Annotated in this window: 53 protein-coding genes and 1 pseudogene (1 of these 54 only partly in view); 28 read left to right on the plus strand and 26 right to left on the minus strand. The window is 60.7% G+C overall.

Going from position 1 to position 56,142, the window contains the following annotated elements; translation table 11 throughout:
• Positions 1-127: 127 nt before the first annotated feature.
• Positions 128-430 (minus strand): hypothetical protein, encoded by a 303-nt coding sequence (locus tag NJC38_RS26170; protein ID WP_045485508.1) that lies wholly within the window; start codon positions 428-430, stop codon positions 128-130.
• Positions 431-749: 319 nt separating this feature from the next.
• Between NJC38_RS26170 and NJC38_RS26175 the strand changes: the two genes are divergently transcribed.
• Positions 750-968 (plus strand): PA3496 family putative envelope integrity protein, encoded by a 219-nt coding sequence (locus NJC38_RS26175; protein ID WP_084709911.1) that lies wholly within the window; start codon positions 750-752, stop codon positions 966-968.
• Here the strand turns inward: NJC38_RS26175 and NJC38_RS26180 are convergent.
• Positions 922-1,872 carry a LysR family transcriptional regulator gene (locus NJC38_RS26180; RefSeq protein WP_290447408.1) on the minus strand — a complete coding sequence of 317 codons (951 nt, stop codon included), beginning with the start codon at positions 1,870-1,872 and terminating at the stop codon, positions 922-924. The two genes, NJC38_RS26175 and NJC38_RS26180, sit on opposite strands and share 47 nt — an antisense overlap.
• Before the next feature lie 227 nt (positions 1,873-2,099).
• On the opposite strand from NJC38_RS26180, the gene NJC38_RS26185 reads away from it, so the two are divergent.
• Together NJC38_RS26185 and oadA are read left to right on the plus strand one after the other, a co-directional pair.
• Entirely contained in the window at positions 2,100-3,515 is a 1,416-nt protein-coding gene (locus NJC38_RS26185) for an acetyl-CoA carboxylase biotin carboxylase subunit (RefSeq protein ID WP_045494075.1), read from the plus strand.
• Between the two features lie 11 nt (positions 3,516-3,526).
• On the plus strand, positions 3,527-5,335 hold the full coding sequence (gene oadA, locus NJC38_RS26190; RefSeq protein WP_045485514.1) for a sodium-extruding oxaloacetate decarboxylase subunit alpha: 1,809 nt from the start codon (positions 3,527-3,529) through the stop codon (positions 5,333-5,335).
• A gap of 224 nt (positions 5,336-5,559) precedes the next feature.
• Here oadA and NJC38_RS26195 read toward each other — a convergent pair.
• Positions 5,560-5,649 (minus strand): annotated as a pseudogene (locus NJC38_RS26195) (IS200/IS605 family transposase); the annotation flags it as partial.
• A gap of 14 nt (positions 5,650-5,663) precedes the next feature.
• On the opposite strand from NJC38_RS26195, the gene NJC38_RS26200 reads away from it, so the two are divergent.
• Positions 5,664-6,887 (plus strand): transposase, encoded by a 1,224-nt coding sequence (locus NJC38_RS26200; RefSeq protein ID WP_253117815.1) that lies wholly within the window; start codon positions 5,664-5,666, stop codon positions 6,885-6,887.
• Between the two features lie 50 nt (positions 6,888-6,937).
• Entirely contained in the window at positions 6,938-7,201 is a 264-nt protein-coding gene (locus NJC38_RS26205) for a helix-turn-helix transcriptional regulator (protein WP_253117816.1), read from the plus strand.
• A 9-nt stretch (positions 7,202-7,210) separates the two neighbouring features.
• On the opposite strand, the gene NJC38_RS26210 is transcribed toward NJC38_RS26205, so the two are convergent.
• From NJC38_RS26210 to NJC38_RS26220, 3 genes are read right to left on the minus strand one after another with little or no spacing between them, the layout of a single operon-like run.
• The gene (locus NJC38_RS26210; RefSeq protein ID WP_253117817.1) at positions 7,211-7,888 is read right to left on the minus strand and encodes a GNAT family protein; all 678 of its coding nucleotides are present in this window, start codon (positions 7,886-7,888) and stop codon (positions 7,211-7,213) included.
• 17 nt (positions 7,889-7,905) lie between these two features.
• Positions 7,906-8,352, minus strand: coding sequence for a GNAT family N-acetyltransferase (locus tag NJC38_RS26215; RefSeq protein WP_253117818.1), 447 nt, complete (start codon positions 8,350-8,352; stop codon positions 7,906-7,908).
• A 10-nt stretch (positions 8,353-8,362) separates the two neighbouring features.
• A complete protein-coding gene (locus tag NJC38_RS26220; protein ID WP_253117819.1) occupies positions 8,363-8,986 on the minus strand; it encodes an FMN-binding negative transcriptional regulator in 624 nt (207 codons plus the stop codon).
• 89 nt (positions 8,987-9,075) lie between these two features.
• Between NJC38_RS26220 and NJC38_RS26225 the strand changes: the two genes are divergently transcribed.
• The 4 genes from NJC38_RS26225 to NJC38_RS26240 all read left to right on the plus strand — a co-directional run bounded on the left by NJC38_RS26225 (position 9,076) and on the right by NJC38_RS26240 (position 13,811).
• Complete coding sequence (locus NJC38_RS26225; protein ID WP_253117820.1) at positions 9,076-10,632, plus strand: PLP-dependent aminotransferase family protein; 1,557 nt, start codon at positions 9,076-9,078, stop codon at positions 10,630-10,632.
• Between the two features lie 42 nt (positions 10,633-10,674).
• Positions 10,675-11,886: a YeeE/YedE family protein gene (locus NJC38_RS26230; RefSeq protein WP_045485526.1), complete on the plus strand. Its 1,212-nt coding sequence runs from the start codon at positions 10,675-10,677 to the stop codon at positions 11,884-11,886.
• A gap of 92 nt (positions 11,887-11,978) precedes the next feature.
• The gene (locus NJC38_RS26235; protein ID WP_045485528.1) at positions 11,979-12,866 is read left to right on the plus strand and encodes a bestrophin family ion channel; all 888 of its coding nucleotides are present in this window, start codon (positions 11,979-11,981) and stop codon (positions 12,864-12,866) included.
• A 111-nt stretch (positions 12,867-12,977) separates the two neighbouring features.
• Complete coding sequence (locus tag NJC38_RS26240) at positions 12,978-13,811, plus strand: DUF2314 domain-containing protein (RefSeq protein WP_253117821.1); 834 nt, start codon at positions 12,978-12,980, stop codon at positions 13,809-13,811.
• Between the two features lie 76 nt (positions 13,812-13,887).
• Here the strand turns inward: NJC38_RS26240 and NJC38_RS26245 are convergent, their stop codons facing one another.
• Together NJC38_RS26245 and aspA are read right to left on the minus strand one after the other, a co-directional pair.
• Positions 13,888-15,336, minus strand: coding sequence for an alanine/glycine:cation symporter family protein (locus NJC38_RS26245; RefSeq protein WP_045485532.1), 1,449 nt, complete (start codon positions 15,334-15,336; stop codon positions 13,888-13,890).
• A 270-nt stretch (positions 15,337-15,606) separates the two neighbouring features.
• A complete protein-coding gene (gene aspA, locus NJC38_RS26250) occupies positions 15,607-17,031 on the minus strand; it encodes an aspartate ammonia-lyase (protein WP_253117822.1) in 1,425 nt (474 codons plus the stop codon).
• Positions 17,032-17,236: 205 nt separating this feature from the next.
• Here aspA and NJC38_RS26255 point away from each other — a divergent pair, with 205 nt between their 5' ends.
• A complete protein-coding gene (locus NJC38_RS26255; RefSeq protein WP_045485534.1) occupies positions 17,237-18,184 on the plus strand; it encodes a LysR substrate-binding domain-containing protein in 948 nt (315 codons plus the stop codon).
• Here NJC38_RS26255 and NJC38_RS26260 read toward each other — a convergent pair.
• Positions 18,159-18,803, minus strand: coding sequence for a hypothetical protein (locus NJC38_RS26260; protein ID WP_253117823.1), 645 nt, complete (start codon positions 18,801-18,803; stop codon positions 18,159-18,161). The genes NJC38_RS26255 and NJC38_RS26260 overlap by 26 nt on opposite strands.
• 379 nt (positions 18,804-19,182) lie before the next feature.
• On the opposite strand from NJC38_RS26260, the gene purE reads away from it, so the two are divergent.
• The 4 genes from purE (at position 19,183) to NJC38_RS26280 (ending at position 21,743) form a co-directional block, all read left to right on the plus strand.
• The gene (gene purE, locus NJC38_RS26265; RefSeq protein WP_045485536.1) at positions 19,183-19,674 is read left to right on the plus strand and encodes a 5-(carboxyamino)imidazole ribonucleotide mutase; all 492 of its coding nucleotides are present in this window, start codon (positions 19,183-19,185) and stop codon (positions 19,672-19,674) included.
• Between the two features lie 9 nt (positions 19,675-19,683).
• Positions 19,684-20,766 (plus strand): 5-(carboxyamino)imidazole ribonucleotide synthase, encoded by a 1,083-nt coding sequence (locus NJC38_RS26270; RefSeq protein ID WP_253117824.1) that lies wholly within the window; start codon positions 19,684-19,686, stop codon positions 20,764-20,766.
• 115 nt (positions 20,767-20,881) lie between these two features.
• Complete coding sequence (locus NJC38_RS26275) at positions 20,882-21,130, plus strand: GlsB/YeaQ/YmgE family stress response membrane protein (protein ID WP_045485542.1); 249 nt, start codon at positions 20,882-20,884, stop codon at positions 21,128-21,130.
• 79 nt (positions 21,131-21,209) lie between these two features.
• The gene (locus NJC38_RS26280; RefSeq protein ID WP_253117825.1) at positions 21,210-21,743 is read left to right on the plus strand and encodes a DUF3299 domain-containing protein; all 534 of its coding nucleotides are present in this window, start codon (positions 21,210-21,212) and stop codon (positions 21,741-21,743) included.
• Here NJC38_RS26280 and NJC38_RS26285 read toward each other — a convergent pair whose 3' ends face one another.
• Entirely contained in the window at positions 21,744-22,652 is a 909-nt protein-coding gene (locus NJC38_RS26285; protein ID WP_253117826.1) for a D-hexose-6-phosphate mutarotase, read from the minus strand.
• A 96-nt stretch (positions 22,653-22,748) separates the two neighbouring features.
• Positions 22,749-23,150 (minus strand): acyl-CoA thioesterase, encoded by a 402-nt coding sequence (locus NJC38_RS26290; RefSeq protein ID WP_045485549.1) that lies wholly within the window; start codon positions 23,148-23,150, stop codon positions 22,749-22,751.
• A gap of 358 nt (positions 23,151-23,508) precedes the next feature.
• Here NJC38_RS26290 and NJC38_RS26295 point away from each other — a divergent pair, with 358 nt between their 5' ends.
• The 9 genes from NJC38_RS26295 (at position 23,509) to NJC38_RS26335 (ending at position 37,528) form a co-directional block, all read left to right on the plus strand.
• Positions 23,509-24,798: an MFS transporter gene (locus NJC38_RS26295; protein WP_045485551.1), complete on the plus strand. Its 1,290-nt coding sequence runs from the start codon at positions 23,509-23,511 to the stop codon at positions 24,796-24,798.
• A 141-nt stretch (positions 24,799-24,939) separates the two neighbouring features.
• Complete coding sequence (locus NJC38_RS26300; protein WP_253117827.1) at positions 24,940-25,932, plus strand: phosphate ABC transporter substrate-binding protein PstS family protein; 993 nt, start codon at positions 24,940-24,942, stop codon at positions 25,930-25,932.
• A 98-nt stretch (positions 25,933-26,030) separates the two neighbouring features.
• The gene (locus tag NJC38_RS26305; RefSeq protein ID WP_253117828.1) at positions 26,031-28,292 is read left to right on the plus strand and encodes an ABC transporter permease subunit; all 2,262 of its coding nucleotides are present in this window, start codon (positions 26,031-26,033) and stop codon (positions 28,290-28,292) included.
• Between the two features lie 16 nt (positions 28,293-28,308).
• Positions 28,309-29,979: a phosphate ABC transporter permease PstA gene (pstA, locus tag NJC38_RS26310; protein ID WP_253117829.1), complete on the plus strand. Its 1,671-nt coding sequence runs from the start codon at positions 28,309-28,311 to the stop codon at positions 29,977-29,979.
• Between the two features lie 77 nt (positions 29,980-30,056).
• Positions 30,057-30,890 carry a phosphate ABC transporter ATP-binding protein PstB gene (gene pstB, locus NJC38_RS26315; protein WP_253117830.1) on the plus strand — a complete coding sequence of 278 codons (834 nt, stop codon included), beginning with the start codon at positions 30,057-30,059 and terminating at the stop codon, positions 30,888-30,890.
• Between the two features lie 210 nt (positions 30,891-31,100).
• Positions 31,101-31,862: a phosphate signaling complex protein PhoU gene (gene phoU / locus NJC38_RS26320; protein WP_045485563.1), complete on the plus strand. Its 762-nt coding sequence runs from the start codon at positions 31,101-31,103 to the stop codon at positions 31,860-31,862.
• Positions 31,863-32,114: 252 nt separating this feature from the next.
• Positions 32,115-33,020 carry a response regulator gene (locus tag NJC38_RS26325; protein WP_045485566.1) on the plus strand — a complete coding sequence of 302 codons (906 nt, stop codon included), beginning with the start codon at positions 32,115-32,117 and terminating at the stop codon, positions 33,018-33,020.
• A gap of 166 nt (positions 33,021-33,186) precedes the next feature.
• Entirely contained in the window at positions 33,187-36,507 is a 3,321-nt protein-coding gene (locus NJC38_RS26330; RefSeq protein WP_253117831.1) for a deaminase domain-containing protein, read from the plus strand.
• A gap of 118 nt (positions 36,508-36,625) precedes the next feature.
• Positions 36,626-37,528, plus strand: coding sequence for a peptidoglycan DD-metalloendopeptidase family protein (locus NJC38_RS26335; RefSeq protein WP_253117832.1), 903 nt, complete (start codon positions 36,626-36,628; stop codon positions 37,526-37,528).
• 147 nt (positions 37,529-37,675) lie between these two features.
• Here NJC38_RS26335 and NJC38_RS26340 read toward each other — a convergent pair whose 3' ends face one another.
• The 5 genes from NJC38_RS26340 to NJC38_RS26360 all read right to left on the minus strand — a co-directional run bounded on the left by NJC38_RS26340 (position 37,676) and on the right by NJC38_RS26360 (position 42,753).
• A complete protein-coding gene (locus NJC38_RS26340; RefSeq protein ID WP_253117833.1) occupies positions 37,676-39,016 on the minus strand; it encodes a hemolysin family protein in 1,341 nt (446 codons plus the stop codon).
• A gap of 136 nt (positions 39,017-39,152) precedes the next feature.
• A complete protein-coding gene (gene phoR / locus NJC38_RS26345) occupies positions 39,153-40,475 on the minus strand; it encodes a phosphate regulon sensor histidine kinase PhoR (protein ID WP_253117834.1) in 1,323 nt (440 codons plus the stop codon).
• A 45-nt stretch (positions 40,476-40,520) separates the two neighbouring features.
• Positions 40,521-41,210: a phosphate regulon transcriptional regulator PhoB gene (gene phoB / locus NJC38_RS26350; protein ID WP_045485577.1), complete on the minus strand. Its 690-nt coding sequence runs from the start codon at positions 41,208-41,210 to the stop codon at positions 40,521-40,523.
• Between the two features lie 98 nt (positions 41,211-41,308).
• Positions 41,309-42,199, minus strand: a complete 891-nt coding sequence (gene ubiA / locus NJC38_RS26355) for a 4-hydroxybenzoate octaprenyltransferase (protein WP_045485581.1) — start codon at positions 42,197-42,199, stop codon at positions 41,309-41,311.
• Entirely contained in the window at positions 42,199-42,753 is a 555-nt protein-coding gene (locus NJC38_RS26360) for a chorismate lyase (RefSeq protein WP_253117835.1), read from the minus strand. Before NJC38_RS26360 ends, ubiA begins: the two co-directional genes overlap by 1 nt.
• A 334-nt stretch (positions 42,754-43,087) precedes the next feature.
• On the opposite strand from NJC38_RS26360, the gene NJC38_RS26365 reads away from it, so the two are divergent.
• The 3 genes from NJC38_RS26365 to NJC38_RS26375 all read left to right on the plus strand — a co-directional run bounded on the left by NJC38_RS26365 (position 43,088) and on the right by NJC38_RS26375 (position 44,486).
• Positions 43,088-43,360, plus strand: a complete 273-nt coding sequence (locus tag NJC38_RS26365) for an HU family DNA-binding protein (protein WP_045485585.1) — start codon at positions 43,088-43,090, stop codon at positions 43,358-43,360.
• 215 nt (positions 43,361-43,575) lie between these two features.
• Positions 43,576-44,013: a hypothetical protein gene (locus NJC38_RS26370; RefSeq protein ID WP_253117836.1), complete on the plus strand. Its 438-nt coding sequence runs from the start codon at positions 43,576-43,578 to the stop codon at positions 44,011-44,013.
• Positions 44,014-44,111: 98 nt separating this feature from the next.
• Positions 44,112-44,486: a hypothetical protein gene (locus tag NJC38_RS26375; RefSeq protein ID WP_045485590.1), complete on the plus strand. Its 375-nt coding sequence runs from the start codon at positions 44,112-44,114 to the stop codon at positions 44,484-44,486.
• On the opposite strand, the gene NJC38_RS26380 is transcribed toward NJC38_RS26375, so the two are convergent.
• The 10 genes from NJC38_RS26380 to NJC38_RS26425 form a co-directional block, all read right to left on the minus strand.
• Positions 44,487-46,448 carry a DUF4105 domain-containing protein gene (locus NJC38_RS26380; protein ID WP_253117837.1) on the minus strand — a complete coding sequence of 654 codons (1,962 nt, stop codon included), beginning with the start codon at positions 46,446-46,448 and terminating at the stop codon, positions 44,487-44,489.
• Complete coding sequence (locus tag NJC38_RS26385; protein WP_045485593.1) at positions 46,445-46,765, minus strand: DUF2388 domain-containing protein; 321 nt, start codon at positions 46,763-46,765, stop codon at positions 46,445-46,447. The genes NJC38_RS26380 and NJC38_RS26385 overlap by 4 nt, the downstream gene beginning before the upstream one ends.
• Positions 46,766-46,798: 33 nt before the next feature.
• Entirely contained in the window at positions 46,799-47,104 is a 306-nt protein-coding gene (locus NJC38_RS26390; RefSeq protein ID WP_253117838.1) for a DUF2388 domain-containing protein, read from the minus strand.
• Positions 47,105-47,237: 133 nt separating this feature from the next.
• A complete protein-coding gene (locus tag NJC38_RS26395; protein WP_045485597.1) occupies positions 47,238-47,555 on the minus strand; it encodes a DUF2388 domain-containing protein in 318 nt (105 codons plus the stop codon).
• Between the two features lie 281 nt (positions 47,556-47,836).
• Positions 47,837-48,052: a DUF1127 domain-containing protein gene (locus NJC38_RS26400; protein WP_253117839.1), complete on the minus strand. Its 216-nt coding sequence runs from the start codon at positions 48,050-48,052 to the stop codon at positions 47,837-47,839.
• 319 nt (positions 48,053-48,371) lie between these two features.
• Positions 48,372-49,865, minus strand: coding sequence for an acetyl-CoA hydrolase/transferase family protein (locus tag NJC38_RS26405; RefSeq protein ID WP_253117840.1), 1,494 nt, complete (start codon positions 49,863-49,865; stop codon positions 48,372-48,374).
• 178 nt (positions 49,866-50,043) lie between these two features.
• Entirely contained in the window at positions 50,044-51,498 is a 1,455-nt protein-coding gene (locus NJC38_RS26410) for an NAD(P)(+) transhydrogenase (Re/Si-specific) subunit beta (RefSeq protein WP_253117841.1), read from the minus strand.
• Positions 51,495-51,812 (minus strand): NAD(P) transhydrogenase subunit alpha, encoded by a 318-nt coding sequence (locus NJC38_RS26415; RefSeq protein WP_253117842.1) that lies wholly within the window; start codon positions 51,810-51,812, stop codon positions 51,495-51,497. Before NJC38_RS26415 ends, NJC38_RS26410 begins: the two co-directional genes overlap by 4 nt.
• An 11-nt stretch (positions 51,813-51,823) precedes the next feature.
• Positions 51,824-52,945: a Re/Si-specific NAD(P)(+) transhydrogenase subunit alpha gene (locus NJC38_RS26420; RefSeq protein WP_253117843.1), complete on the minus strand. Its 1,122-nt coding sequence runs from the start codon at positions 52,943-52,945 to the stop codon at positions 51,824-51,826.
• A 433-nt stretch (positions 52,946-53,378) separates the two neighbouring features.
• Entirely contained in the window at positions 53,379-54,287 is a 909-nt protein-coding gene (locus NJC38_RS26425; RefSeq protein ID WP_253117844.1) for a LysR family transcriptional regulator, read from the minus strand.
• Between the two features lie 156 nt (positions 54,288-54,443).
• Between NJC38_RS26425 and NJC38_RS26430 the strand changes: the two genes are divergently transcribed.
• On the plus strand, positions 54,444-55,625 hold the full coding sequence (locus NJC38_RS26430) for an acyl-CoA dehydrogenase (RefSeq protein ID WP_253117845.1): 1,182 nt from the start codon (positions 54,444-54,446) through the stop codon (positions 55,623-55,625).
• 19 nt (positions 55,626-55,644) lie between these two features.
• A protein-coding gene (locus tag NJC38_RS26435) for a CaiB/BaiF CoA-transferase family protein (protein ID WP_253117846.1) crosses the window boundary here: on the plus strand, positions 55,645-56,142 show its start. 723 nt of this gene lie beyond the right edge of the window; the window shows 498 of its 1,221 coding nt (coding positions 1-498); the start codon lies at positions 55,645-55,647; the stop codon falls past the right edge of the window.

The following is a 56,142-nucleotide window of genomic DNA, read 5'->3' on the forward strand; positions in this document are numbered from 1 at the left end:
TTACCGGCGTACTCGAAATCGGAAAAGCTCATCTGACTCATGGGATGGCGGGCTTGTAGAGGGCAGTTGGACGGAGGGCTATTTCAGCACAGGTCAGATGGCCTGTGGTGACTTGATCGGAGAATCCCTAGCACAGCATCAGAAGGTCGGTGCTCTTGAGGATTAGTTCCTCTCCATGAAAGATGAGCACGTCGTTGTATTTCATGGGGCCTGGCTCAAAGTAAGACACCGGTTTGTCGACCAAGGGGGCAGCAGTTGAGTTGTATTCAACGGGCAGGATGATATTAAGTCGTAGCGCGGAGGATGCTTGATCTGGAGCGGCCTCCAGCCTGGCATCGTAAGGAACGCTAACGATACCTGAAACCCTGAGGCCTTCAGCATCAGGTGTTTTGTCGAATTCAATATTCCAGTTTTTGGTCTGAATGCTCATCTTTAATATTCCCTTATTTGTGATTGTCAGCAGGGTGTCATAAAGCTTTATTCGCCCTGTAAATTCACTATCCGGGAATTGAACAGCGGGGTTGCGGTATATATATATGTTGGGCTTTTGGTTGTTAGTTGTTTTTTCTGGTTGTTCAGGGGGGTAATAGTTTGATAGCGAGATAAGTATATTTTGCTATTGGTTTAAAGGTGGCAGAGCGTCTGTAACGGCGGCCAGAAATTTCATCAACCTGTCATGCCTTTGCCAAGGTATCGTCATCGCTGCAAGCCACTCTGAAGCTCCCGCATAACGTACTGGGAGACAGAAAATGGCTCGGCATTACGATGATATTCAGAACAGCGCCGTAAAAACCCGCCGTCAGCAAGAAGATCAGCGGCGCATGGCGTTTCGCCGTGCAATCGAAACCTACTCCGAAGAACGTCGCCTGACCCAGAGTCTTGGCGACTATATCGACGACGTTCCCGACCAGCTCTGGCAGGTCAGCCTCGCGTCTTCTGACCGTCGAAGCGCTCGGCCAGCCGGCTGATCTGCGCTCGCTCGGTGCGGATGAAGCCCAGGAAGGCATGCGCCACCGGCGACAGTCGCTTGTCCCGGGCCTGAACCACGCACCAACTGCGATACAGCGGCAACTCGGCCACCGGCAGCTCCTTGAGTGTGCCGCTGGCCAGTTCGGCGCTCAGCGCATGGCGAGTCAGCATCGCCAGCCCGAGACCTGCGACCACGCACTCGCGCTGCGCTTCACTGGAGGACACTTCCAGGGTCTGGGTGAAGTGCACACGCTTTTCCTTGAAGTATTCCTCGCAGGCTTTGCGCGTGCCCGAGCCGCTTTCACGAATCAGCAGCGGCCATGGCTCCAGATCTTTCAGGCTCAGCTGCGCCTGCTCGCACAGCGGATGACCGGCAGGCGCCACCGCGACAATCGGGTTGTTGAGAAAGGGCAGGAACTCCAGGTCCATGTCCTGGGGCACCATCGACATGATCACCAGGTCATCGCGGTTATCTGACAAACGCCGGATCACCTGAGCGCGGTTGACCACTGCCAGTGCCAGGCTGACTTCCGGGTATTGGCGCTTGAAGGCGGCGAACAGGTGCGGCACGAAGTATTTGCAGCTGGACTCGATGGCCAGCTTCAACTGGCCCTGAAGCGAGCCCTGCATGTCCGATAATTGCATGTCCAGGCTTTCGAGACGCCCAAAAATATCGCGACTGGCCTGGCGCAGAGCGTCGGCGGCTTCGGTCAGGTATAGCTTTTTGCCCACGTACTCGAACAGCGGTTGGCCGACCAGCTCTTCAAGCTGGCGAATCTGCAGGCTGACAGCAGGTTGAGTGAGCGACATTTCTTCTGCCGCCCGGCTGTAGGAGCGCAGGTCGCACACTTCGTTGAAAATTCGTAATTGACGCAATGTCATACGCATCAATGACTTACGCATTTTTTTGGCATCCGGTTCAGGCTTGAGACACTGACTATAAGCTTTTGCTTATGCTTCACCCAATTTTTACTGATTTTTGTTTATCGCTGATCCGGCTTAGGGTGTCTTGGCGTCGACGAGTCACATGAGCTGTTACAAAAATAAAGCGACGACTGTCCGGGTTCACGGGCAGTCCAGTGCCGACCGGGATACCCGGAAGGTCTGAATCAATGGTCGAGGAAAAGCCAGTGATCAAGAAAATCCTGATCGCCAACCGCGGAGAGATTGCCGTGCGCATCGTGCGCGCCTGCGCCGAGATGGGCATTCGCTCGGTTGCGATCTATTCGGATGCTGACCGTCATGCGCTGCATGTAAAGCGTGCCGACGAAGCCTATAGCATTGGCGAAGAGCCGCTGGCCGGGTATCTGAACCCGCGCAAGCTGGTCAACCTGGCGGTAGAGACCGGTTGCGATGCGTTGCACCCCGGTTATGGTTTTCTGTCGGAAAACGCCGAACTGGCGGATATCTGCGCCGAGCGCGGGATCAAGTTCATCGGCCCGGCGGCCGAAGTCATCCGCCGCATGGGCGACAAGACCGAAGCGCGACGCAGCATGATCAAGGCCGGCGTGCCGGTGACTCCCGGCACCGAAGGCAACGTGGCCGATATCGCCGAGGCGCTGACCGAAGGTGACCGCATTGGCTATCCGGTGATGCTCAAGGCCACCTCCGGCGGCGGCGGGCGCGGCATCCGCCGGTGCAACAGCCGCGAAGAGCTGGAGCAGGCCTTCCCCCGGGTGATTTCCGAAGCCACCAAGGCGTTTGGTTCGGCAGAAGTGTTCCTGGAAAAATGCATCGTCAACCCCAAGCACATCGAGGCGCAGATTCTCGGTGACAGCTTCGGCAATGTCGTGCACCTGTTCGAGCGTGATTGTTCGATTCAGCGCCGCAACCAGAAACTGATCGAGATCGCCCCCAGCCCGCAACTGACCCCCGAGCAGCGTGCCTATATCGGTGACCTGTCGGTGCGTGCGGCCAAGGCGGTGGGCTACGAGAATGCCGGTACTGTGGAGTTCCTGCTCGCCGAGGGCGAGGTGTACTTCATGGAGATGAACACCCGGGTGCAGGTGGAGCACACCATCACCGAAGAAATCACCGGCATCGATATTGTCCGTGAGCAGATCCGCATTGCCTCGGGCCTGCCGCTGTCGATCAAGCAGGAAGACATTATCCACCGCGGTTTTGCCCTGCAGTTCCGGATCAACGCCGAAGACCCGAAAAACGGCTTTCTGCCCAGCTTCGGCAAGATCACCCGTTACTACGCGCCCGGTGGCCCTGGCGTGCGTACCGACACGGCGATCTATACCGGCTACACCATTCCGCCGTACTACGACTCGATGTGCCTGAAGCTGATCGTCTGGGCGCTGACCTGGGAAGAGGCCATGGACCGCGGCCTGCGGGCGCTGGATGACATGCGCTTGCAGGGTGTGAAGACCACCGCTGCCTATTATCAGGAAATCCTGCGCAATCCGGAGTTTCGTACCGGGCAGTTCAACACCAGCTTCGTTGAAGCCCACCCTGAACTGACCAATTACTCGATCAAGCGCAAACCCGAAGAGCTGGCCCTGGCCATCGCCGCCGCCATCGCTGCCCACGCCGGCCTGTGAGGAATACAACAATGAGTAAGAAGATTTTCGTCACCGACACTATCCTGCGTGACGCTCACCAGTCGCTGCTGGCCACCCGCATGCGCACCGAGGACATGCTGCCGATCTGCGACAAGCTCGACAAGGTCGGTTACTGGTCGCTGGAAGTCTGGGGCGGCGCGACTTTCGACGCCTGTGTGCGCTTCCTCAAGGAAGACCCATGGGAGCGCCTGCGCCAGCTGCGCGCGGCATTGCCCAACACCCGTCTGCAGATGCTGCTGCGCGGTCAGAACCTGCTGGGCTACCGCCACTACAGCGACGACGTGGTCAAGGCGTTTGTTGCCAAGGCAGCGGTCAACGGCATCGACGTGTTCCGTATTTTCGACGCCATGAATGACGTGCGTAACCTGCGCGTGGCCATCGAAGCGGTCAAGGCCGCCGGCAAGCACGCCCAGGGCACCATTGCCTACACCACCAGCCCGGTGCATACCATCGATGCGTTCGTGGTCCAGGCCAAGCAGATGGAAGCCATGGGTTGCGACTCGATCGCCATCAAAGACATGGCCGGCCTGCTGACACCATTCGCCACCGGTGAGCTGGTCCGGGCGCTGAAGTCCGAACTGTCGCTGCCGGTGTTCATCCACTCCCACGACACTGCCGGCCTGGCTGCCATGTGCCAGCTCAAGGCCGTCGAAAACGGCGCCGATCACATCGACACCGCGATCTCCAGCTTCGCCTGGGGCACCAGCCATCCGGGCACCGAGTCGATGGTCGCTGCGCTCAAGGGCACTGAGTTCGATACCGGCCTGGATCTGGAACTGCTGCAGGAAATCGGCCTGTACTTCTACGCGGTGCGCAAGAAGTACCACCAGTTCGAAAGCGAATTCACCGCTGTCGATACCCGTGTGCAGGTCAACCAGGTGCCGGGCGGGATGATTTCCAACCTCGCCAACCAGCTCAAGGAGCAGGGTGCCCTGAGCCGCATGAGCGAGGTACTGGCCGAGATTCCACGGGTACGCAAGGACCTCGGCTACCCGCCGCTGGTGACCCCGACCTCGCAGATTGTGGGTACCCAGGCGTTCTTCAACGTGCTGGCCGGCGAGCGCTACAAAACCATCACCAACGAGGTGAAGCTGTACCTGCAAGGCGGCTACGGCAAAGCGCCGGGTGAGGTGGACGACAAGCTGCGCCGTCAGGCCATCGGCAGCGAAGAGCTGATTGATGTGCGCCCGGCCGACCTGCTCAAGCCGGAAATGGCCAAACTGCGCACCGATATCGGCGCTCTGGCCAAGTCCGAAGAGGACGTGCTGACTTTCGCGATGTTCCCGGACATTGGCCGCAAGTTCCTCGAAGAGCGCGCAGCGGGCACCCTGACTCCAGAAGTGCTGCTACCGATCCCCGAAGCCGGCGGCGTGGCCCGTGCAGGCGGCGAGGGTGTACCGACCGAGTTCGTCATTGACGTCCACGGCGAGACTTACCGGGTCGATATCACCGGGGTCGGGGTCAAGGCTGAAGGCAAACGCCATTTCTACCTGTCTATCGACGGCATGCCGGAAGAAGTGGTGTTCGAGCCGCTCAACGAGTTCGTCAGCGGCGGCGCCAGCAAGCGCGGCCAGGCCAGTGCGCCAGGCCACGTCAGCACCGCCATGCCGGGCAACATCGTCGATGTATTGGTCAAGGAGGGCGACACCGTCAAGGTCGGCCAGGCCGTGTTGATCACCGAAGCGATGAAAATGGAAACCGAAGTTCAGGCACCGATTGCCGGCAAGGTCGTGGCCATCCATGTGGCCAAGGGCGACCGCGTCAACCCGGGCGAAATCCTGGTCGAGATCGAAGGCTGACCGCTCCTCACAGTTACAACGGTTAACCTCATTTGGGGGAGCGTAGGCTCCCCCTTTTTTTGCCCGCCATTGACCATCGGGCGCGCGACAAGCCCCGCCGTTCAGGGCGGGGAAGGATAGCGCGGACGGCGTAGCCGTCCCTGGTTGCCGTGGGGTGTCTGCTGCTGTTCGATGGATGCACAGCCACAGGATGATGCGACGTAATACGGCGACACAGATGCCCTTCTACGGCGGTATTTCGTTACAAAGACCCCATGGGCATGCAGCTTGAAAACACCGTGCCGTCCGCGCCTAATGGCGTCTTCATTGCTCATGGCTCAAGAGCAGCATGCAACGACTTCAAGCCTTCAAGTACGAACTCATGCCAGACGGCCGGCAGGAGCGGCAAATGCGCCGCTTTGCGGGTTCCTGTCGCTTCGTCTTCAACAAGGCGCTGGCCTTGCAGAAGGAGCGCCACGAGCAAGGCGAGAACAAGCTCGGCTATGCGGGCCTGTGCAAGTTGCTTACCGAGTGGCGCAATAGCCCGCAAACTGCATGGCTGGCCGATGCGCCGGTTCACCCATTGCAACAGAGCCTCAAGGATCTGGAACGGGCCTACGCCAACTTTTTCGCCAAGCGAGCCGACTTTCCCCGGTTCAAGAAGAAGGGGCAGCGCGATAGTTTCCGCTATCCCGACCCGAAACAGATCAAGCTCGACCAGACCAACAGTCGCCTGTTTCTGCCCAAGCTGGGCTGGCTGCGCTACCGCAACAGCCGCGAGGTGCCTGGCACGGTGAAGAACATCACCGTGAGCCAGTCGTGTGGCAAGTGGTTCGTGAGTATCCAGACCGAACGCGAGGTCGATGAGCAGCCCACGGCACAGGGGGCGGCAGCTGGCATCGACATGGGCATTGCCCGGTTCGCCACGCTTTCGGATGGTTCGTTCTACGCACCCCTCAACAGCTTCAAACGCCATGAGACCGCGCTGTGCAAAGCGCAGCAGGCGATGAGCCGCAAGGTCAAATTCAGCCGCAACTGGAAGAAGGCGAAAGCCTGCGTCCAGCGCATTCATTCCCGAATCGGCAATGCCCGCCGCGACTACCTGCACAAGTGCTCCACCACGATCAGCCAAAACCACGCGATGGTGTGTATCGAGGACTTGCAGGTACGGAATATGTCCAGGTCGGCGGCAGGCACGGCAGAGGCACCGGGAAGAAACGTCCGTGCCAAATCTGGCCTGAACAGGGCCATCCTCGATCAGGGCTGGTTCGAGTTCCGCCGCCAACTGGACTACAAGCTGGCGTGGCGCGGCGGCTGGCTGATTGCCGTGCCGCCGCAAAATACCAGCCGCACGTGCCCGTGTTGCGGCCATGTGTCGGCGGCCAACCGCCAGACGCAAGCGCTGTTCAGGTGTCTGGGATGTGGTTTTGAAGGCAACGCCGATGTGGTTGGCGCGATCAATGTACTAAGGGCGGGACACGCCCGGTTAGCCTGTGAAGTGAGCGCAGAGGTCATGGCGCCAGCAGCAGGAACCCACCGAAGCGACTCGGGGGCGGCTCGATGCCGCGCCTGAGCGCCGTAGGAATCTCCGGCCTTCAGGCCGGGGAGGATGTCAAGCTTTCCATGGATATTCGCGCACTGCTGATCGAAAACGTGCAGCAAGGCATTGCCGACGGCACCTTGCAGATTGGCGAGGCGGTAAAACGCCTGCGGGTGGACGGGGCCGGGATGCTTCAGACCCAATATGCGCGGATGTGCAAAATCTCGGTGCGCACCCTGATCCAGATCGAGCAGGGCGAGGGCAACCCGACCATGAAGTCCCTCAATGCCGTGTTCCGCCCCTTCGGTTTGCAGATGGGTGTGGTGCGACGGCCCCGGAAGTTGTAGGCGCCCGAGTCAGATAGCCTGGCGGCACGCTTGCAGGCTTTTGATCTGCTGCCCGCCGGTAAAGTTATCCTCTGCCAGCCACTGTTCGAACGCCCGCTGCAGGGGCGGCCATTCGCTGTCGATGATCGAGTACCAGGCGGTGTCGCGGTTAACGCCCTTGACCACCATGTGCTGGCGGAAAGTGCCTTCGAAGCTGAAGCCGAAGCGATCCGCCGCGCGCATGGAGCGGGCGTTGTTGGCGTTGCACTTCCACTCCAGGCGGCGATTGCCCAGGGCGAAGGACTCGCGTGCCAGCAGGTAGATGGCTTCAGTGCTTTTGGCGGTGCGCTGCATGGGCGCGCCGAAGGTGACGTGGCCTATCTCGATGCGGCCCTGGGCCGGGACGATGGACATCAGGCTGAGCATCCCTTCGACCTTACCGGTGGTTTTGTCCACCACGCTGTAGAACCACGGGTCGCTGCTGGCGGCGTGGCCGGCCAGCCAGTTGTCGAAGTCGCTGCGTGCCTGGAAGGGGCCGTACGGCAGGTAGTCCCAGAGTTTTGCATCGGCGCCCGGACCCTCCAGCGCCAGCCACAGGTCGTCGCCATGGCGTGCCGGGTCGAGTTTTTCCAGGCGGATGAAACGTCCTTCCAGCGCCTGGGAGGTGGGCAGGCGTGCGGCTTGCCAGTTCAGCTGTACGTCGGACATGGGCAGCGATCCTGTGCTTAGAAAGTCTTGCGAAATTGAATGAAGCCACCGCGCTCGGCCACTTGCTCATAGAGCCCGATGGCGGTGCTGTTGGTTTCGTGGGTCAGCCAATGCACCTTGCGACTGCCGTGTTGTGTGGCGCTGGCGTAAACGTATTCGATCAATTGCCGGCCCACGCCGCCGCCGCGTTGCTGTGGGTCGACGAACAAGTCTTGCAGGTAGCAGGCGTCTTCGATGCTCCAGTTGGAACGATGGTAGATGAAGTTGACCATACCCACCGCCGCATCGCTTTGCCAGGCCAATGCGCTATGGCAGGGTTGTGCCGGGTCGAGCAGACGTTGCCAGGTTGTCGCGCTGACGTCATCGGCCAGTTCGGTTTCGTAGAAGCGCAGGTAGGCCAGCCACAAGCCCAGCCAGGCGGCATGGTCGGCAGCGCTTACCGGGCGGATCTGTACAGCGGTCATGGCGTCTCCTTCAGCTCATCAATTGAGCAATACGTTGATCCTGTGGGTCAGGACTGGCGGCCAGGCCCTCGCGGACCCCGGCGATATCGCGGGCGTCGCGGTTCTGGCTGAGTTTGCGTTTGCCTTGCAGGCGCTCGATGGGCAAGGCGAAACCGGCAATGGCGGTGAGCATCTTGTCGATGTATTCGGCCGGCGCGTCATCAATGGACCATGGCTGGCTGCGGCCGCTTTCATGCCGCTCAGTCAGGGCACCGAGGAGCGCGCGCAAGGGCGCCGCTTCAGTGATAAGGCGCGGCCTGCCGTAAGCATGAACGGCCAGGTAGTTCCAGGTCGGCACTGCTTTGCCGTGTTCGGCCTTGCTCGGATAGAACGAGGGGCTGATGTAGGCGTCCTCGCCGGGAAAGACCACCAGCACTTCAGCGCTGCCGGACAGCTCACGCCACTGCGGATTGCCTTTGGCCAGGTGGCCGTACAGCGTGCCGTGAGGTCCTTCGTCACGACGTAGCAGCAGCGGCAGGTGAGTGGCCTGCAAGCCGGATTCACCTTGAGTGACCAGCAAGGCCAGGCGGCAGCGTTCGATCTGTTGCCATTGGCTGTGCAGGTCGTTGTCGCGGAAGGCAGTGGGTGTGTACATGAGATTCCCCTTGGCGAATGGACTCATCCTAGGCAGGCTAATGGCTCTTTGTAAGAGCCATTACTGAGTCATTTGATAGGGCCAATTCAATGACCGACGCACCGCTGTTTCCCTTCGACCCGGCCGGTTTCGCTCTGGACCGGCGCAAGGGGCTGAGCCGTCAGCTCTACCAGGCACTGCGCGAACGTATTCTGGATGGGCGTCTGGCCAGTGGTACCCGGCTGCCCGCCAGCCGGGATCTGGCCGCCGTGCTGGAGATCTCGCGCAATAGCGTGATGCGCGCCTTCGACCAGCTGTATGCCGAAGGCTTTACCGAGGCCCGGGTGGGCGACGGAACCTATGTCGCCAACTTGTCGCGCATTGCGCTCAAAAAAACCTCGCCCGCAGAGTTTTCCACAAAACTGTCCACAGGGTTGCCCACAGGCTTATCCACTGGGTTATCCACAAAATCGTCGAAATCGGCCCATCTTGAGCTTTCGAAAGTTATCCACAGTGATGCGCTACAGATCCTGGAGAGGCATCATTTACCCGCGCCCAAGGGTGGACCGCCGCGGGCTTTTCGGGTCGGTATCCCGGCGTTCGATCTGTTTCCGTTTGCCACCTGGAGCAAGCTCCACGCGGCTTTCTGGCGCAAACCTGACTTGCAGCAGCTCGGTTATGGCGACCCGGCCGGAGATTGGCGTTTACGTGAGCTGATTGCGGTTTATCTGCGAACTTCTCGCGGTTTGTCTTGTACCCCTGAGCAAATTGTGATCACCAGTGGCGCGCAGCAGGCAATCAGCCTTTGTGCACAATTGCTTCTGAATGCCGGGGACGCCGTGGCTGTGGAAAACCCCGGGTATCGGGCGGCAGGGCAGGCGTTCGCGATCGCCGGGGCGCGTTTGCAGGGTATGCCGGTCGATAACGAGGGCATGTGCTGCGCGCGATTGCAGGCCACCGGTTGCAAGTTGGCTTATGTGACGCCGTCGCATCAATACCCCACCGGGGTGGTGATGAGCCTGGCGCGTCGCCTGCAACTGCTCGACTGGGCACACAAGCGTGGCGGCTGGATTGTCGAGGATGACTACGATGGCGAGTACCGCTATAGCGGCGCGCCGCTGGCACCGTTGGCGGCACTGGATGCTCAAGGACGGGTGCTGTACGTCGGCACCTTCGGCAAGGTTGCCTTTCCGGCGTTGCGTCTGGGGTATCTGGTGCTGCCGCCCGGTCTGGTCGCGCCATTCAGCCAACGGCGGGCGCTGGACGTGCGCCATTCCGACGTGGCGACCCAGGTCGTCATGGCGCAATTCATCGCCCAAGGGCACTTTCAACGGCATATCCGGCGCATGCGGCGCGCCGCGTTGAACCGCCGTGATGCGTTGCTGAGCGGCTGGCCGCAGGCATTGCCTGGCTGTGAGGCGATGCCTAAAGCCGTCGCCGGTCTGCATGTGGCAGTACGGGTCGACAGCCTGGCGCGTGAGCAGCAACTGATTGCCCAGGCTGAAGCGGTCGGGGTGGAAATCAACGCCCTGAGTGACTATTGGCTGGCGGACGACAGTGCGCCGCCGGACCTGCGGGCCGGGCTGGTGCTGGGGTTTGCTGCCGTGGCCGAAGCAGAGATCGCCGCTGCGCTGGGGCGTTTGCGGCGGGCCTGGGGTTGTCAGTAACCGTTATACTCGGCGGTCTTTCTTGCAGGCTTGGGATACATCATGAGTAATTCGCTATCAGCCATGCCCCAGCGCCGGCTCGGTGCACCGCTGGCTGCGCTGTTTCTGTTGCTGATGGGTACGCAGTTTCTGCTGCTCAGCGTCGGCATGCGCCAGGTTCTGCTGTTGTTGCTTGGCGCAGCATTGGGCGTGACCCTGTACCACGCCGCTTTTGGTTTCACCTCGGCCTGGCGGGTGTTCATCCTGGAGCGCCGTGGCGCGGGCCTGCGTGCGCAGATGGTCATGCTGGCCATCGCCGTGGTGCTGTTTTTCCCGACCCTGGCCAGCGGATCGCTGTTCGGCCAGCCGGTCAATGGCCTGGTGGCGCCCGCCGGTGTATCAGTGATCGTCGGGGCGTTTATTTTCGGTATCGGCATGCAACTGGGTGGCGGCTGCGCCTCCGGTACTTTGTTTACCGCAGGTGGCGGCAATGCGCGGATGCTGGTGACCCTGGTGTTCTTCATTCTCGGCTCGCTGATCGCGACCCACCACGTGCACTGGTGGTTCGCTTTGCCGTCGCTGCCGGCCACCTCGATGGTCAAGAGCTTCGGCTGGCTGCCGGCACTGCTGCTGAATCTGGCTATTTTCGGCTTGATTGCCTGGGTCACGGTGCGCCTGGAAAAGCGCCGTCATGGCCAGCTTGAAGCGCCGGTCAGCAGCGCGCATCGCGGCTGGCGTCGGCTGCTGCGTGGTCCGTGGGTGCTGGTCTGGGGCGCAGTGGCGCTGGCGCTGCTGAACTACGCGACGCTGGCCCTGGCCGGGCGGCCGTGGGGCATTACCTCGGCGTTCGCCTTGTGGGGTGCGAAGATTTCCATGGCGGCGGGGCTGGATGTCAGCACCTGGCCGTTTTGGCAGAGCGCCGGTAATGCCAAGGCGCTGGCTGCCCCGGTCTGGCAGGACATCACCAGTGTGATGGACATCGGCATCATGATCGGCGCCCTGTTGGCGGCCGGCCTGGCCGGGCGTTTCGCGCCGAATCTGGATATCCCGACCCGTTCGCTGGTGGCGGCGGTGATCGGTGGCTTGCTGTTGGGCTACGGTTCGCGGCTGGCCTACGGCTGCAATATCGGCGCGTACTTCAGCGGCATCGCCTCGGGCAGTGTGCATGGCTGGCTGTGGCTGGTGGCGGCTTATCTGGGCAACTGCGTCGGGGTTGGCCTGCGGCCGATTTTCTTCGCCGCTGAGCAGCCCAAGGCCGGCCTGAGCGGCTGCTGAATCGTAACAGTCGTCGAACCATCTGCAGCAAAGGCATTCAAAGCCCTGCGGGGTGGTTCGACTGCCACCTCTTTCACTGACGAGGTGGCTCGGTGCAGAAAACCATCATTTCCAAGCTCAGGTTCCTGGGCAAAACCTTCGGCTATGTAGGTTGGTCACTGTTCTGGTTGCTGATCTGGGACGTGATCGTCACGGTCGATTTCATGCTGTTTCTCGACTACAAATACTCGATGCCGGCCATGCCGCTGACGCTGCTGGGTTCGGCGCTGGTGGTGCTGACCAGCTTTCGCAATTCCAGTGCCTACAACCGGTGGTGGGAGGCCCGCACCCTGTGGGGCGCGCTGGTCAATAACTCGCGCAGTTTTGCCCGCCAGGTGCTGACCCTGGTCGAGGATGAGGGTGAAACCAATCCGATCAAGGCGGTGTTGCTGCGCCGTCATGTCGCCTATGTGAAATGCCTGTCGGCGCACCTCAAAGGCGAGAGTTGTGGCGCTGAGATCCAGGCGCTGATCGGTGCCGACGAGTTTGAGCGTCGGCATGAAACCAACAATTTCCCCAATGACCTGCTCAACGTTTCGGCACTGATGATCGCCAAGGAGTATGAGGCCGGGCGTCTGGACAGCATTCGCCTGGCGCGTATCGAATCGACTCTGGTGGATATCTCCAACTGTCAGGGCGGCATGGAGCGGATCGCCAATACGCCGTTGCCTTACCCTTACGTGGCCTTTCCACGGCTGTTCATCACCCTGTTTTGCCTGATCGTGCCGATCGGTCTGGTGGAAACCCTGGGCTGGTTCACGCCGCTGGCTTCGACGGTGGTGGGGTTCATGCTGCTGGCCATCGAGAAGATCGGCACCGACCTGCAAAGCCCGTTCCGTACCAGTGAGCATGAGATTCAGATGAAGGCACTGTGTGAAAACATCGAGCGTAATCTGGACTCGATGTTGCGGGTGACCGAGTTCGAGCGCAGGGTGCGCTGAGCGGCTCGTCACACAATGGGTTTATTCTTCGTTGAGCGCTGAACGCCAGGGCGTTGTCCTGATCTGATGGGCTTTGGCAACGCCAGCGCGATGACAGGAGTGATCTGACGCATGACGCAAAATCCCATCTACACCGTCGAAGGCGAAAACAGCGAGTTCCAGCGTGCCGTCGCGGCGGCCCAGGCCACGTTCAAGTTCATGTACCGCGAGCTTTCCTGGGAGCGCCGCCGGGTGGTGCCGGGCCTGGACCTGGCGGCGGTGAAAATTTCTTTCCCGGTTGAGCCCCTCGATGCCTCATCCCCCTCGGTGGAGAATATGTGGGTGACTGACGTGCTGTTCGACGGGCTGACCCTGCGGGGCGAGCTGATGAACGAGCCGCACTGGGTCACCTCACTGAATGCCGGGGATCTGGTCGCGGCGCCGCTGACAGACCTCAATGACTGGATGTATGTCTGTGGCGGGCGAGTGTTCGGTGCCTTCACCGTCGATGCACTACGCAGTGACATGGAGCCTGACGAACGGGCCGGGCACGACGAAGCCTGGGGGCTGGACTTCGGTGAGCCGGGCAGCGTCGAACTGGTCATGACCGGCATCGATCAGCCACTGCTGCGCTTTTCTCGCGACCTCGACAGCGCAGCAGACCGCGCCGCACTGGCTGAACTGGAGCGCGCCGAACATCCAATGGCTGTCAACGTGCAGGACAACATCGAACAGAACCTGGCTGAGGACCCGACGCTGATTGCGCAGACCGACGATAATGGCCAGCAATACCTGCACCGCGAAACCCTGGCGGGCAATTACGGTTTTGTAGAGGCTTTGCTGCGCCACGGTGCCGACCCTCAGGTACGCGACAGCAACGGACGCACGCCGCTGACGCTGGCGAGAATGGCCGGATGGCCACGGATCGTCGAACTGCTGGAGGCGCGCAGCCCGGCAAGCATCTGATGCACACAAAAAAAGGGCCATCACGCACCGGACTGTGGGTCGGTACGCGATGGCCCTTTTCATTGGGGCGCTTTAATTAGCGTGCGCTGGGCACGCTTTCAGCGTTCTCGCCCGCTTTGACCTGCGGTTGCTGGGTCGGGTTGGCCGGCCAGGCGTTACGGTCCAGATCCAGATCAGGGAATTTGCTGGAGTCGAACACCGGGGTCTTGATGCCGGCGGCACGCTGGTCGTCGTAGTCGCGCAGGATCCGCATGGCGACTTTGAACAGCAGGGCCAGAGCCAGCAGGTTAACGAACGCCAGCAGGGTCATGGTGATGTCGGCGAAGGCGAACACGGTCTTGAGGTCCACTGTCGAGCCCCAGAGGATCAACGCCAGCACGAATACACGATAGCCGACGATGGCCGACAGCTTCTCGCCGACCAGAAAGCGCAGGCTGTTTTCACCCAGATAGTAGTTGTAGAGAATCGAGGTGAATACGAACAGGGCCAGCGCCACGCTGATGAAGACCCGCCCCCAGTCACCGACCACTGCGGCCAGCGAGTTCTGCGCCAGCACAATACCGTCGCCGCTGTAGCCCACATCGTAGATACCCGACAGCAGGATCAGCAACGCGGTGCAGGTGCAGATGGCAAAGGTGTCGAGGAACACGCTGAACGCCTGGACCACACCCTGGGAAGCCGGATGCTCGACCTGTGCCACAGCGGCAACGTTTGGTGCGCTGCCCAGGCCCGCTTCGTTGGCGAATACACCACGCTTGACGCCCATGACGATGGCGCTGCCGATCAGGCCGCCGAACACTGGGTCCAGGCCAAAGGCGCTCTTGACGATGGTCAGCAGCATGCCGGGCACGTGCTCGATCTGCAGACCAATGACGTACAGGGTGACGGCGATGTAGATCAGGGTCTTGACCGGCACCAGCAGGTCAGAGATGGCCGCGATGCGCTTGATGCCGCCGATGAAACCCAGACCCAGCAGGATCGCCAGACAGATGCCGGCGGTGGCTCTGTCGAAGCCGAAGGCGTTGTTCAGCGAACTGGTCACTGCGTGCGATTGCAGGCCGTTGAAGGCGAAGCCGAAGGTGACCAGCAGCAGGACTGCCATGATCATGCCCAGCCAGCGCTTGCCCAGGCCGTACTGGATGTAGAACGAAGGGCCGCCACGGTACTGGCCCTCGGAGTCCTTGCGCTTGTAAGTCTGGGCCAGGGTACATTCGATGAAGCTGCTGGCCATGCCGACCAGCGAGGTGACCCACATCCAGAACACCGCACCTGGACCACCGAGGGTGACGGCCAGGCCGACGCCGGCAATGTTGCCTGCGCCGACACGACCGGCCAGGCTGAGCATCAGCGCCTGAAATGAACTCAGTTGGCCGGAGCTGCTGCGCAGGCTGTCACGGAACACCGCGAACATATGGGTGAAATGACGAAACTGTACAAAGCGCGAACGGATGGTGAAGTAACCGCCCAGACCGACGATCAACACGATCAGCAGTTGGTCAGCTATGTGAACGAAAAAATCCAGCATCTTATTATTGCCTCGTGTTTTTGAGGGGGCGCACTATACCGGTGCAATATCGAGACGTCTGTAGTCGTTTTCTTGTATGTAGATGTACGGCTATAGAACATCGCGCTTGCGAGGGTTGTGCTAAGGGTTTTGCCGGTGAAGCCGGAGCCTCCTTGCGTCCTGTAATCGGCAGTCATAAAAAAAGGGCCTGGAGGATTTTCCAGGCCCCTGAAAAAGCGGAGGGGTGTCTAGGCCCTCAGCCTGGTGAGCGGTGTCGGTGGAGCAATAACGTCAGGCCTTCAGTGGAACCAGGCGTGGCGCGATCATGTTTTCCGGACGCAGGATGTCAGCCAGTACGTCTTCTTCCAGCAAGCCTTCTTCACGCACCAGTTCCAGTACGCCACGACCAGTTTCCAGGGCGATGCGTGCGATACGGGTAGCGTTTTCGTAGCCGATGTAAGGGTTCAGTGCGGTGACCAGGCCGATCGAGTGCTCGACCAGCTCGCGGCAGCGTTGTTCGTTGGCCGTGATGCCGGTGATGCAATGCTCGCGGAGCATGTCCATGGCGCGTTGCAGCAGGCGGATCGAGTCGAAGATCTTGTAGGCGATCAGCGGCTCCATCACGTTCAGTTGCAGTTGGCCGCCTTCGGCTGCCACGGTCAGCGCCAGGTCGTTACCCATGATGGCGAAGGCCACTTGGTTGACCGCTTCCGGAATCACCGGGTTGACCTTGCCGGGCATGATCGAGCTGCCTGGCTGGCGCGGCGGCAGGTTGATTTCGTTGATGCCGGTACGCGGGCCGCTGGACAGCAGGCGCAGGTCGTTACAGATTTTCGACAGCTTGACTGCGGTACGCTTGAGCATGCCGGAGAACAGCACGAACGCGCCCATGTCGGAGGTCGCTTCGATCAGGTCAGCCGCCGGCACCAGCGGCTGGCCGCTGATCGTCGCCAGGCGCTGCACGGCCAGGTTCTGGTAGCGCGGGTCAGCGTTGATGCCGGTACCGATTGCCGTACCGCCCAGGTTGACCTCGGTCAGCAGCTCTGGGGCCAGGCTGCGCAGCCGGTTCAGGTCTTCGGTCAGGGTGGTGGCGAAGGCGTGGAATTCCTGGCCCAGGGTCATCGGCACGGCGTCTTGCAACTGGGTGCGGCCCATTTTCAGCACGTGGCTGAATTCTTCGCTTTTGGCCGAGAACGCATTGATCAGGCTGTCGAGGCTGGCCAGCAGCGCGTCGTGACCGAGCAGCAGACCCAGGCGGATCGCGGTCGGGTAGGCGTCGTTGGTCGACTGCGCCATGTTCACGTCGTTGTTGGGGTGCAGGTACTTGTACTCGCCTTTTTCATGGCCCATGGCTTCCAGGGCGATGTTGGCGATGACCTCGTTGGCGTTCATGTTGGTCGAGGTGCCGGCCCCGCCCTGAATCATGTCGACCACGAACTGGTCGTGGAAATCACCGCGTACCAGCCGCGCACAGGCTTCGCTGATTGCAGCGTGCTTGGCCTGGCTCAGGTGACCCAGCTCAAAGTTGGCATCGGCTGCCGCCTGCTTGACCATGGCCAGGGCCACGACCAGTTTCGGATAGTGCGAAAGAGGAACGCCGGAGAGGTGAAAGTTGTTCACCGCACGAAGGGTCTGGATGCCGTAGTAGGCGTCGGAGGGTACTTCGAGCACACCAAGCAGGTCTTTTTCGATACGCGATGATGCAGGCGAGGACATGATAGAGGTCATCTCAAGGAAGGCATGAATAATGCCGGAGCGCCTTGATATTGGGGCTCCAGGAGAATCTTGACCAATGCTGTTGCATAATATGCCATGCACTAACGGCATAATGTCATGTGACTTGACCTAATTTATGCTTTATATACGCGCGTCAATCGCGCTTTGCGCTTCTTAGTGAAAAACGGGTGTCCGGGAGGACCTGATGAACCTGGAAAGCAAATGGCTGGAGGATTTCAGCGCCCTGGCCGCGACCCGCAGTTTTTCCCAGGCGGCCGAACGTCGATTCGTCACCCAGCCAGCCTTTAGCCGGCGTATCCGCAGCCTTGAGGCGGCGCTGGGGCTGACCCTGGTCAACCGATCGCGCACGCCCATCGAGCTGACCGCTGCCGGGCAATTGTTTCTGGTTACCGCGCGTACGGTGGTCGAGCAGCTCGGGGAGGTGGTGCGTCACCTGCATCACCTGGAGGGCGGGCAGGGCGAGGTTATCCAGGTGGCAGCGGCGCACTCGCTGGCGCTGGGCTTCTTCCCGCGCTGGATCGCTCAATTGCGCAATGACGGTCTGAACATTGCGACCCGTCTGGTGGCGACCAACGTCGGTGAAGCGGTGCATGCCTTGCGTGAGGGTGGTTGTGACCTGATGCTGGCATTTTACGACCCGGATGCGGCGTTGCAGATGGACGCCGAAATTTTCCCCTCGCTGCATCTGGCGCACAGCGAGATGCTGCCGGTCTGCGCTGCCGACGCGCAGGGCCAGCCGCTGTTCGACCTGGACAACGGCAGTACCGTGCCGCTGCTGGCTTACAGTGCCGGCGCGTTTCTCGGGCGTTCGGTGAACTTGTTGCTGCGCCAGAGCAACCTGCGTTTTTCCACGGTGTACGAGACGGCGATGGCCGAGAGTCTCAAGTGCATGGCCGTGGAGGGGTTGGGCGTTGCCTGGGTTCCGCGCCTGAGCATGCGTGCCGAGCTGGAGCGCGGCGAGCTGGTGGTGTGTGGCGGGGCGCACTGGCATGTGCCGCTGGAAATCCGCCTGTACCGCTGCGCGCTGGTACGCAAAGCCAACGTGCGCCTGTTATGGCGCAAGCTGGAAAGCGCGGCGGCTGGCACCAGCGAAGACGTCGAAGGGGTCATTCATCCTTCAGGTAATGCCTGATGGCCTCACGATTGGGCTCGCTGAACTCATAGCAGTTGGCGACCAGTGCGGTGTGATTGGGATACATCAAGGTACGGCAGGGTGGCAGGGCGCTCAGGCGGAAATAGGCGTTGTCATGGGTGGCGCCAAACAGGTGGCCGACTTCGTGGGCGATATTGATGTAGGCACGCAGCGAGGCAATGGCTTCGTTCATCTGCACCCGGGCAATTCCGCCCACGTCGTGGGTCAGGTTGTGGCGGGTCACCAGCACATACTTGTGGCGTCGGGAGTCGAGGGGCAGGTTGTTGGCGTGCAGGTAGGCGCTCAGCCGCTGGCGCCATTGCTCGATGGCCTGGGTGCTGTCGCCGGTCCTGTAGCCGAAATCGGTGATTCCCGGTTGATGGCGCCTGGTGATGACATGGGTCCGGCGACCGGTAACTTCGGTTAGCTCCTTTAAAAACCAGTCAAGATTGTCAGATTTGACCCCGGCGATTTCCTGATCGGTGAGTTGGTCGTGGAAAAACAGGGTCAGAAAGATCGGTAGCAGGCGGTCACTGTCCACCTGGTCGTGAGCGGCCAGGGCGCTGCTTGAGAGGTACAGATTCAAGGCCAGTATCAGGCCAAGTTGTTTCAGGCTCATGTTCAAGACTCCATTCAGGGAACGTGGCAACCGGGCAAGTCCGGTTCAAGGTTCACCTAATCGTCTTTGTCAGTGTCGGGGAAGCACCTGCAGCCAGCACGAGGTGTATGGCTAATGCGAGCCGTCGTGCAGGAAAAACCGCTGTCGTGCTGGCCAGGTTTGCAGGATTTTTCCGGGCTGCTTGCCGTCTCTGCTGGCGCCTGACTCCCTCAGGCAGACGGATGGTCGCAGAGGGTGCTTTTGTTATTCGACTTTGGGGTATACTGCGCGGCCTTTGGCCGGCTCGACGGTCATTTTTTGTACAGCAAGCCACGCCGGTTTTCCTGCGTGGCTTGTTGTTTTTAGACGCGCCTGCGGGCGCCCGATGAGAGGCTCGACGATGAGTGCACTGGTTGGCGTGATCATGGGCTCCAAGTCCGATTGGTCCACCCTTAGCCACACCGCCGATATGCTGGAAAAGCTCGGCATCCCTTACGAAGTCAAGGTGGTGTCTGCACACCGCACGCCGGATCTGCTGTTCCAGTACGCCGAAGAGGCTGAAGGACGTGGCATCGAAGTGATCATCGCCGGTGCCGGTGGTGCTGCTCACCTGCCAGGCATGTGCGCTGCCAAGACTCACTTGCCGGTGCTTGGCGTGCCGGTGCAGTCCTCGATGCTGTCGGGCGTAGACTCGCTGTTGTCGATCGTACAGATGCCGGCCGGTATCCCGGTCGCTACCCTGGCCATCGGCAAGGCCGGTGCGATCAACGCCGCGCTGCTGTCGGCGAGCATCCTGGGCGCCAGGCACCCGCAGTATCACGCGGCGCTCAAGCAGTTCCGCACTGAACAGACTGAAACTGTTCTGGACAATCCAGACCCGCGCATCGCCTGAGGTTTTTCCATGAAGATCGGTGTTATCGGTGGCGGCCAGCTGGGCCGCATGTTGGCTCTGGCGGGTACCCCGCTGGGCATGAACTTCGCTTTTCTCGACCCGGCACCGGATGCCTGTGCGGCGTCGCTGGGCGAGCATCTGCGTGCCGATTACGGCGATCTGGATCACCTGCGGCAACTGGCCGACGACGTTGATCTGGTGACCTTCGAGTTCGAAAGCGTACCGGCTGAAACGGTGGCGTTCCTGTCGCAGTTCGTGCCGGTCTATCCGAGTGCTGAAGCGCTGCGCATCGCCCGCGACCGCTGGTTCGAAAAAAGCATGTTCAAGGACCTGGGCATCCCGACGCCCGAGTTCGCCGATATCCAGTCGCAACAGGACCTGGATGACGCCGTGGCACGCATCGGGCTGCCAGCGGTGCTCAAGACCCGGACCCTGGGTTATGACGGCAAGGGCCAGAAGGTCCTGCGCAGCCAGGCCGATGTGGCCGGCACCTTTGCCGAGCTGGGCAGCGTGCCATGCCTGCTCGAAGGCTTCGTACCGTTCACTGGCGAAGTGTCGTTGATCGCGGTGCGTGCCCGTGACGGCGAAACGCGTTTCTACCCGTTGGTCCACAACACCCACGAAAGCGGCATTCTGCGCCTGTCGATTGCCAGCACCGATCACCCGTTGCAGGCGCTGGCCGAAGACTACGCGGGCCGGGTGCTCAAGCAACTCGATTACGTCGGTGTGCTGGCATTCGAGTTCTTCGAGGTCGACGGTGGTCTCAAGGCCAACGAAATCGCCCCGCGGGTGCATAACTCCGGGCACTGGACCACCGAAGGTGCCGAGTGCAGCCAGTTCGAGAACCATGTGCGCGCCGTTGCCGGTCTGCCGCTGGGCTCCACCGCCAAGGTGGGTGAAAGCGCGATGATCAACTTCATCGGTGAAGTGCCGGCGGTTGCCGCCGTGCTGGCGGTTGCGGATTGCCACCTGCACCACTACGGTAAGGCCTTCAAGGCTGGCCGCAAGGTCGGCCACGCCACCGTGCGCAGCGCCGACCGTGCCACCCTCGACCGTCAGGTCGCGCAGGTCCAGGCGCTGGTCAAGGCCTGATCGCGGAACATCCGGGGCTCTGCCCCGGAACCAAACCGCCGTTTCCGTCCTCACATAGCAACACGCCAAGATGCACAGCGTCCTGGCGGGTTCTATTCATCGGGAGGAAAACCACATGGGTATCATCGGAACTATCTTCATCGGCTTGATTGTCGGTCTGCTGGCGCGGTTTCTGAAACCGGGTGATGACAGCATGGGCCTGATCATGACCGTCTTGCTGGGTATCGCCGGCTCCCTGGCCGCGACCTACGGTGGCCAGATGCTGGGTATCTATCATGCTGGCGAGACCGCCGGCTTTCTTGGCGCCCTGGTCGGCGCGATCATCCTGCTGGTGATCTACGGGATGATCAAAAAGAAATCGTGAAACATCCGCTTCTGCCCTCTGCTTCGTGCGTGCGCAGGGCTAGAATGCGCGACTTCCATCTGTCTTGCCGAGTCGTACGATGCGCCGCTTCCTGTTGCTGCCCCTGCTGCTGGTGTCCACCCTGGCCTGCGCTGAAATTCCGGAAACCGACTGGCTGGAGCTGATGCCGAAGTCGGACCAGAAGGCCCTGGAAGCCATGCCGGAGATCGATCACAACTCGCCGGAAGCGATGGGGACCTTCGACAGCAAGGGCGGGCTCAAGCAGAGCAAAGGCTTGCCTGCGGTGATGTACTCGACCAAGACGGTCGCTGGCATGGACGGCAAGACCATCCGGCTGGGTGGCTATCCGGTACCGCTGGAGACCGACGCCAAGGGCAACAGCACGCTGTTTTTCCTGGTTCCGTATCCGGGTGCCTGTATCCACGTACCGCCGCCGCCGCCCAACCAGCTGGTGCTGGTGCGCTACCCCAAGGGGGTAAAGATCGACGATATCTATACCCCGCTGTGGGTGACCGGTGGGCTGAAAGTCGAGAAAGTCAGCAACGACCTGGCCGACGCCGCCTACGCGCTGGATGCGGCGAAGGTGAGGGTGGTGGTCGAGGCTGACCTCTGATCACTCGCCCTGCAGCGCCTCGCTCCAGATGCTGACACTCAAGACGTGCATCTGATCCGGGGCCAGGGTGACCACATCGCTCATCACGTTGGCGGTTTCCACGCACAGCATGCGCTGCCAGCCGTCGTCGGCCATGTCGGGCAGGGCGCGGGCGCGATCTATCCAGGGGTTCCACACCACGGCTGAATGCGAGCCGCTGGTCTGGATCTGGATACGCCGTTGCAGGCCGGGGTCAACGATGCTCAGCAGGGGCGGGGTGTCGAGGTAGATGCGGTCGGTTTCGCCGGCAAAACCCAGGTCGCCGGACTGCTTGCGCTCTTCCCAGTTCTCCAGGGTTTCGATATAGCGCAGGCCGTCGACGCCCTGCAGGCTGACCTGCCGCACGTCGCTGACCACAAAATAAGTGTGCAGCGCCTGGCTCAAGGTCACTGTTTCAGCGCCGCAGTTATAGCTGACCAGGCTGACGTTCAAGGCCTGGTCCAGGCGGATGCTCAGTTTCAGGGCGACTTTGTGCGGCCAGCCGGGCAGGCCTTGTTCTGCATGGGGTTGAATGAACTCGACCAGCAAGGCATCACCGTCTTCGCCGATGCCCAGCAGTTGCCAGTCCAGAGTGCGTACTTCGCCGTGGGCATTGGCAGGCTCGGCGCTGTCGCGCATGGCCTGGACGCTTTCGGGGTTACGTGCCAGGTTGCCGAACCACGGCCAGCACACCGGGATGCCGGCGCGAATGGGCGTGCCTTGTTTGAACAATGCCTTATCGTTGTGCCACACCAGCGGTTGCTGGCCGGCGAGCTGATAGCTGAGGATGTGCGCGCCTTGCTGGGCGATCAGCAGCTCGGCGTCGCCGTGGCGGATGCGCAAGCATTCGAGCTCATCGATGGTAATGGATTCAACCTGGGGCGTGGGCATGGGAAGTTCTCACTCAAAGGCTATGGACATTGACTGCACCAAAGCCGTCGAGTTTAGCGCCAACCGGCGCTCCTGTGCCCGCCTGTGTGGCTGAACTCAGCCGCGGCGCTTGATCGAGCGGGTTCGGCCCCTGTCGTCTATGGCGACAAAGACGAAGGCGGCTTCGGTCACTTTGCGCCATTCGCTGGTCAGTGGGTCATCGCTCCAGACCTCGACGAGCATCTTGATCGAGCTGCGGCCGACTTCCTGGGTGCGGGTATAGAAGGTCAGTTGTTCACCGACTGCCACCGGAACCAGAAAGGCCATGCGGTCGATGGCCACGGTAGCAACCCGCCCGCCCGCGATCTTGCTGGCCATCGCAGTGCCTGCCAGGTCCATCTGTGAAACCAGCCAGCCACCATAGATATCGCCGAAACCGTTGGTTTCACGCGGCAGCGCGGTGATTTGCAAGGCCAGATCGCCCTGCGGGATTGGATCTTCTTGTTCAAGCTCGATCATGCCTGGGGTGCCTCTGACCCATGACTCTCTTGGATAGCTGAAAAGACGCTCTACCAGAGCTTTCGGGAAGCCTGAGCCGCTCTGGCACAGGGTTCTGGTGTCTGGCGAGTATATCGGTCGTGCTCTCATGCGACGACCGTCAATGCGTATTTGTAACAGGTACGCGCAGTGCTCATGAGTTTTTTGCAACATTTTGCTATCTTGCCAGACCCGTACCGGTAACAAGATTACTGATACAGGCAATTTTGATGCCTACCCGCGCCATTGCCATGGACAAGCGCTTCTGCCCGCTACAGCGAGGCAGCCAGCGTCGCTGTCGCCTGCCACTCAAAAGAAATGCCCTTAGAGAAGCCTTGTCATGTCCTCTGTTCCTTCTGATAGTGCGTCTTCCTCGCGCCCTTTGACCCGTAGCGACTACAAAACCCTGTCGCTGTCTGCGCTGGGCGGCGCTCTGGAATTCTACGATTTCATCATCTTCGTGTTCTTTGCTGCGGTCGTCGGCAAGTTGTTCTTTCCGCCCGACATGCCGGAGTGGCTGCGTCTGATGCAGACCTTCGGCATTTTTGCCGCCGGTTATCTGGCCCGGCCATTGGGCGGTATCGTCATGGCTCACTTCGGCGACCTGCTGGGCCGCAAGAAGATGTTCACCCTGAGCATCATCATGATGGCGATCCCGACGCTGATCATGGGTCTGCTGCCGACTTACGCGCAGATCGGCCTGTGGGCCCCGGTGTTACTGCTGTTGATGCGGGTCATTCAGGGCGCGGCAATTGGTGGTGAAGTCCCGGGCGCCTGGGTGTTCGTTTCTGAGCACGTGCCGGCCCGGCAGATCGGCTTCGCCTGCGGCACCCTGACCGCTGGCCTGACTGCCGGCATCCTGCTTGGCTCGTTGGTCGCCACGCTGATCAACAGTATCTACAGCCCGGTAGAGGTGTCGGACTACGCCTGGCGGATTCCGTTCCTGCTCGGCGGTGTTTTTGGTCTGATGGCCGTGTATCTGCGTCGCATGTTGCACGAGACCCCGGTATTCGCCGAACTGCAACTGCGCAAGGCACTGGCCGAGGAAGTGCCGCTCAAGGCGGTACTGCGCGAGCACCGTGGTTCGGTGGCGCTGTCGATGCTGCTGACCTGGCTGCTGTCAGCGGGCATCGTGGTGGTGATCCTGATGACCCCGACCCTGCTGCAGACCGGTTACGGTTTTGCCGCCGCCACGGCGTTGAAGGCCAACAGCCTTGCTATTGTTTGCCTGAGTATCGGTTGCGTCGTCGCCGGCGTGCTGTCTGACCGCTTCGGACCGGGCTGGGTGCTGCTGCTTGGCAGCATCGGCCTGCTGCTCAGCTCCTGGACCTTCTACCATACCCTGAGCGCTCATCCGGACTGGCTGTTCCCGCTGTATGCCGTGACCGGCGCGTTTGTCGGCACCATCGGTGCGGTGCCCTATGTGATGGTCAAAGCCTTCCCGCCGGTGGTGCGCTTCTCGGGCCTGTCGTTCTCCTACAACCTGGCGTATGCGATCTTTGGCGGGCTGACGCCGATGGTGGTGACCCTGATGCTTAAACAGAATCCGATGGGGCCTGCCTGGTATGTGGCGGCGCTGTGTGGGCTGGGTATGCTGTTGGGGCTGTTTTTGCTTTCACGCAAGCGCTGAGTCTGGTTCCAGCCGCGTTGATAAAGGCCGACTTGCGTGCGCAAGTCGGCCTTTCATCTTATTGTCATAATCAGTTCATACAGTGGTCATCCGTTCTGCGTATCCGGGCGGATTGATGAGTATTTTCCGGGAGCCCCAGGCATGACACTCAAGCGTTGGATGGTGGTCTTGTCTCTGGCTGTCGGAGGTTATGCAAGCCATGCGCTGGCTGCTGTCGACCCGTCGATTGCGTCCTATACCAAGGTCAGCGGGGTGTCAGGTAACCTGTCAAGCGTCGGCTCCGACACCCTGGCCAACCTGATGACGCTGTGGGCCGAGGCCTACAAAAGAGAATACCCGAGTGTAAATATCCAGATTCAGGCGGCCGGTTCTTCCACTGCGCCACCGGCGCTGGCCGAAGGTACGGCCAACCTGGGACCGATGAGCCGCAAGATGAAGGATGGAGAAGTCTCTGCGTTCGAGCAGAAGCAGGGCTACAAGCCGACCGCGGTGCCGGTGGCAGTGGATGCTCTGGCGGTATTCGTGCACAAGGACAACCCGATCAAAGGGCTGAGCATGCCGCAGGTCGATGCGATCTTTGCCGAGACCCGTTTGTGTGGCGCAAAAAAACTGGCCCTGACCTGGGGTGATGTCGGGTTGACAGGCTACCTGGCCAATCAGCGCATTCAGCTGTTTGGCCGTAACTCGGTCTCCGGCACTTATGGTTATTTCAAGGAAGAAGCGCTGTGCAGAGGCGACTTCAAAAACAGTGTGAATGAGCAGCCCGGCTCGGCTTCTGTGGTCAGTGCGATCAGCGGTTCGCTCAACGGCATAGGCTATTCAGGTATTGGTTACAAGACCTCTAGTGTCAAGACCGTGCCGCTGGCCAGGCAGGCCGGTGAAGAGTATTTCGAAGCCACCGAGGCCAATATTCTCGCTGGCCGCTATCCGCTTTCGCGTTTGCTGTATGTCTACGTCAACAAGGCGCCGAACAAACCGCTGGCACCGCTGGAAGCCGAGTTTCTCAAGTTGATCCTGTCCAGGCAGGGGCAGGAGATCGTCATGAAGGATGGTTACATTCCGCTCCCGGAGCCGGTTCTCGACAAGGCGCTTGCCGATCTGGGGCTCAAGGCGCCGGCCAGGGCCGCTCGCTGATGGCCAGGCATGAGTGTGTTTCGACAGTTCGGCGCCAGAGGGTTGGGCGCCGGGCTCTTTTATGTCATTTAGTGCCGCACGGATGAACCGAAAGTCAGATGAATCGTAGTCCCGCACCCGAAGGCATTGACTTCAATACCCCAGCGATGCAACGCAAGCGGCGTGCCCGGGCGTTCAAGGATCGCCTGACTCGCTGGTATGTCGCGTTGGGCGGCATGGCGGTGCTGGCCGCTATTACCCTGATTTTCTTCTATCTGGCCTGGGTGGTCGCGCCGCTGTTCAAGGGCGCGAGCCTGAACGTTGCCGCACCGATGACGCCGGCCTGGATGCAGGCTGCCGGCAAACCCTTGATGATCAGCATCGAGGAGCAGAACCAGGTGGGGATGCGAATCTCCGATCAGGGCCAGGCGATCTTCTTCGACGTCAGCAGCGGAGCGCAGCTCAAGCAGATGGCCCTGCCGTTGCCCGAAGGTGTGCAGATCACCGCGATCGGCAAGGACCAGCCCGGCACGCCGCTGATTGCCGTGGGCCTGTCCAACGGCCAGGTTCTGGTGTTCCGTCATGCCTATGAAGTCAGCTACCCGAACAACCAGAAGACCATCACCCCGGCCATTGCCTGGCCTTACGGGCAGGCGCCACTGACCCTGGACGAGCAGGGCCAGGCCATCGGCCAGGTGACGGTCAGCGTCAGTGGCAGCCATCTGCGTCTGGCGGGCAGTACCGGCACGCAACTGCATGTACTGGCTGTGGAACTGGGCGAGAACCCGCAGACCGGTGAAGTGCTGCGTGAACAGAGCCGCATCGAGTTGCCGCAGTTGTCGGCTGAAGTGAAAGCCATTTACATCGACCCGCGCCAGCAGTGGCTGTATGTGATCAATGGCCGCGCCCAGGCTGACGTGTTCAGCCTGCGTGATCGTACCCTCAATGGTCGTTACAAACTGCTGGAAAACGCCAACGCCGAAATCACCTCCTCGACTCAACTGGTCGGTGGTGTTTCACTGCTGTTTGGCGACTCGCGTGGCGGCATCAGCCAGTGGTTCATGGTCCGTGATACCGATGAAGAGCCGCGCTTCATGAGGATCCGCGATTTCCGTCTGGGTGATGCGCCGATCGTGCAGATCAGGGCCGAACAGCGCCGCAAGGGCTTCGTCGCACTGGATAGCACGGGGCAACTGGGGGTTTTCCACAGTACCGCGCACCGTACCTTGCTGGTCGAGAAGGTCACCGACGGCGCCGGCCTGATGACCCTGTCACCGCGCGCCAATCAGATCCTGATCGAGTCTGGCGGTACATTGCGCGGCGTGGGCCTGGATAACCCGCACCCGGAGATTTCCTGGAGCGCGTTGTGGGAGAAGGTCTGGTACGAAAACTACGACGAGCCCCGGCATGTCTGGCAGTCGACGGCTTCAACCACTGACTACGAACCCAAGCTGAGCCTGGCGCCATTGACCTATGGCACGCTCAAAGCGGCGTTCTATGCCATGTTGCTGGCCGCACCGCTGGCCATTGCGGCGGCGATCTACACCGCGTATTTCATGGCCCCGGTCATGCGCCGCAAGGTCAAGCCGGTCATCGAATTGATGGAAGCCATGCCGACGGTGATCCTTGGCTTCTTTGCCGGTCTGTTTCTGGCACCGTACATGGAAGCCAACCTGCCAGGGATCTTCGCCCTGATGTTGCTGACCCCGGTCGGTATCCTGCTGGCCGGCTTTCTGTGGAGCCGGCTGCCCATTTCGCTGCGCCTGCGGGTGCCCGATGGCTGGGAAGCGGCGATCCTGATTCCGGTGGTGCTGGGCGTGGGCTGGCTGTCGCTGGGCATGAGCCCGCACCTTGAAAGCTGGCTGTTCGACGGTGACATGCGCACCTGGATCAGCCACGACCTGGGCATTACCTTTGATCAGCGCAACGCGCTGGTGATCGGCCTGGCCATGGGCTTTGCAGTGATTCCGAATATCTACTCCATCGCCGAAGATGCCATTTTCGGCGTGCCGCGCAGCCTGACCCTGGGCTCGCTGGCGCTGGGTGCCACACCGTGGCAGACCCTGACCCGGGTGGTCTTGCTGACCGCCAGCCCCGGTCTGTTCTCTGCGCTGATGATCGGCATGGGGCGGGCAGTGGGTGAAACCATGATCGTGCTCATGGCCACCGGCAACACGCCGATCATGGACATGAACCTGTTCGAGGGCATGCGCACCCTGGCGGCCAACGTGGCGGTGGAAATGCCTGAATCGGAGGTGGGCAGCAGTCACTACCGCGTGTTGTTCCTCGCGGCCCTGGTGTTGCTGATGTTTACCTTCGTCATGAACACCCTTGCGGAGCTGATTCGTCAGCGCCTGCGCAAGCAATACTCGTTGCTCTGAGGGAGACTTGATTCAAATGAAACGAGACTCTCTGAACAAATGGACCAAAAGTGGCGCGCCGGGCATCTGGCTCAGTGCCGGTGCGGTGTCCATCGCGGTGATCCTGACCATCGGTCTGCTGACGATCCTCGCGGTGCGCGGACTCGGGCACTTCTGGCCTGCTGATCTGGTGCGGGCGCAGTACAGCGTGCCGGGTCAGGCAGCGTATGTGCTGATCGGCGAGCGGGTCGAACGTGAGCAGGTGCCGCGCTCACGCCTGCTCGATGCCGGCTTGCCGGTGGCCGCCGATGGTTCGGAATTTCTCGGCCGCGAGCTGTTCAAGGTCGGCAACCGTGACCTGACCCGCAGCGATTTCACCTGGGTGGTCAGCGAATGGCTGAGCCAGCACGGCAAGCCGGCCGAGCTGATGACCCTGGAGCGGCGTGAGTGGGGCAACTTCTACGGCTATCTGGTCAACGTCAAGGAAGCGGGCCGGGTGGTGGCGGTTGGCGAGGCTGCCTGGGGGCCATTGCAGGAACGCCTCAAGCGCGTCCAGGCGCTGGCCGTGCAACTGCACCAGCTGGAAAAGCGCGACATCGTGCAGGTCAATAACAGCCTGGAGCAGTTGCGCCTGCAAACCCGGCAACTGGAGCTTGATGGCCGACTGGATGCGATTGCCCAGGCAGACATTGCCGCCTCACAGGCGCAGCTCGAGGCCCGCTACAGCGAAGTCGAAGGCCGTCTGGTGGAACTGCGCCAGGCGGTCGAACGGGACAGTCTGACCGCCAGAGACGCCGAAGGACGAATCACGGAAATCAGCCTGGGCAAGGTGGTGCATGCCTACCAGCCCAACACCATGAGCGTGCTGGACAAGCTCGGGTTCTATTTCCAGAAGCTCTGGGAATTTCTGAGCGAAGACCCGCGCGAAGCCAACACTGAAGGCGGAATTTTCCCGGCCATTTTCGGCACCGTGATGATGACCATGATCATGGCGATCATCGTGACCCCGTTTGGTGTCCTGGCGGCGGTCTATCTGCGGGAGTACGCCCGTCAGGGGCCTGTGACCCGGCTGATCCGGATTGCCGTGAACAACCTGGCCGGTGTGCCGGCGATTGTCTATGGCGTGTTTGGCTTGGGCTTTTTTGTCTATGTGCTGGGCGGCTCGCTGGACCGACTGTTCTTTGCCGAAGCCTTGCCGGCGCCGACCTTCGGCACGCCCGGCCTGTTGTGGGCCTCGCTGACCCTGGCGCTGCTGGCGGTCCCGGTGGTGATCGTCGCCACGGAAGAGGGCCTGGCGCGCATTCCGCTGAGCCTGCGCGAGGGCTCGCTGGCCTTGGGTGCGACCAAGGCCGAGACCTTGTGGAAGATTGTTTTGCCAATGGCCAGCCCGGCGATCATGACCGGCCTGATCCTGGCGGTGGCCCGCGCCGCCGGTGAGGTGGCACCGTTGATGCTGGTGGGGGTGGTGAAGATGGCGCCGTCGCTGCCGGTGGACGGCAATTACCCCTATCTGCATCTGGATCAGAAGATCATGCACCTGGGCTTTCATATTTACGATGTCGGCTTCCAGAGCCCCAATGTCGAGGCCGCGCGCCCGCTGGTGTACGCCTCGGCCTTGCTGCTGGTGCTGGTGATCGCCTTGCTCAACCTCTCTGCCGTGGCCATTCGCAATCACTTGCGTGAGAAGTACAAGGCGCTGGACGACTAGCGTTCGTAAAGCCCAGGATCCGTGGAAGCCGTGCGTGGCACGGCGCTATGCAACGACCGTTCTTTCAGGAGTCACCCATGCCACATGACAGCCCGAACCGGGGCACCACTATTGATGCTCTGGCGCGCAACAGAGACGGGGCGCGCCTGGCCGCCGACAATGTGGCGTTCGAAGTGGCGGGCCTGAACCTGTTTTATGGCAACAAACAGGCACTGTTCGACATCGGTCTGGATATTCCCAGGCAGAAGGTCACCTCGTTCATCGGGCCTTCCGGTTGTGGCAAGTCGACCCTGTTGCGTACCTTCAACCGGATGAATGATCTGGTCGATGACTGCCGCGTCGAGGGCACCGTCAACCTGTACGGGCACAACATCTACAGCAAGGGTGAGGAAGTCGCGGAGCTGCGGCGGCGGGTCGGCATGGTGTTCCAGAAGCCTAACCCGTTTCCCAAGACCATCTACGAGAATGTGGTCTACGGTTTGCGTATCCAGGGCATCAACCGCAAACGCATGCTCGACGAGGCCGTGGAGTGGGCGCTGCGCGGTGCGGCGCTATGGGACGAGGTCAAGGATCGCCTGCATGAGTCGGCCCTCGGGCTGTCGGGCGGTCAGCAACAACGTCTGGTGATTGCCCGGACCATCGCCGTGGAGCCTGAGGTTCTGCTGCTTGATGAGCCTTGTTCGGCGCTGGATCCGATTTCTACGTTGAAAGTCGAAGAGCTGATCTACGAACTGAAATCGAAATACACCATTGTGATCGTTACTCACAACATGCAGCAGGCGGCGCGGGTCTCTGACTACACCGCCTTCATGTACATGGGCAAACTCGTCGAATTCGGTGATACGGACACGTTGTTCACCAATCCGGCAAAGAAGCAGACCGAAGATTACATCACCGGCCGTTATGGCTAGCGGGTACTTCGTCAGGCCTTAGAGGGGGTCTACAAAAGGCTGCACTCGGCAATACGGCGTTGAAATCGGGCTAAAAATGCTCATTGACCTGGTGTCAACTGCGCTTTTTCAGCCAATTTCGTCTTGTCTTGCCTTCGTCCGCCTGTTTTGTAAACACCCTCTTACCACCGTGCGTTTTCGCCTCAACCGGACGTTCCAAGGACACCCAGCATGATCCATAAAGACAGCCTCACGCATCACATTTCCCAACAGTTCAACGTCGAACTCGAAGATGTTCGCAGCCACTTGCTCGAAATGGGCGGTCTGGTTGAAAAGCAGGTCAACGATGCCGTGACCGCGCTGATCGAAGCCGACTCGGGCCTGGCTCAGCGGGTCCGGGAAGTCGACGAGCGGATCAATCAGATGGAGCGCAACATCGACGAAGAATGCTTGCGCATTCTCGCCCGCCGCCAGCCGGCCGCTTCGGACCTGCGCCTGATCATCAGTATCTCCAAGTCGGTGATTGATCTGGAGCGTATCGGTGACGAAGCGACCAAGATCGCCCGCCGTGCCATCCAGTTGTGCGAAGAAGGTGAAGCACCACGTGGTTATGTGGAAGTGCGCCACATCGGTGACCAGGTGCGCAATATGGTTCGCGATGCGCTGGATTCGTTCGCCCGCTTCGACCCGGAACTGGCCTTGTCGGTCGCCCAGTACGACAAGGTTATCGACCGCGAGTACAAAACGGCGCTGCGCGAGCTGGCCACTTACATGATGGAAGATCCACGCTCGATCTCCCGCGTATTGAACGTGATCTGGGTGCTGCGTTCGCTGGAGCGGATCGGCGACCACGCGCGCAATATCTCGGAACTGGTGATCTATCTGGTACGCGGCACCGACGTGCGCCATATGGGGCTCAAGCGCATGCGTGAAGAAGTCCAGGGTCACGCTAGCGAAAAGGCTCATGTTCCGGACGCTGCTGACGATAAATAAGATTGTCTGCCAAGAACGCCCAGCATGCGCTGGGCGTTTTGCGTTGCAGCACCAGGGTTGAATCGACCGCGCGGCTTGCGTATCGCCAGCATCGAGCCCTGGTTTTTGCAGTTGCCCGCCAGGAAAAATGCCGAGGTACTGTCAATCAAAGTGGCCGTTGGCCATGCGTCAACGATATGCTAGCCGAAACAAAGGGGCGTGTTGGCATACTGCAGCTCACCCGCCAAGGTGAACACGTCCGCAGGAGCGTCGATGAGTAAAGTCAGTGTATTGGTTGTGGATGACGCGACTTTCATTCGCGACTTGGTGAGAAAAGGGCTACGCAATTATTTTCCCGGCATTCATACCGATGAAGCCGTTAACGGACGCAAGGCCCAGGTCATGCTGAGCCGCGAAGCGTTCGATCTGATTCTATGTGACTGGGAAATGCCCGAAATGTCCGGGCTTGAGTTGCTGGAATGGTGCCGTCAGCAGGAAAACTACCTCAAGACAGTACCGTTCATCATGGTCACCAGCCGTGGCGACAAAGAAAACGTCGTCCAGGCTATTCAGGCCGGGGTATCGGATTTTGTTGGCAAACCGTTCACCAATGAACAGTTGCTGACCAAAGTCAAAAAAGCCCTGGCCAAGGTCGGCAAGCTTGACGCAGTGATGTCCAGTACGGGTGTACCAAGCCGTATAAACTCTGCGCTCAACGACTCATTGAGCGCCCTGACCGGCGGCAAGGCTGAGGTGGTGCGTCCGACCGCGCCTGTGGCAGCGGCCGCTCCTGCGCCCCGTCCTGCCGCCGCTCCCGCCCCTGCCGCCAGCCAAACGCTGAACGGTCGTGGCCAGGGCCAATTGCGCCTGCCCAGTGGCAACCAGTCATGCATCATCAAGAGCCTGACCCTCAAGGAGGGGCTGTTGGTGATCAAGCGCAGTGAGGCGCTGCCGCAGATTCTGGAAAGTGCCGTGCTGGATCTGGAGCAGGGTGAAGAGAACGAAGTGGCCCGCCTCAATGGCTACATCCACGCCATCGTGGCATTCGAGCAGAAGCCTGACAGTGAGTGGCTGCAAGTGACCTTCCGGTTCGTCGACCAGGACGCCAAGAAGCTCGACTACCTGTCGCGGCTGATTGCCCGCGGTACGGCGCAGAAGCACTTCGTTCCAGGGGCATGACCGATCAGCGGCAGGCAAGCCACGTTATACCTTGTGGTCTGACCTGCCGCGCTGCCTTTTCCTGCTGCCCACGTCCGGGTAGGCCCCTTCAAGGCTGTGTAATCCTTCGTTTAGCTCATCCGTAGACCCGCAACATTCTCAAGCGGGTATTACAGGATAGCTTCGTATGGATGAGGTAACAGTCCGGCTTCTGGACAACACAGGCGTCGATGATCGTTCGGCGTATGACGTCAGCAATCTTGCCCAGTTACGGGTGACAGGCGTTCCCGACCACTTGCAATACGGACGCTCGTTACAAAGCGTCGCCCTGATCCACGGCACGGCACTGATCGAGGCGCTGGCGCCAGGGCTGTCGGCCGACGTGAGCTTTGATGATCTGGTTCGGGTCAGTGCGACCCTCTGTGCCAGCCCCGAGCCGGCGATCCAGGCCTTGTTGGCCACAACCCTGGTGCGACCGGCGTTGCTCTATGCAAGCGCCCATCAGGCCGTCGAACTGGAGGGCGATGCTACCGACACGGCCAGCGCCGCGCAGATCGCTACGGCAATGGACCACCTCAAGGCCCGGCAGGATGCCCATGCCGGTGAACTGCAGGCGTTGTTGAGCCTCAAGGCACCGGATCGTCGGCAGCTGGCCGACAACCTGTTGCGCGAGTCAGGCATTGCTGAGGACGTCTGGACCTTACCCGCAGACCCTTCGGGCATTGCGTTGCTCCAGACGCGAGGCTTCAGCCTCGCCTGGTCTTACTCGCTTGATAGGCTGGCCGCTTGGAATCGGCCGCAGGCAACCCTGGTCGAACTGGTGATGATGGGCGAGCTCTGGCGTGACGGTCAGCCCACGATCCCTGAAGCCTATGAGCGTGCCTGGCAGGTTTACGAAGCGGCGCTGCTGGATGCACAAACGGCGGTGATCGCCCGTCTGTTTGGCGAGATGCAGCCCGCGCAGCGTGAGCTGCTGCTGAAATCGACCTGCGAACTGAACCGGGTCAGATTCCAGGACGGCGAGGGGACACACGGTCTGTTGATTCGCTGTCGGCAGGTGGATCAGCCGAGCGAATTTCATAATCAGGCGGCCGGCGAAACATTCTTCGAGCTGTTTCCGGCGGCGGGCGTGGTGCGTTTGACCAGCCAGCGCTTCGACTACCATCCTGCGCACCGTTCCATCGACTCGATCAATCTGCCCGAGCTATGGCGCAATCACGAGGCCAACCTGGCGCTTGATGCCAAGGCACCGTTCACCGCGCTGGAGCCTTTCGACAGCGATGCCTACCTGTATGGCCAGCTGTCGCGCAGCGTGAAGAGCCTGCACGCACCCGCTTTGGGCGAGTTGGTTCCGGCGGCGCAACTGTGCACCCCTGACTCCCTTGCCTCACTGGCAAACGCGGCTGCCCGGCATCTGCTGGCCGGATTCTTGAAACAGAGCAAGCAAGCGCATCGGCACCTCAATGGCTGGGAGCAAACCTGGGCCAAAGAGCGCGAATGGGCGGACACGGCCGCCCGCTGGCTGGTGCCGTTCTATGGCTGCATCAAGGACCTGTCGAGCGGCGAGCACTCTGCTGCGGTGGTGGCGCAATGCAGCCTGGACACGGCATTTGCCTTGATCCCCTTGGGGCAGTTCGTCAGTGCCACGACCCGTATCGTGCTGCGTGCCGGGGAACTGAGCGTGGTATCGCTGGGCGTGCAGGGTGCCAAGGCGGTTGCCGGCCTGGCCGAGGGGCTGGCACAACAAAGTGCGGCGTTTCTGGCGCGTGATGTTGCCCAGGCTGCTGCGCTGGCCGGCCAGTCTGCGCTGGACCTGCTGCATGAGCTACCGTCCTTCAAACGCGTGTTTGCGTCGTCCGTTGGAGTGGATTGGCATGAATCCGGGCTCGCTATACGCCAGTTGGCGGGTGAGGCGTTCAGCCCTGAAGGTGTCCGCCTGCAAAGGGTGGAACGTAGCTGTAGGATGCGCCGCGATCTTGTGCCTGTCGCCTGCACCGAAGGGATCGTGCTGCAAACCCCACCGCCCTTATTGCCAGAAGAGCCGCTAGAGCAGGTAAAGGCGGGCTATCACTACAGCCATGCGATGGCCGCTCGCCGCTTTGAACTGGCTACGCTGAATGCCGGGTCGCAGCAACTGCACGTCTTCGTGCATGAAAACCGTTTGTTCTCATGGAAAGTGCCTGATGCGCTGCAGCCTTCTTCTTCGACGCAGGCGGTTGCCGCAAGAGCGGTTGAAGTCAGCATCCCTGACAAGGTGACGTATAACTTGCCTCTACAGCCGCAGTTGCAGTATCGGCAGAGGCTCAACGCTCAGCAACTGCAGGAGCCCGATTTTGGCGTGAGCGCGCATGCCATGGAGCTGAACCTGAATTTATTTGAGCAACAAGAGCCGGTCATACGGTTGGGCGGTATTGTTGAGGGTGTCGAAGACGCTCGGGTTTTACGTGGCTCGTGTCTTTTTAGCCCCTTTAATCAGCGCCAATGGATCTACATCGAGGCTGACCACACTATCTTCTACCGGGCACCGGCCCCCACCAAGGCGTCACCAGAGCTACTGTTTGAGCGCTTGGAGGAGGGCGATCCAGGCCTCGCCGATTATCTGTCTCACTCCGAGCAGTATCGGTTGGTGCGGGAGGTCCCGAGCATCTGGCAAGACCGGCAGAACATTGCCCGCATGCTGTTTGACATGCTCAATGAGACCGAGCGTGCCCTGCTGCCAGAGGCTGGCATGACTTTCGAGCAATACGATCAACTGTGTCACGACCGGCAGTGGACCAATCAGTTCTTCGAATACGCCACCAACGTGTTGTCGGGAAAATCGTTCCAGGACGCTTATATCGAGCTGGCCAGGCAAACCGTGGCGGACTTCAGGCCAATGACCGAGCGCAGCCCGGCAGAGGTTCAGCCCTTGCTGGATGTGCTCAATAACCTGCTGCCTGCCAAGCCTGTGCGCAAAGGCTGGCAGGCGCTGAGCGCCGACAACATCGTGCAGCCCGCAGCGATCAAGCGGATTCGCAAGCAGGTCAACGGCGCCAACCTCGCATTCGCTTGCGTGCATGTGGACGGGCGCCAGGCCTATGTGTTTTATGCCGTCTCCGGGGGCCGGCTCGGCGAGAACGTGCGGCTGCAACCGGAGTGGCCGTGGACCGACGGCTCGTTTATCAACGGAGTCGATTACATTGATGCTCACCCACGTCGCCCGACCCTGGTTGACCCTCAAAAGTATGCGATTGCGGATGACCCGCGTTTCACCACGTTGCCCACGTTGCGCCATGCCGACCGCCTGCAGGTACGTGCTATCAACCGTAGCCTGGACTCGGAGCGGCTGATCGGTACGCGGCTCAAAGATGAACTGCAAGACAAGGCTGGTTCCGTTACCCGCATCGACTTCTTTACCTTGCTGGATGCCTGTCGTTCCTGTGGTGGCTTCGCCTTGCCGAGGCTCAAACATGATTTCCCAACGGCTGAGTTTTCGGTGACCTATCTCAAGCCTTACCAGGACGACTGATTCACTGGCGCAGATTATCTGGCGCAATCGCGTCAGGTCATTGATAACCATGAGTGCTTATTGATCAGTAAGCCTGCTAGGCTTGGTGCCCATTGCCAATCAGCCCGCGCTTACTCTCATGCTTGAACGCTTACTGACCTTGGGCGGCCTGCTGCTGGTCGCACAGATGGCGCAGGCCGTGACCATCTACAAAACCACAGACGCCAATGGCGTGGTGTCATTCAGTGACCGGCCTTCGCCGGGCGCGGCTGTGGTGGTGTTCCGCGACCGGATGGTCGAGCACATCGAGCGCCAGGTGCGGCTGGACGTGCGCAAGGTCAATGGGGTCGACAGCCTGTATGTGCGCAATGACCTGTATGCCCCGGTCGAGATCGAACTCAGGCTGAGCAACCTGAAGAACGTGCTGGGTGTGCAGGGCAGTTCAACGACCCTGCGCCGCACCTTGGCAGCGCGCAGCAATGAACGGGTGATCGTGCTCAGCCCCAGGCAGGCGGGGCAAGCGATCAACTACAGCACCCGGCTGACCTCGACCCTGGGGGCGCCAGGAGGCAACCCTCTGGCGTACCGCTACCCGCTGCCGTGGGTGGGCGGGCCGTTTCGCCTGACCCAGGGGCCGGGCGGCAAATACAGCCACAGCGACCCCAAGGGCCGCTATGCGATGGATATCGCCATGCCTGAGGGCACGCCGATCATCGCGGCGCGGGCCGGCACAGTGATCAAGGTGGAAAACAACCAGACCGGGCGTGGTTCGAACCCGGCTGGCAACTTCGTCAGGATTCTCCACGACGACGGCACCATGGGCGTCTACCTGCACCTGATGCGCGGCTCAGTGGTGGTCAGTGAAGGGCAGAAGGTCAGCGTCGGCAGCGCCCTGGCCCGGTCAGGCAATACCGGCAACAGCACAGGTCCACACCTGCATTTTGTCGTGCAGCGCAATGTCGGCCAGGAGCTGGTGTCGATCCCCTACGAATTCAACCGGCCGATCCAGAGCCTGCCGAACTTCGCCGTGGGCGGCAATTGATAAGCGGATTCCCATCCCGACACACCGTAGGAGCGGCTTCAGCCGCGAAAGCTTCCCTGCTAAAGCAGGTCCTACGAGGTCCGGTGTTTGCTGCGCGACAGCGCGGCGCCGAGGCGGTGGGTGATCTCCTACAGCGTGCCGGGGTGTTCAATCGAGCTTGAGCACCTTGGCCAGGACGATCTTCGGGCCTTTCATCTTCTTGATGATGATGCGCAGGCCTTCGAACTCCATCTGCTCCTCTTCTTCAGGCACGCGCTTGAGCGATTCGTAAATCAGCCCGGCGAGGGTCTCCGCTTCGATATGATCCAAGTCGATGCCCAGCATGCGCTCGATTTTGAACAGCGGGGTGTCGCCACGCACCAGCAGCTTGCCGGGCTGGTAAGCGAGGATGCCGCGTTCGACCTTGCGGTGTTCGTCCTGGATGTCGCCGACCAGTACCTCCAGCACGTCCTCCATGGTCAGATAGCCAATGACCTTGCCGTCGGCTTCTTCGACCAGCGCAAAGTGCGCGCTGCCCTGACGGAACTGCTCCAGCAGACGGGCCAGCGGCATGTGCCGCGAGACGCGCTCCAGCGGCCGGATCAGGTCGGCAAGGTTGAACAGCTCGGGAACGTGGTCGAGTTCGGCCAGCTCCAGCAACAGGTCCTTGATATGCAGCAGGCCGACGAACTCGCCGCGCTCGGCGTCGAATATCGGGTAGCGGCTGAACTTGTGGCGGCGAACCTGGGCAAGGATTTCCTTGAGTGGCGCGTGGAAGTCCAGAAAGATCATGTCTTCGCGCGAGTTGGCCCAGTCGACCACCTCCAGTTCGCCCATCTCGACCGCTGAGGCCAGCACGCGCATCCCCTGATCGCTGGGGTCCTGGCCACGGCTGGAGTGCAGGATCAGTTTCAGTTCTTCGCGGCTGTAGCTGTGTTCGTGATGCGGGCCAGGCTCGCCTTGCCCGGCGATACGCAGAATGGCATTGGCGCTGGCATTGAGCAGGTAGATGGCCGGGTACATCAGCCAGTAGAACAGGTACAGCGGCGCAGCAGTCCACAGCGACAGCAGTTCAGGCTTGCGAATCGCCCATGATTTGGGCGCCAGCTCGCCGACCACGATGTGCAGGTAGGAAATGATAAAGAATGCGGTGAAGAACGACACGCCCTTGATCACTTCCGGGCTGTCGACGCCAGCCGCGGCCAGCAGAGGTTCAAGCAGGTGGGCGAAGGCCGGCTCACCGACCCAGCCCAGGCCCAGCGAGGCGAGGGTAATACCCAGTTGGCAGGCTGACAGGTAGGCGTCCAGTTGCCCGTGCACGGTGCGCAGGATCCGCCCGCGCCAGCCGTTCTTGTCGGCGATGGATTCGACCTTGGTCGAGCGCAGTTTGACCATGGCGAACTCGGCGGCAACGAAGAAGCCGTTGAGCAGCACCAGCAGGAAAGCGAAGAGAATCATGCCGAAATCGGCGAACAGTGAAGCCAGGTTGATACCAGGGGAAGGGTCCATGATGGAGATTTACAGTTTCCGTTTGATCCGAAGAGATTTGGCTTTGACTTTGGCTTTATCCATAGCAAATACAAGGCCATGAGAAACGCAATGTAACGATTGCGCGCTTGCTTGCATAGGGACATGAACGGCGAGGTCAGAGTTCGTCGAAGTCGTCGTCCGGGTCGGCCATCTGGATTGACGAGAAATGACAGACAAATACGCTGCCTTTGCCGATCACGCTGTTGATTTCCAGCTTGCCACGGTGGCGCAGCAGCACGTGCTTGACGATCGCCAGGCCCAGGCCGGTGCCGCCGGTGTTCGACGCGCGGCTGGTGTCGACCCGGTAGAAGCGTTCGGTCAGGCGCGGCAGGTGCTTGGTTTCGATGCCGATGCCCGAGTCCTGAACGCTCAGGTGTGCACCACGGGTATCGACCCACCAGCGCACGCGTATCTCGCCGCCGGCCGGGGTGTACTTGACCGCATTGAAAATCAGGTTGGAAAACGCACTGCGCAGCTCGGTCTCGCTGCCCTTGAGCCCCATGTCGCTGTCGATGGCCAGGCTGATGCTGTGATTGTTGCTGGCCGACAAGGCCTGGGCATCGCTGGTGATGGTTTTGAGTAACGGGCCGACAGCGATCGGCTGGCTGTCTGAGGGGTAGTCGGTGGCTTCGAGCTTGGCCAGCAGCAGCAGGTCGTTGAGCAGGGTCTGCATGCGGCTGCCTTGCTGGTGCATCTGCTGCAGCGCGCGGACCCAGCGCGGGTTGACGCTTTCACTGTTGTCGAGCAGGGTTTCCAGGTAGCCGAAAATCACTGTCAGTGGCGTGCGCAGTTCGTGAGACACGTTGGCCACGAAGTCTTTGCGCATCTGTTCCAGTTGATGGATACGGGTGACATCACGCACCAGCATCAGGTGCTCGTTGTTACCGTAGCGGGTAATCAACAGCTGGATACGGATGCGGTCGTTGTTGGGTGAAGGAATTTCCAGCGGCTCGGCGTAGTTGCCGTGGGCGAAATACTCCTTGAAGCGCGGATGGCGTACCAGGTTGGTCACCGGCTGGCCGCTGTCCTGAGGGGTCTTGAGGCCCAGCAGGGTTTCGGCGGCGCGGTTCCACCACTCCAGGTTGCCTTCGGAGTCGAGCATGATGACCGCGTCACGCAGCGCGGCGGTGGATTCCTGGACCCGGTCGATCACCGCCTGCAAACGTCCGCGTACGCGTTGGTCGCGGCGCTGCAGGTGATAGATGCTGTCGAACACGTCGCCCCACAGGCCGTAGCCGTCCGGTGGCGGCTCATCGGCCTTGTGGCTGCTCAGCCAGGCATGCAGGCGCAGCAGTTGCTTGAGTGTCCAGGCCAGATACAGCCCAAGGCCGATCGACAGGCTCCAGCCATATTCGCCGCTGATCAGACCAACGACCATGCAGGCGGTTACCAGCAGCAACATATGGCGTATCAGGGTGCCGTGCCAGTTGGGGTTCAATTAGGGGTGTATCCTTGTCTGTACAGCGGGTTCAGGCGGCCGGATTCAGCTTTTGGTTGAGAACCGGTAGCCAGTGCCGCGTACGGTCTGAACCAGGTTCTCATAGGCATCACCCAAGGCTTTGCGCAGACGACGGATATGCACGTCTACGGTGCGTTCTTCGACATAGACGTTGCCGCCCCACACCTGATCGAGCAACTGGCCGCGGGTATAGGCGCGCTCCTGGTGGGTCATGAAGAACTGCAGCAGGCGGTACTCGGTCGGGCCCATCTCGGCTGGTTTGCCGTCGATGGTGACGCGGTGGCTGATCGGGTCGAGCAGCAGGCCACCGACTTCAATCGGTGCTTCGCCGTCGGTCGGGCCGGCGCGGCGCAGGACTGCCTTGAGGCGTGCGACCAGCTCGCGCGGCGAGAACGGCTTGGTGATGTAGTCGTCGGCACCGACTTCCAGGCCCTGGATCTTATTGTCCTCTTCGCCCTTGGCGGTGAGCATGATGATCGGGATGTCCCCGGTCAGCTCGTCACGCTTGAGGCGCCGTGCCAGCTCGATACCGGAGGTGCCGGGCAGCATCCAGTCGAGCAGGATCAGGTCCGGCTTGCGATCGATGATGATGGCGTGCGCCTGTTGGGAATTTTCGGCTTCAAGGCAGTCATAGCCGGCCATTTCCAATGCAACGGCGATCATTTCGCGAATAGGCGCTTCGTCGTCAACGATCAGAATGCTCCTGCCAACCATGCTTGAACCTCTTGTCATTTAACTGTCTTGGGGCGCATTAGATAACGGAATTATTGCAGTCGTGTGACATCTGTGGTCAGGCTAGCATTGCGGGGCTCTTAACGCAGCGCATAATCGGCCACGATCCCGCCGAAGATCGCCATGCCCGCCCAGTGGTTATGCAGGAATGCCTTGAAGCAGGCGTCACGATCACGCTGCCGGGTGCTGTGCCACTGCCAGGCGAAGCAGCCAGCGGCGCCCAGCAGGCCGAGCTGGAACAGGCCGCCCAGGCCGAACCGGTTGCCAGCCAGCAGCAGGCAGCCCAGCGCCAGGGCTTGCAGCGTCACGATGATGGTACGGTCGGCATCGCCGAACAGCACGGCGGTGGATTTAACGCCGATGCGCAGGTCGTCGTCACGGTCGACCATGGCGTAGTAGGTGTCATAGGCCACAGTCCATAGCAGGTTGGCGATATACAGCAGCCAGGCCGCCGCCGGCAGGCTGCCGGTCTCGGCAGTGAAGGCCATCGGCATGCCCCAGGAGAACGCGGCGCCCAGCACCACCTGCGGGTAATAGGTGTAGCGTTTCATGAACGGATAGCAGGCCGCCAGGGCCAGCCCGCCGAACGACAGCCAGACCGTCGTCGAGTTGGTCAGCAATACCAATAGAAAGCTCAAGGTCACCAGCACGGCGAACAGCACCAGTGCTTCGCGGGACGTCACCTTGCCACTGGCCAGCGGGCGTTGCTGGGTGCGTTTGACGTGGCCATCGACCTTGCGGTCGGCAAAGTCGTTGATCACACAGCCCGCTGCACGCATCAGGAACACGCCGATGACGAAAATCAGCACATTGCCCAGCGACGGGCTGCCGGTGCCGGCAATCCACAACGCCCAGAGCGTTGGCCAGAGCAGCAGATAGATACCGATCGGTTTGTCGATGCGGGTCAGTTGCACAAAGTCCCAGGCGCGTGGATTCAGGCGATTCAACGATTTGAGCAGCGACAGGTACATCAGGTGAGATCCTTTAATGAATTCCAGAAGGCCGGCAAAAATACCTCCGCAACCAGGATACTCAGCGGGCCGCGGCTGAAACACGAGCGGCGTGCCCACAAGCCTTCGGCGCGGTCCTGGGCGGGCAGCCACTGGCCGGGCCAGGCGCGTACCTGCAGGGCGCCGCGATCGAAGGCCGGGTCGCTGAACAGCAGTTCGCCCAGCGAGCGGGTGCCCAGTTCGTCCATCTGCAACCCGCAATCCTGTAACGCCGCATGGCCGGCCACACTGCGGGCGAAGACCCAGGCCTGGCCATTGCCGCGCAGATAGACTTCGCGCACCCAGCCCAGGCTGGCCGGGGCCAGCTTCAGAGCCGTGCATTCGTCGTCACGCAGGGTTTGCCAGCCTTGATCGACCAGGGTAACGCTGAAGCCGTCATTGGACAGGCGGGTCAGGCGCCGGGTCAGCGAGTCCTGATTGAACAGCCAGTCCGCTATGCGGGCAGGCGGCAGCGGATTGAGTTGCTGGCGTTCGAGCCACTGATCGGGCGGGGGAGCGGGATTTTGCTGGGTCACGGTCAGCCATTGGCGGCAATCTTCGAGGCGCCGAGCTTAGCATGAGCGCTGTGGCGCTTGCGCCGTTTGCAGGTGCTGCGGCGAGGTCGCAAACGGCTCTGTTCTGGCCCGTTGTGTCGCGTCCGGCGCGGCCAGACCGGAAAAATCGGGTTATTTGTCGACTTGAGTGCATTTTTCGTCGCAGATTCGTCGCGCCCCCACTGGCGCGGGCGTTTGCCGCGTGCCATTCTGCTGTTCGACCGCCGTTGCGTGGAGCCGTAACGGCAGCTGAACGCCGGCCCGAATGGGTGGCGCGGTACATAAAAACAAAAAATCGCAGAAAGAGGCTTAGTACATGCGTAAACCAGATCTCGCAGCCGCCATCGCTGAAAAAACGGACCTGACCAAAGACCAGTCCACTCGCGTTCTCAACGCCATTCTCGAAGAAATCACCGGCGCACTGCACCGCAAGGACAGTGTCACCCTGGTCGGTTTCGGTACCTTCCTGCAACGCCATCGCGGTGCCCGCACCGGCAAGAACCCGCAAACCGGCGAGCCAGTGACCATCAAGGCCAGCAACACGGTGTCCTTCAAGCCAGGCAAGGCCCTGAAAGACACGGTCAACTGATCGCCAGGCGCAGGCGGCTCCAAACGGTCAAAGCCCTCGCTTCTGGAGGGCTTTACTTTTTGTGCTTTTGTTTATCGCTGTAACTTGGGAAATATCCTACATATTTTGGTAGATATTCCGTCTTTTATGCGGATTTTTCCGACATTTTTTCCGAACTTTTCTCCGTAAAGTGCGCGCCCGTTGCATCTCTTAAACGCGTCTCTTTGGGAAAAAAAATGAAAAAATTATGGATGTCGGCCGCCGTGGCAGTACTGATCGCAACCACCAGTGGCTGCGTCAGCTACAACACCAGCCAGCCGAGTGCTCCGGTCAGCAGTTCGGTCAAGGCAGACCTGAAGGCTGACATCGCCGTGGGCGGTTCCATCTCCGGTCAATCCTCGACCAATATCCTGTTCAACTTCCTGAGCTTTGGCGGTGATAACGAGTTCGCCGACGGTGTGGTTTATGGTGGCTCGGACGGTGGCTTGAGCCTGAGCATGCTGGACCCGATTTCCAGCGTAAAGGCGGCAGCCGCCTACAAGGCGGTTAAGTCCTCCGGGGCCGATCTGATCGTGGCGCCGCGCTACGAGGTCAAGGTGCAGAACTACTTCATCTTCAAGAAGGTAGAGGTGAAGGTGACTGGCAATAAGGGCAGCATCAACAGCATCCGCTGACGATTGCGCCGGATGTGGGGATAAACCGCATCCGGCTGTTTAATTCAAGGATCAACCCGCTACACTGCCTGCCGCTCTTACTGATCGGCGCAACCTGCATGAAGTTTCGTTTCCTTCTCTGGGCACTGGGTCTATTGATGGCCCGTGCCAGTCGCAACAATCCGGCATTCCAGCAACAGTTGGTCGATAAAGACCTGACCTTCCAGCTGCAAACCGCTGACGGCAAAGTGGCGCGTCATTACATCGTGCACGGGCAGCGGATACGCAGCGCGAGAGGTGCCGCTCAAGCGCCGGCGTTCACCATCGCCTTTCGCGATTGCGCTTATGGGTTTGCCACGCTGCAGGCCAGCAACAAGCAGCTGGCGTTCATGCAGGGTATCCAGAGCAAGGATATCCAGATCAAGGGCAACCCGGCGTTGGTCATTTGGTTCCAGGGCCTGACTCGTTACCTGAAACCGAAAAAGAAAGCCTGATCAGGGTAATTGCAAACCACCTGCTGCCTTGTGCATGGCACGCAGATGCTCGCCGATCTGTTTGAGGTTGGCTTCGGTTGCCGTGATCTCGGCGGCCCGCCCCGGTTCAAGTAAAGCGCGGATTTCGCCGTCCAGATCGCCGGTCAGGCGCTTGAGCAGTTTCTGTCGCTCGCTGCTCTGTGATTCCAGGCGCTGCCATTCATCGACTTGCGGCAGGCCATAACCGCGGCTGTCGAGCAATTCGGCAGGCCGGCTCAGAAAACCGCTGTTGGCCAGGATGTCCTGTAACGTGCCGGTGGCTTTCGAGACCCGGCCGTCTTGCTGTTCTCTGGCACTCAGATAGCGTTGTTTGACCTCGTCCTGGGCCAGTAGTAACTGGCGACGCAGGCTGGCCTGCTCGAGCAGCAGAATGGCCGCACTGGTGCGCAGGTCGGCTTTGGCAAGCCACGGACGACGCTCACTGGCTGGCTGTTGCAGCCAGTCTTCCACGCTGTTCTGGCGGATCGGCAGGTTCTTTTTCAGCACCTCGAACATCGCCTGGTAGCGGTCGCGGTAGGAGTCGAAGCGATAACCCAGGCGTAGCGCCTCTTTGGGATTGTCCAGCACGCTGGTGTCGGCCAGTTTGCGGCCCTTGAGCACTTCCAGCAGACCGTTGGGCAAGATGCTGTCCAGAGCCGTCAGACCAGGATTGGCAGTGCCGGCGCGCAGCAGCTTGAGGGTTTCCACGGCGCAGTTATTGGACAGGAAGTAATAGTCGCCGTCGTAACTCCAGTGCATTTCGGCGGCGTGGCGCACCAGATTGTCGATCTCCTGGCGGTTCAGCTTCAGCGGCACGGAAGCCAGGCTGCGCAGTTCAGTCTTGGTGTATTCGTCGATCACCTGGCCCAGCGGCAACACAAACAGGCGTGACGGATAGGCGCCGGTCAGGCCGTCCCAGCTGGACAACTGTACATCACCGACAAATGCCCGGTAGGACAACACCAGGTGCTGGTCAAGGTCCAGACGGCAATCCGGGCCGCGCGGCCTGCCGGGTTTGCAGATCACCAGGCGCAGCATGCTGTGCCCCCAGCGGCTCATCAGGTTCTGGTTGGCTTCTGCCAGCAGGTAATCCACGGTGTAGACCCGTTCAGGGTCGAGCTTGCCCAGCGGCTCGCGGGCAAAGTCATTGCCGGCGTTGAGGTAGGGATAGACCGTCGGGCATGGCTGTTGACTGGCCGGTGCCCAGCCGAACTGCTGCTTGTACCAGGCGTACAACGCGGGGCGTCGGCAAGCATAGGCCGGATCAAGCAGGAAGTACTCCATGTTGACGGCGACAAACTCCAGCGGGCTGCTCAGCTCGTAGCTGTCCGGGCTGCGCACGCCCTGGCCATTGTGTTGTTCGCGCTCGCCACGACGGCCGACATATTGCTGCCAGCCGGCCAGATCCAGCAGCCGTGGGGCGTCACTGAGGGTGAAGCGGCGCTCGGTCTGGCCCCGACATTCATCGGCCAGGCCGACCTTGCCCAAGGCGCTGTGCTGCCGGCTACAGCGCACGATCAGGCTGCGCTGGACGGCTGGCCACAAGCGGGCGCGGTCATAGATGTGGGTCAGCTCATGGAGCACGGTGGCAAGCAGTTCGCGGCGCACGGTGCCATGCGGGCGTTGAGTCTGGGCGGTGGCCGCCGAGCCGTCGCTCAGGGAGGACAGCAAGCGGGTATTGAGATAGAGCTGATAAGGTCCCGCAGCCTGGCCATAGGCGTTAGCCGGCATGTCACTGGACCAGCTGACCTGGACCTTGCGATCCAGGTTGTGGGTGAAGGCCGGCGGCAAAGCCTGCACAGCTTCGTCCAGCAACGCCTGGGTGGCCTGGCGCTCGGTCGGGCTCAAGTGCTCATCGCGCAAGATCAGTTGCAGATCGGCGAGCGCCGGCAGGGCTGTCAGTGCCAGAGCTGCGGCCAGCAGCCAGGCGCCAAGGCGTCTCACAATGCGAGGATAGCTTCAGCCAGGGTCTGATCGCTGGCAGTACGCGCTTCAGGCACGCGGCTGCGCAGGGTGTCGAAGGCGGCGTCGAGCCGTGCGCCGTGGATATCGCCATTACTGGCGACATAGCTGGCCGCGTCGTCTCGGGCTTGCTGGACAACCTTTGAATCACGGATCGAGGTGGTGGTGTCGGACGTGAAATCAATGGAGCGGCCGAAAGCACGAACGATGATGTTGCTGGTGGCCACCACTGTCTGGGCCTGAGCCAGATCGGCCATCAACAGCATGCCTAAGGTCGCGGCAATCAACGGGGTGCGCATGTAACGTCTCCGGAAACAAAAGCTGAAAAGTGCCTATTGGACGAGAATTGCTTCTGCCAGTTCAAGGTCGCTGGCATGAAGTTTTGCCTGGCTTTTACGCAACTGATGCAACGCCGACTCAAGTTGTGCGCCGCGTAGCTGCCCGTCGGTAGCGACAAAGGCGGCTGCATCGTCGTGAGCTGCGAGAATCAGCTTGTTGTCGAACGGTGCACTGGTGACTTTGCTGGTTACGTAGCCACTGACAACGACGCCTTGGGTCGTGACATCGAAGGCTTGGGCTGAAGTGCTGTAGGCCAGGCTGGCCAGCAGCGGCAGGTATAACAGTTTCAATAAACGCATGGCAGTTCAGGGCAATTGCAGAACGAGGCTCAAGGCTAGCGCAAATGCTTGCAGCAGAGCTACCCGTGAGGGCGGCCAGGGTCTGTGTTCAACAAACGGTGTTACACAAAACCCTGACCAGACCTGATGGGTCTCAGATAGCCAGAATGGCTTGGGCCAACTGTGCGTCGCTCGCCTGAAGTTGCGGCTGGACCTGGCGAATATGGCTCAGTGCGGCCTCCAGGCGTGCACCGCGGATCTCGCCGGCGCTGCCCACGAAGCTGGCAGCATCATCGCGTGCGGCGCGTACAACCTTGTCATCGCGCAGTGAGGAGCTGATGTCGGACGTGGCATCGGTAGTCGCCGCAACCGCACCGACGAGCGCATCGGTGGTGACCACGAAGCTGGTTGCATTCGCGTTGAGGGCGGCGGTCAGCAGAGCTGTAGTAGCGAGAACACGAAGCATGGACATGGACGATTTCCGTAAGAAGGTTAATCAACAGCCGTCAGGCTGAATCGTGGCGGCTAGCCTAGCGCAGCCACTCACTCTACGGCTATTGCGGCTGTTTGCCAGCGATTACAGACTGTACTGGTGTTATTTTGGTTCAATTGAAACTGTTATGTTTTTGCGCTGACGGCTGTTTTCCTGCCAGAAACGACAAGGCCCGTCAGCAGTTTCCTGCGACGGGCCTTGTGGGGATTCAGTGCACTGGTCGGGGCAGACCTTAGGGTCTCAGACCAGATTGCGCCGTATCAACGCCAGAATGGCTTGCTCAGCTCTTCGTAACGCTGCGACTCGCTGATACCGGCGTCGGCCAGCAGGCGGGCGTCCAGACGAGCCAGTTGACGGCGGCTCGACAGGCGACGCTGCCACAGCATCAGGGCGGCGAAGGCGCGCAGAGGCAGGGAGGCCTGGGCGTTGGAAACGGTGCTTTCTACAAACTGCTCGGAACTGAGGGTGCGTTCCATGATGTGACTTCCTTCCGCTTGTGGCGGGATTAGAGAGTGGCTTGACTGGTGCCTATCTTCCTCTCGTTCGGTCCACATCCATAGACACAGTTCACCTGTATTGTGTGTGTTCAGTTAACTGTTTATGGGCGCTGTTTTGTTCGTAAATAGGGCAACTGTACTGGTGCGCACCTATTTGGTGCGTTTTTACTGTTTTGTTACGCATTGAGAGTGGAAAATGGCGTATTTTGACCAGTACAGAAGTACAGTTTTTGCCATATCAGCGTGGGGTGCCGAGACTGTATGGCAAAAAACTGTTTGCCTTTGATTGCGGCATTAATCAGGCCGGCAGCATGCGCCCGGTTTCTTCCAGATTAATGTGCCAATTCAGTGCGTCGCGCAGCAGGTGCGGGGTATGCCCGCCCAAGGCGCAGGCCTTGTTGAAGTAGTCATTGAGTGCTTGGCGGTAGCTCGGGTGCACACAGTTGTCGATGATCACCCGCGCCCGCTCGCGCGGCGCCAGGCCGCGCAGGTCCGCCAGGCCCTGTTCGGTGACCAGAATGTCGACATCATGTTCGGTGTGATCCACGTGGCTGACCATGGGCACCACACTGGAGATGGCGCCGGCCTTGGCAATCGACTTGGTGACAAAGATTGCCAGGTGCGCATTGCGCGAGAAGTCTCCCGAGCCGCCTATGCCGTTCATCATCCGCGTGCCGCATACGTGGGTGGAGTTGACGTTACCGTACAGATCGAACTCCAGTGCGGTATTGATCCCGATAATGCCCAGGCGGCGAATCACTTCCGGGTGGTTGGATATCTCTTGCGGGCGCAGCACCAGCTTTGACTTGTAGCGGTTGAAGTCGGCGAACACCTGAGCATGTTTGGCTGCCGAGAGGGTCATCGAACTGCCCGAGGCAAACGCCAGCTTGCCGGCATCGAACAGGTCGAAGGTTGAGTCTTGCAGCACCTCGGAGTACATGGTCAGGTTCTCGAACGGCGACTCCAGCAAACCATGCATCACCGCGTTGGCGATGGTGCCGATCCCGGCTTGCAGCGGCATCAGACGTTCGGTCAGGCGTTGCTCGCGCACCTCATTCTTGAAGAACTCCACCAGGTGGTTGGCGATCGCTTGGGTTTCGATATCCGGCGGCAGCACTGTCGAGGGGGAGTCGGCCTGTTCGCTGATCACGATGCCGACGATCTTGGCCGGGTCGATTTTCACCGCTGCGCTGCCGATCCGCGAGTCGGCTTCGAGTACCGGGATGGGCAGCCGGGTCGGACGGTAGCTGGGAATATAGATGTCGTGCAGGCCTTCGAGCTCCAGTGGCTGTGACAGATTGATCTCGACGATCACCTGTTTGGCCAGAATCGCGAAGCTGGCCGAGTTGCCCACGGAGGTGCTCAGCACCAGATGGCCTTCTTCGGTAATAGCCACGCACTCGATCACCGCCAGGTCCACCGCCTTGATCTGCCGGTTACGCAGTTGCTCGACGGTGTCGGACAGGTGCTGGTCGATGAACATCACTTCACCGGCATTGATTGCCTTGCGCAACGTGCTGTCGACCTGAAAGGGCATGCGCCGTGACAGCACGCCCGCTTCGGTCAGCTGTTTGTCCAGATCGTTACCCAGGCTGGCGCCGGTCATCAGGCTGATCTTCAAAGGCGTCTGGCGCGCACGCTCGGCCAGCGCATGGGGGACGGCCTTGGCCTCGCCGGCACGGGTGAAGCCGCTCATGCCGACGGTCATACCGTCTTCAATCAGGCCGGCGGCATCTGATGCGTTCATTACCTTGCTCATCAGGCCAGGCATGCGGATACGATCACGGTACATGGTTTATTGTCTCGGGTAGAAGCGAGCGCCAAGTCTAGTGGCTGGTGAGCGTCGCGTCCCCCGACCAAGGTCGTATTCGAAGGCTCTAATTGGCGGCTTTCAGAGCAAAACACTTTTGCCGTGGGTGTAAAAAAGCCCCGGTTCGCGCGCGGCCGGGGCTTGGTTCGGTGCACTCTGATCAGAGGTTGTCGACGGCCTTGACCATGTCCTCAATGACCTTCTTCGCGTCACCAAATACCATCATGCTTTTGTCCAGATAGAACAGTTCGTTGTCCAGGCCGGCATAGCCGCTGGCCATCGAGCGCTTGTTGACGATGATGGTCTTGGCTTTATAAGCCTCCAGGATCGGCATGCCGGCAATCGGCGACTTGGGATCGTTTTTCGCCGCCGGGTTGACCACGTCGTTGGCGCCCAGCACCAGCACCACGTCGGCCTGGCCGAACTCGGAGTTGATGTCTTCCATCTCGAACACCTGGTCATAAGGCACTTCGGCCTCGGCGAGCAGGACGTTCATGTGCCCCGGCATGCGCCCGGCCACCGGGTGAATCGCGTATTTCACGGTCACCCCGTGGTGGACCAGCTTCTCGGTCAGTTCCTTGAGCGCGTGCTGGGCCCGAGCCACCGCCAGGCCGTAGCCGGGAACGATGATCACGGTGTCGGCGTTGGTCAGCAGGAAAGTCGCATCGTCGGCCGAGCCGGATTTGACCGAGCGTTGCTGCTGGCCTCCTTGCGCCGGGCCTGCCTCTGCCGCCCCACCAAAGCCGCCACCGATCACGTTGAAGAACGAACGGTTCATCGCCTTGCACATGATGTACGACAGGATCGCACCGCTGGAGCCCACCAGAGAGCCGGCGATGATCAGCATCGAGTTGTTCAGCGAGAAGCCGATACCGGCCGCCGCCCAGCCTGAATAGCTGTTGAGCATCGACACCACCACCGGCATATCGGCGCCGCCAATCGGGATGATCAGCAGTACGCCGATCACGAAGGCCAGCACCAGCATGATGGCGAATGCAGTGAGGTTGCCGTTGATCATGTAGGTAAGGCCGCAGAACAGCGTGGCCAGGCCCAGAACCAGGTTCAGCTTGTGCTGGCCGGCGAACTGTACCGGTGCGCCCTGAAACAGGCGGAACTTGTACTTGCCCGACAGCTTGCCGAAGGCGATGACCGAACCGGAGAAGGTGATGGCACCGATGGCTGCGCCGAGGAACAGCTCCAGGCGGTTGCCTACCGGGATTGCATCGCCCAGATTGGCCACGATACCCAGCGACTGTGGCTCAACGACTGCGGCGATAGCGATGAACACGGCGGCCAGGCCGATCATGCTGTGCATGAACGCCACCAGCTCAGGCATCTTGGTCATCTCGACGCGCTTGGCCATGATTGAGCCGGCGCTGCCACCGACCAGCAGGCCGACGATGATGTAGCCGATGCCGGCGCTGGTCCCTTCAACGGACGACAGGGCCGCCAGTTTGTAGACCAGACCGACCGTGGTCAGCACCGCAAGGCCCATGCCCAGCATGCCGAACAGGTTGCCGCGCCGCGAGGTGGTGGGGTGCGACAGGCCCTTGAGTGCCTGAATAAAGCAGACCGCCGAAACCAGGTAGAGCAGGGTGACGAGGTTCATGCTCATTTCTGCACCTCATCCTTGGCCTTGGCTTTCTTTTTGAACATTTCCAGCATCCGCCGGGTGACCAGGAAACCGCCAAACACGTTGACCGCAGCGAGGGTCACCGCCAGGGTGCCCATAATCTTGCCCAGCGGGGTCACTGTGAGGGCGGCGGCGAGCATGGCGCCGACGATCACGATGGCCGAGATGGCGTTGGTCACGGCCATCAGCGGGGTGTGCAGGGCAGGGGTGACGTTCCAGACCACGTGGTAGCCGACATAGATCGCCAGCACGAAAATGATCAGGTTGTAGATACCGGGGGAGATCAGCTCTTGCATTGTGGTTGTTCTCAGCCGTTCTTGCGGATGACCTGGCCGTCGCGGCACATCAGGCACGCGGCGACGATGTCGTCTTCGAGGTTGATCGAGAAAGTGCCGTCCTTGTCAAACAGCAGCTTCATGAAGTCCAGCAGGTTGCGTGCGTACAGCGCCGAGGCGTCTGCAGCGACCTGTGCTGGCAGGTTGGTCGGCCCGACAATGGTCACACCATTGTTGATCACTACCTGGTCAGCCACGGTCAGCGGGCAGTTGCCACCCTGAGCGGCAGCCAGGTCGATGACCACTGAACCGGGTTTCATCTGCGCCACGGTGTCGGCACTGAGCAGCACTGGCGCTTTGCGGCCGGGAATCAGTGCGGTGGTGATGACGATGTCCGACTGTCTGGCGCGTTCGTGCACGGCAGCGGCCTGGCGCTGCATCCAGCTGGCCGGCATGGGCCGGGCATAACCGCCGACGCCTTCGGCGCACTCGCGTTCTTCATCGGTCTCGTAGGGCACATCGATAAACTTGGCGCCCAGCGATTCGATCTGCTCACGCACGGCCGGACGCACATCCGAGGCTTCCACCACGGCGCCCAGGCGCTTGGCCGTCGCAATGGCCTGCAAACCGGCCACGCCGGCGCCGAGAATCAGCACCCGGGCGGCTTTTACGGTCCCGGCGGCGGTCATCAGCATCGGCATGAAGCGCGGATAGTGATGGGCGGCCAGCAATACAGACTTGTAGCCGGCAATGTTGGCCTGAGACGACAGCACATCGAGGCTTTGCGCGCGGGAGGTACGCGGTGCGGCCTCCAGGGCAAAGGCGCTGATGCCGCGCTCTGCCATGCGGGCAATGCTCTCGTTGTTGAACGGGTTGAGCATGCCGATCAGCACGGTGCCGCTGTTGATCAGGCTCAGTTCTTCAGCATTGGGCGCTGTCACCTTGAGAATGAGTTGGGCGCCGAAGGCGTCGCTGGCCTGGCCAAGCGTGGCGCCAGCGGCGGCAAAGGCGCTGTCCGGGACCCCGGCATGGATGCCCGCGCCGCTTTGCACGGTAATCGTGTGACCCTGGCTGACCAGCTTCTTGATGGTTTCCGGGGTGGCGGCTACCCGTGTTTCGCCCGCGTGGGTTTCGAGAGGAACACCAATGTGCACGTCAAGTCTCCTGCATGATCTTTCTTGTCTTGATGAGTTGGCCGTTGTGCTGCGGCAGTGCCTTGGCGGTGTTCAACCAGCATGTCCTATGCCCTGCGGGCCAGGCGCGACGCATTGTGCAGGCGAGCGTGGGCGGCCTTCAATAGATTCTGTAATAAGACTGGAAAACAACTACAAGTCATCCTGTGACCTATTGTCGCAATATTTTAGTGAGGGCCTTTGTTTATAAGGCTTATAGAGAATTCCACTGATTTTATGTGGGTAAGAATATATTTTTGCTGTAGTCGTGGATTGAATCAAAAAAGTCGCTCAAAGCCACGTAAATAGAAGCTTCAACAGATTTTTGAAAGGATTGTTGAACAGTTCCACAATGGCGACAAAAGCTTACATCTGTAGCGCAATGTAAGTCGTAACTACCTATTTATGAGTCGCCTCAGGCCTTGTCATGCGGCAATTTGAAGCGCTGTGCCTGCTCCACCAGCCAGTTGCCAAACGTTTGCAGCGATACAGTTGCGGTTTTTCGTTCGGGAATCATCAAGTGATAGGCCTTCAGGCTAGTCAATGCATGAGAATTGGCAATGACCAGGCGTCCCTCTTCCAATTCGCGCTGAATCAGAAACGGCGGGATCAGGGCTACGCCCATTTCGTGGATGGCGGCCTGGGCCAGCATCGAAAACAGCTCGTAGCGTGGGCCGGTCATGTCGCGAGGTACTTGGACCTGGCAGTCATTGAACCACTGGCGCCAGGCGTAGGGGCGGGTGGTCTGCTGGAGCAGCGGCAGCAGGGCGATTTGTTCGGCGTCCAGCCGATCTTGGCCGTTCAGGAACGCCGGTGCGCAGACCGGCATGGGGTTTTCACTCATCAGGCGATACGCCCGGGTGCCCGGCCAGTCGGCATCGCCAAAGTAGATGGCGGCATCGAAGTCGGTGTCGGCGAACAGAAAGGGGCGGGTACGGTTGGTCAGGTTCAGGGTGACCTCAGGATGGCGCATCTGAAAGTCTTTCAGGCGTGGCAATAGCCATTGGGTGCCGAAGGTCGGCACAACGGCCAGTTCGATGACGCTGCTGCCCTGCTGGCCCATGATCGATAGCGTATCGCGCTCTACGGCATCGAGTTGCAGGGCGACCCGGCGACTATAGGACAGGCCGGCATCGGTAAGCTTTACCCCACGTCTTGAGCGCTTGAACAGCTCGACCCCGAGAAAGTCTTCAAGGCTGGCGATCTGTCGGCAGATCGCACTTTGGGTGAGCGACAGCTCCTGAGCGGCTTTGGTGAAGCTCTCGTGGCGAGCGGCCGATTCGAAGCTGACCAGAGCGGAAGTGCTGGGGATCTTGCGTCGCATGTACGGAGTCCTCACCTGTGGCTACGAAATACCAAGGTTCTGATGGTTTCGGAGTGAGAAATTAGCACAACACCGTGCATAAACGTCGTTTGTCCCTTGGGCGGTGCGCGGCTAGGCTTGATGCATTACCAATGGCATTTCTGTGAGGCGTGGACCATGGGCGGCAAGGCAAGCTTCAACTGGATTGATCCGCTGTTGCTGGATCAGCAACTGACTGAAGAAGAGCGCATGGTTCGTGACAGCGCTGAACAATTTGCCCAGGACAAACTGGCGCCCCGGGTGCTGGAAGCTTTCCGTCACGAGCGCACCGATCCTGCGATTTTCCGTGAAATGGGCGAGGTGGGGCTGCTGGGTGCGACGATCCCTGAAGCGTATGGCGGCAGTGGACTCAATTATGTGTGCTACGGGCTGATTGCCCGCGAGGTGGAACGTATCGACTCCGGCTATCGCTCGATGATGAGCGTGCAGTCGTCGCTGGTGATGGTGCCGATCAACGAGTTCGGTTCCGAGGCGCAGAAGCAGAAGTACCTGCCCAAACTCGCCACTGGTGAGTGGATCGGCTGCTTTGGCCTGACCGAGCCCAATCATGGCTCCGATCCGGGCGCCATGATCAGCCGGGCACGCAAGGTGGAGGGTGGCTATAGCCTGAACGGGGCGAAGATGTGGATCACCAACAGCCCGATTGCCGATGTGTTTGTGGTTTGGGCCAAGGATGATGCCGGCGATATTCGCGGCTTCATCCTGGAGAAGGGCTGGGCGGGGCTGAGCGCGCCGGCCATTCACGGCAAGGTCGGGCTGCGGGCATCGATCACCGGTGAGATCGTGATGGATAACGTGTTTGTGCCCGAAGAGAACATCTTCCCTGACGTGCGCGGTCTGAAAGGTCCGTTTACCTGCCTCAACTCAGCGCGCTACGGGATCGCCTGGGGCGCACTGGGGGCTGCGGAATACTGCTGGCATACCTCGCGGCAATACACCCTGGACCGCCAGCAGTTCGGCCGCCCGCTGGCAGCCAACCAGTTGATCCAGAAAAAGCTGGCCGACATGCAGACCGAGATTACCCTGGCGTTGCAAGGCTGCCTGCGGCTTGGGCGGATGAAGGATGAAGGGACGGCAGCGGTAGAAATCACCTCGATCATGAAGCGCAACTCCTGCGGCAAGGCGCTGGATATTGCGCGTCTGGCGCGGGACATGCTGGGTGGCAATGGCATCAGCGACGAGTTCGGTGTGGCGCGCCATCTGGTCAACCTTGAGGTGGTCAATACCTATGAGGGGACGCACGATGTACACGCCCTGATTCTTGGGCGCGCACAGACCGGCATCCAGGCCTTCTATTAATAGAGATGGGGGGCAGACCATGGGCGCGCTGTCGCATGTACGAGTACTTGATCTGTCGCGGGTGCTGGCCGGGCCCTGGTCCGGGCAGATCCTGGCTGACCTGGGCGCTGAGGTCATAAAGGTCGAGCGTCCGGGCAGTGGTGACGACACCCGTGCCTGGGGGCCGCCGTTCCTGAAAGATGCCGCCGGCGAGAATACCGCAGAGGCTGCTTACTATCTGGCGGCCAATCGCAACAAGCAGTCGGTGACCATCGACTTCACGCGCCCTGAAGGGCAGGCACTGGTGCGTGAGCTGGCGCAATACTCCGATATCCTGATCGAGAATTTCAAGGTCGGCGGCCTGGCGGCCTACGGGCTCGATTATGAGTCACTGAAGCTGAGCAACCCACGGCTCATCTATTGCTCCATTACCGGCTTCGGGCAAACCGGGCCTTATGCCAAGCGTGCCGGGTATGACTTCATGATCCAGGGGTTGGGTGGGCTGATGAGCCTGACCGGGCGTACTGATGCTGAGGAC

The sequence above is a fragment of the Pseudomonas sp. 21LCFQ010 genome (genome assembly GCF_024129905.1).
In the GTDB taxonomy this organism is placed as follows: domain Bacteria; phylum Pseudomonadota; class Gammaproteobacteria; order Pseudomonadales; family Pseudomonadaceae; genus Aquipseudomonas.

What these genes read in the sequence shown, in the direction of transcription:
- NJC38_RS26220 (WP_253117819.1), bottom strand. Translation starts at nt 8,986, where the DNA reads ATGTACACACCCACTGCCTTCCGCGACAACGACCTGCACAGCCAATGG.
- NJC38_RS26305 (WP_253117828.1), top strand. Translation starts at nt 26,031, where the DNA reads ATGAATCGTAGTCCCGCACCCGAAGGCATTGACTTCAATACCCCAGCG.
- NJC38_RS26415 (WP_253117842.1), bottom strand. Translation starts at nt 51,812, where the DNA reads ATGCAAGAGCTGATCTCCCCCGGTATCTACAACCTGATCATTTTCGTG.
- NJC38_RS26300 (WP_253117827.1), top strand. Translation starts at nt 24,940, where the DNA reads ATGACACTCAAGCGTTGGATGGTGGTCTTGTCTCTGGCTGTCGGAGGT.
- NJC38_RS26175 (WP_084709911.1), top strand. Translation starts at nt 750, where the DNA reads ATGGCTCGGCATTACGATGATATTCAGAACAGCGCCGTAAAAACCCGC.
- NJC38_RS26410 (WP_253117841.1), bottom strand. Translation starts at nt 51,498, where the DNA reads ATGAGCATGAACCTCGTCACCCTGCTCTACCTGGTTTCGGCGGTCTGC.
- NJC38_RS26230 (WP_045485526.1), top strand. Translation starts at nt 10,675, where the DNA reads ATGAGTAATTCGCTATCAGCCATGCCCCAGCGCCGGCTCGGTGCACCG.
- phoB (WP_045485577.1), bottom strand. Translation starts at nt 41,210, where the DNA reads ATGGTTGGCAGGAGCATTCTGATCGTTGACGACGAAGCGCCTATTCGC.
- aspA (WP_253117822.1), bottom strand. Translation starts at nt 17,031, where the DNA reads ATGTCCTCGCCTGCATCATCGCGTATCGAAAAAGACCTGCTTGGTGTG.
- NJC38_RS26395 (WP_045485597.1), bottom strand. Translation starts at nt 47,555, where the DNA reads ATGTCCATGCTTCGTGTTCTCGCTACTACAGCTCTGCTGACCGCCGCC.
- NJC38_RS26370 (WP_253117836.1), top strand. Translation starts at nt 43,576, where the DNA reads ATGAAAAAATTATGGATGTCGGCCGCCGTGGCAGTACTGATCGCAACC.
- NJC38_RS26430 (WP_253117845.1), top strand. Translation starts at nt 54,444, where the DNA reads ATGGGCGGCAAGGCAAGCTTCAACTGGATTGATCCGCTGTTGCTGGAT.
- NJC38_RS26255 (WP_045485534.1), top strand. Translation starts at nt 17,237, where the DNA reads ATGAACCTGGAAAGCAAATGGCTGGAGGATTTCAGCGCCCTGGCCGCG.
- phoU (WP_045485563.1), top strand. Translation starts at nt 31,101, where the DNA reads ATGATCCATAAAGACAGCCTCACGCATCACATTTCCCAACAGTTCAAC.
- NJC38_RS26385 (WP_045485593.1), bottom strand. Translation starts at nt 46,765, where the DNA reads ATGCGCACCCCGTTGATTGCCGCGACCTTAGGCATGCTGTTGATGGCC.
- NJC38_RS26225 (WP_253117820.1), top strand. Translation starts at nt 9,076, where the DNA reads ATGACCGACGCACCGCTGTTTCCCTTCGACCCGGCCGGTTTCGCTCTG.
- pstA (WP_253117829.1), top strand. Translation starts at nt 28,309, where the DNA reads ATGAAACGAGACTCTCTGAACAAATGGACCAAAAGTGGCGCGCCGGGC.
- NJC38_RS26335 (WP_253117832.1), top strand. Translation starts at nt 36,626, where the DNA reads ATGCTTGAACGCTTACTGACCTTGGGCGGCCTGCTGCTGGTCGCACAG.
- NJC38_RS26205 (WP_253117816.1), top strand. Translation starts at nt 6,938, where the DNA reads ATGGATATTCGCGCACTGCTGATCGAAAACGTGCAGCAAGGCATTGCC.
- NJC38_RS26170 (WP_045485508.1), bottom strand. Translation starts at nt 430, where the DNA reads ATGAGCATTCAGACCAAAAACTGGAATATTGAATTCGACAAAACACCT.
- ubiA (WP_045485581.1), bottom strand. Translation starts at nt 42,199, where the DNA reads ATGTACCTGTCGCTGCTCAAATCGTTGAATCGCCTGAATCCACGCGCC.
- NJC38_RS26290 (WP_045485549.1), bottom strand. Translation starts at nt 23,150, where the DNA reads ATGATCGAGCTTGAACAAGAAGATCCAATCCCGCAGGGCGATCTGGCC.
- NJC38_RS26375 (WP_045485590.1), top strand. Translation starts at nt 44,112, where the DNA reads ATGAAGTTTCGTTTCCTTCTCTGGGCACTGGGTCTATTGATGGCCCGT.
- NJC38_RS26340 (WP_253117833.1), bottom strand. Translation starts at nt 39,016, where the DNA reads ATGGACCCTTCCCCTGGTATCAACCTGGCTTCACTGTTCGCCGATTTC.
- NJC38_RS26270 (WP_253117824.1), top strand. Translation starts at nt 19,684, where the DNA reads ATGAAGATCGGTGTTATCGGTGGCGGCCAGCTGGGCCGCATGTTGGCT.
- NJC38_RS26325 (WP_045485566.1), top strand. Translation starts at nt 32,115, where the DNA reads ATGAGTAAAGTCAGTGTATTGGTTGTGGATGACGCGACTTTCATTCGC.
- purE (WP_045485536.1), top strand. Translation starts at nt 19,183, where the DNA reads ATGAGTGCACTGGTTGGCGTGATCATGGGCTCCAAGTCCGATTGGTCC.
- NJC38_RS26400 (WP_253117839.1), bottom strand. Translation starts at nt 48,052, where the DNA reads ATGGAACGCACCCTCAGTTCCGAGCAGTTTGTAGAAAGCACCGTTTCC.
- NJC38_RS26260 (WP_253117823.1), bottom strand. Translation starts at nt 18,803, where the DNA reads ATGAGCCTGAAACAACTTGGCCTGATACTGGCCTTGAATCTGTACCTC.
- NJC38_RS26285 (WP_253117826.1), bottom strand. Translation starts at nt 22,652, where the DNA reads ATGCCCACGCCCCAGGTTGAATCCATTACCATCGATGAGCTCGAATGC.
- NJC38_RS26330 (WP_253117831.1), top strand. Translation starts at nt 33,187, where the DNA reads ATGGATGAGGTAACAGTCCGGCTTCTGGACAACACAGGCGTCGATGAT.
- NJC38_RS26425 (WP_253117844.1), bottom strand. Translation starts at nt 54,287, where the DNA reads ATGCGACGCAAGATCCCCAGCACTTCCGCTCTGGTCAGCTTCGAATCG.
- NJC38_RS26180 (WP_290447408.1), bottom strand. Translation starts at nt 1,872, where the DNA reads ATGCGTAAGTCATTGATGCGTATGACATTGCGTCAATTACGAATTTTC.
- NJC38_RS26280 (WP_253117825.1), top strand. Translation starts at nt 21,210, where the DNA reads ATGCGCCGCTTCCTGTTGCTGCCCCTGCTGCTGGTGTCCACCCTGGCC.
- NJC38_RS26240 (WP_253117821.1), top strand. Translation starts at nt 12,978, where the DNA reads ATGACGCAAAATCCCATCTACACCGTCGAAGGCGAAAACAGCGAGTTC.
- NJC38_RS26405 (WP_253117840.1), bottom strand. Translation starts at nt 49,865, where the DNA reads ATGTACCGTGATCGTATCCGCATGCCTGGCCTGATGAGCAAGGTAATG.
- NJC38_RS26295 (WP_045485551.1), top strand. Translation starts at nt 23,509, where the DNA reads ATGTCCTCTGTTCCTTCTGATAGTGCGTCTTCCTCGCGCCCTTTGACC.
- NJC38_RS26215 (WP_253117818.1), bottom strand. Translation starts at nt 8,352, where the DNA reads ATGACCGCTGTACAGATCCGCCCGGTAAGCGCTGCCGACCATGCCGCC.
- pstB (WP_253117830.1), top strand. Translation starts at nt 30,057, where the DNA reads ATGCCACATGACAGCCCGAACCGGGGCACCACTATTGATGCTCTGGCG.
- NJC38_RS26275 (WP_045485542.1), top strand. Translation starts at nt 20,882, where the DNA reads ATGGGTATCATCGGAACTATCTTCATCGGCTTGATTGTCGGTCTGCTG.
- NJC38_RS26245 (WP_045485532.1), bottom strand. Translation starts at nt 15,336, where the DNA reads ATGCTGGATTTTTTCGTTCACATAGCTGACCAACTGCTGATCGTGTTG.
- NJC38_RS26365 (WP_045485585.1), top strand. Translation starts at nt 43,088, where the DNA reads ATGCGTAAACCAGATCTCGCAGCCGCCATCGCTGAAAAAACGGACCTG.
- NJC38_RS26390 (WP_253117838.1), bottom strand. Translation starts at nt 47,104, where the DNA reads ATGCGTTTATTGAAACTGTTATACCTGCCGCTGCTGGCCAGCCTGGCC.
- NJC38_RS26210 (WP_253117817.1), bottom strand. Translation starts at nt 7,888, where the DNA reads ATGTCCGACGTACAGCTGAACTGGCAAGCCGCACGCCTGCCCACCTCC.
- NJC38_RS26200 (WP_253117815.1), top strand. Translation starts at nt 5,664, where the DNA reads ATGCAACGACTTCAAGCCTTCAAGTACGAACTCATGCCAGACGGCCGG.
- oadA (WP_045485514.1), top strand. Translation starts at nt 3,527, where the DNA reads ATGAGTAAGAAGATTTTCGTCACCGACACTATCCTGCGTGACGCTCAC.